Below are 56691 nucleotides of genomic sequence, written 5' to 3' on the forward strand. Positions count from 1 at the left end.
CTGCGCCGCCTCCGGCACGCTGCCGGGGATGGCGGTCAGCCTGTGCCGCGCGCCGCTGAGCGGCGGCAATGCGCCGAGAAGACCCTGCGTATAGGGATGGCTCGGATGGGCGAAGAGCTGTCCGCTTGGCGCCTCTTCAACGATACGTCCGGCATACATCACGGCAATGCGCGAGCAGGTTTCCGCGACGACGCCGAGATCATGCGAGATCAGCACAAGCGCCATGCCGGTATCACGACGCAGCGTCGTCAGGAGATCGAGGATCTGCGCCTGAATGGTGACGTCGAGCGCCGTGGTCGGCTCGTCCGCCACCAGAAGCTCTGGCTCGCCGGCGAGCGCCATGGCAATCATCACACGCTGGTTCTGGCCGCCGGAAAGCTCATGCGGATAGGCATTGAAGCGGTTCTTCGCGTCTGGAATGCCGACCTGATCCATCAGGCGGATCACTTCCGCCTTCGCCCGCTCGCCGGTCAGGCCACGATGGAGTGTGAGTGCCTCGCCAATCTGGCGGCCGATCCGGTGGACGGGATTGAGGCTTGCCGCCGGATCCTGGAAGATCATCGCGATGCGCCCGCCGCGCACCGGCTCGAGCCTGTGCTTGGGTGCCCCCAGAATGTCCGCGCCATCCAGCAGCACGGAGCCGCGCACGGTGGCAGAGGCGGGCAGGAGGCCGAGTGCCGCGAGCCAGGTCACGGACTTGCCGCACCCGGACTCGCCCACCAGGCCGACCGCCTCGCCGCGCTCGACCGCGAGGTTGATCCCCCGCAAGGCCGGCGCGTGGCCGAAGGCGACCGAGAGATTCTGGATCTCGACGAAGGCCATGACCTCAGGCGCCCCAGTTGTGACGACGGAAGTCCATCACGAAGGACTGGGCCGGCGCCCACCTGATGTCGGCCCGCTTGGCGGTGAAGGAGGCGTTGCGGTGCAGAACCACATAGGCCGGATCTTCGATCTCGATGATCTGCAGCATGCGGCGCCAGACCTGAATGCGGCGCGCCTTGTCCGTGCTGCTGCCGAGTTCCTGCGACAGGTTGCCGAATTCCTCGTTGCGCCACTGATTGCTCTTCCAGGGTGAGCCGAGCGGGCCCCAGGAGCCGGACATCTGGACGTAAGGATCGGGCAGGCTGGCAGCAGCAGACCAGTCGTGAATGCCGCGGGTTTCCGGGCCGCCTTCCTGGATCTGGCCCCAGTTCTCCACCATCTGCAGCTTGATGTTGAGACCGACGGCGCGCCAGTTTTCGGTATTGATCTGCGCGGTCGCGGTCTGGGCGGTATAGTAGTCGTTCAGCACGCGGTACGGGATCGGCTCGCCATTGTAGCCGGCCTTGCGCAGAAGCATGCGCGCCTTGTCCGGATCATAGGCGGGATTCTCGTGGTCGGTGATGTAGAAATCGCCGTAGAAGGACCACTGCAGGCCGCGCGGCACCTCGGTGCGCCCGCTCCACAGCGATTCGACGATCAGGTTGCGGTCGACGGAATGGGTCAGCGCCTGGCGGATCAGCGGATTGGCGAGTACCGGATGCGACTTGTTGAACACTGTATAGCGGGTGTTGTTGATCGGTCCGCCGACGACCTTGAAGCGCTTGTCGGCCTCGACCGTTGCAATCTGGTCCGGGGGGATGTCGCAGGCGAAATCGGCGCCGCCGGAACGCAGCAGGTTGATGCGGGACGCGGTTTCAGGCGTTTCCACAAACCGCACCTGGCGCAGCGGCGGCCGGCCCTCCCAGTGATCGTCGAAGGCCTTCAGCGTCAGCACCGAATCCGGCTTGTATTCGGAAATGGCGTAGGGACCCGTAGTCACGGGCTGGCGGGCCCAGTCCATCCAGCTCTTGGCGGCCAGGAAGGCGCGCTTGTTGACGATCATGCCGATCGAGGCAGAGAGGCGACCTTCCAGAACAGGGTCGATGGAGGCATTGTGCATGCGGATCTTGTACGGCCCCAGCACCTCGATGCGCTCGAAAGCCGGAAGCGCCTGCCGCGCCACGACCTTGACGTTATCCGGAACCTCGACCGTGCCACCACCCCACATGCGCTCCGGACCATAGGAGAAGGCCACATCTTCGGCAGTCATCACATCGCCATTGTGGAACTTGACGCCTTCGCGCAGGTCCACGTCCACGGTCATGTCGTCGACGCGCTTCCATGCGGTCGCGAGCTGCGGCTGCAGCGCCATGTCGCCGATCCAGTTGTTGCCGATCAGCGTTTCGGCATAGCTTGTATAGATGCGGGTGCCGACATTGGACTGTTCGGTGAGCATTTCCAATGTGTTTGAATTCGAAATGCGCTGTACGGCAACGGTGACGGCAGGACGATCGCCGGATTGTGCCGCGGCGAACCGAGGCATGACGAGGGCCGCCGTGGACGCGGCCGAAAGGGAAAGGACATGGCGGCGGGAGATTCCAGTCATTTTCTTGACCTTCTCAAAATGGCAGGCAAAGGGAACGAGCCGCAAGAACGCGGGCAGGCCCGCGTCCGGCGTTTTCAAGCGTCGGCGCTTAATGGACGAATGATCTGCGTGCCCGGCGGAATGCGCACTTCAAGTGTGTCCGCCGCGATGCGAAATTCATTAAGGGGTCATTGTGAACTGCGCATGACAGCTGTAGGTACAGCTAGTAAAATTAGGGGGCGGGGCGATTGATGGAGCCGCAATGGTTCAGAGTGTATCAGGCCGTGAAGACAGCCATTCTGGTGGGAGAACTGCAGGCCGGCAGCAAGGTGCCGCCTGAATTCGATCTGTCGGAGGAATATGGCGTCAGCCGCAATACGGTGCGCCGCGCCTATCTGGCGCTCTCGCAGGAAGGCCTGATCCGCAGCGTCAACGGGCGCGGCTCCTTCGTCATGCAAAGGGGAATGACCTATGAGGTGGATGCCACCTCGCGTTTCCGCGACGTTCTGGACCGGCAGGGCGTGCACTCGGCCGTCCGGCTGCTGGAGAGCGAATACACAGAGGCGGATGAAGAGATTGCCCGTATCCTGAAGGTTGAACCCGGCCACCCGCTTCTCAGAGCCACCGATCTGATCCTCGGCGACGAGGTGCCGTTCATCCTGACGGTGCGCCACATCCGTGCGGACCTGATTGAGGATCTCGAGCAAAAGCTGAAAGAGGCCAACTCGCTGACGCTGGTGGCACGCCGGGAGGGGCTCGGGCAGTTGCGGCGTGTCTCCACCACCGTGGAGGCGCGGCTGCCGACAGAGCGGGAGGCAAGCCTCCTGCAAAGCCCGATCAATGCGCCGGTGCTGCTGGTTTACTCCGCAGGCGGGGTCGACAATGGCATTCTGCTCGAATGCCAGAGGGCCGTCATGAACAGCCAGCGGATCCGGCTGTCCTTTCAGAGCGAGGCGCGTTGAGCGCTGGCCATCCTCGAGCTTACCGGGCCACGTCGATAACGACGCGGCCACGCACCTGCCCGGCGACGATCTCGTTGGCGAGTTCGGGGAGGCGGGAGAGAGGCTCGACGCGGGTCATGGCTGCGAGATGGTCGCGGTTGAGATGTTCTGCAAGCGTTGCCCAGGCGGCCTTGCGCTTGACCATTGGCGCCATCACGGAATCCACACCGAGAAGGGCCACCCCGCGCAGGATGTGCGGCAGCACGGTTCCCGGAAGATCAGCGCCGCCGGCCAGACCGCAAGCAGCAACGGCGCCCCCATAGACCGTCTGCGACAGAACGTTCGCCAGCGTGATGGAGCCGACGGAGTCAACCGCTCCGGCCCAGCGTTCCTTCTGCAGCGGGCCGCCCTTTTCCGTCAGGCTGGCACGGTCGATGAAGGCGCTGGCGCCGAGGTCGCGCAGGTAGTCGTGCGTTTCGGGCCGCCCCGTCGAAGCCGTCACACTATAGCCCTTGGCGGCGAGAAGGCTGACCGCAACAGACCCAACGCCCCCGGCCGCACCCGTGACCAGCACCTCGCCAGCCCCCGGCTTCATGGCGCCCCAGGCTTCCAGCACGTTGACGCACAGCGCCGCCGTATAGCCGGCCGTGCCGACCGCCATCGCCTCTTCAAAGGAAAAGCCGTCCGGGATCGCCATCAGCCATTCGGGCTTGAGACGCTGAAAACGGCTGTAGCCGCCCCATTCCGTTTCCGACAGGCCGAAGCCGTTGACCAGCACGCGGTCGCCGGCCTTCCAGAGAGGCGAACGAGACTCGACGACTGTACCCGCCAGATCGATGCCGGCCACCATCGGCGTGCGGCGGGCAATGCGCCCCTTGCCGCTGATGGCGAGGCCATCCTTGTAGTTGAGGCCCGAGCAGGCGATCTCCACGAGCACATCGTGATCCGGCAGATCGGCGAGGCCGAGGTTTCTGAATTCCGCCTTCGGTTTGCCATCCACGAGATCGATGACGAGGGCCGTAAAGGTTTCGCTCATGGGCAGAGACGCTCCTGATGGATGAAAGAACAAGGGTCAGGCTTCGGACGAGCCGGCGAGCTTGCGATTTTCCCGGGCCTGCAGGGCCGCGGCATAGGACTGGCTGACATAGTCGAGCAACTGCCCGAGCGCGGTGACCGCACGGGCGGCATCCTCGGCACGGATGCCCTCGAGGATATCCCGGTGCAGGGAGGCCACCCGGCGGCGCTCGCGCACGCGAAAGACGATCATGTTGGTGATCGGAATGAAGGCCTCGATGACGGTATACATCATCAGCTTCAGCGGCCCGTTGCCGGTGGAATCGACCAGCGCGCGATGAAAGCGAACGTCGGACGCGCAGAAATCCTCGTCACTCAGCGACTTGTCCTCCTGCACCCGGATCTCGTCTTCCATCAGCGCCAGAAAGAGCGGATCCGGCCGTTCGGCGGCAAGCCGGCAGCAGATCGTCTCGGTTTCCCGGCGGGCGGTGATGATTTCCTCGATGTCGAAGGCGCCCACGCCGACCAGCAGCGTCGCCGCGCCGGTAATGGCTTTCGACAGGCCTTCGGGATCGGGGCGCTTGACGAAATTGCCGCCCGTCGGTCCGCGCTTGGAGTGGATCAGATTCTGCGCGGCAAGCCGCTTCAGCGCCTCGCGCACGGTGGGGCGCGAAATGCCGAAACTGCGGGCGAGATCCTCTTCGCTGGGAAGGCGCTCATCCACCTTCAGCCGGCCGTCCATGATGGCGGAACGGATGTTTTCGGCAACCTGCTTGGCAATGCCGGATCGCACCACTTCATCATATTTGAGGATCATGCCCCTCTCCACTCGCGTCATCGGAATCATGGCACGGGCCGGGCCAAATTGCTACACCTTTTTAAATATAGGTTTGACAAATATCGGATCGTGGATCACGATAACCCCATAAAACAAGGGGAACAATCTGAATGGTCTGCCGGTCCGGTCTCGATCCGGTCGATGGCGCATTGCGTCGTGCGACACCCTCTGCCACGGACGAACGTGTTCGCTCCGTGCTCGGCATTGTGTCGAGCCGGCTGCCGCCTGCGGCCTTTCTGGTTGGCTCCGACGTGGGGGATGGCTACCGGGGTGACGCGACGGATGAGAAGGGTGCGCTGCCGCCCGTGGTACTCAGGCCCGCCACGACAGACGAATTGTCCCTGATCCTTTCCGCCTGCAACGACCTTCGCCAGCCTCTCGTCCTGCAGGGTGGCCGGACCGGACTTGCCGGCGGTGCCCGGCCGATGGAGGGTGAGCTATCCCTGTCGCTGGAGCGGATGAAGCGGCTTTCCCCCGTGAATGTCGATGCGGCGACGATCGTTGCCGAGGCCGGCGTCACGTTGCAGGAAGTGCAGGCGGCGGCCAACGAGGCGGGCTTCTTCTTCGGCGTCGATATCGGTGCGCGCGGCTCCTGCACGATCGGCGGCAATGTCGCGACCAATGCCGGCGGCATCCGCGTGCTGCGCTATGGAATGTTCCGGGCGCAGGTGGCCGGCGTCGAGGCGGTTCTTGCCGATGGTTCGGTTCTCTCCAGCCTCAAGGGCCTGCCCAAGGACAATTCCGGGCTCGACCTCAATCACCTCTTCATCGGGTCGGAAGGGGTGCTCGGCATAGTGAGCAAGGCCTGCCTGAAGCTCTGGCCGAAGCCGGTGACGGAAGCCAATGCGCTTTGCGTCGTTCCGAGCATCGATGCGGCACAGGATCTGCTGGTGCGTCTCCGGCAGTCGCTGGGTTCTCTCCTGTCGGCGTTCGAGATCCTGTTTCCGGAGGTCTATGCCGGTATTGCCAGAGGCGGCTTTGCCGCGCCGCCGCTGCCGCTGCCGGTGACGGGCGGTTATTACATTCTCACGGAAATCCAGGGACAGACGGGCGACAGTGATCGCGAGCGCTTTTCCGAAGCCCTGATGGACGCGCTTGATGACGGGCTGGCAAGCGACGTGGTCGTGTCGCAGTCCTCGCGCGATTTCGAGGGGTTGTGGCGGCTGCGGGAGGCCAGCAACAGCTTCATTTTCAGCCTGTCCAATGTCGTGGGTTTCGATGTCAGCGTTCCCGCCGCCAGCATGGCGCGTTTCCTCGATCGGGCGGCGGCGTCGGTCAGGGCGATAGACCGGCACGCCGAAACCTACATCTTCGGCCATCTCGGCGACGGCAACCTGCATTACATGGTGCGCAGCCCGGAACACGATGCGCTGGCCGATGCGGTTCTGACCGCAGCAGCCGAAGCCGGCGGCTCGATTTCCGCAGAGCACGGCATCGGCCTCGACAAGAAGCCCTGGCTTTCTCTGGTGCGCAGCCCCGCCGAATTGGCGGCCATGCGCCGGCTGAAGCGCGCTTTCGACCCCCATTCCATCCTCAATCCCGGTCGCGTCTTCGACCTGGAGCCATCGCATGCTGGCGAGAAGGTGTGCCCATGACCATCAACCCTCCCTCGGCGGCGATTGCCGCGCGCCGCGCGGTCAACGAGAGCATCGATCTCGAGGACCGCTATCGCCTCGAAGACGGGCGCATCCTCGTCTCCGGCACGCAGGCGCTGGTGCGCCTGCCGATGATCCAGCGACAGCGGGATCTTGCCGCCGGCCTGAACACGGCGGGCTATATTTCCGGTTATCGCGGCTCGCCGCTCGCCGGCTTCGACCGGGAAGTCATCAGGGCACGCCGCTATCTGGATGAGGCCCATGTCAGGTTCCAGCCTGGCCTCAACGAGGACATGGCCGCAACGGCAGTGTGGGGCACCCAGCAGACGGAACTTTTCGAGGGCGCGCGTTACGACGGCGTGTTTGCCATGTGGTATGGCAAGGGGCCGGGCGTCGATCGCAGCATGGACGTGATCCGCCATGCCAATGCGGCGGGAACCAGCCGGCACGGCGGCGTGCTGCTTCTCGCCGGCGACGATCACGGCGCCTCTTCCTCGACGCTGCCGCATCAGAGCGAACACAATCTGATCTCGGCCATGGTGCCGCTGCTGTCGCCGGCCGGCGTTGGCGAGTATATCGATTACGGCCTCATCGGCTGGGCCATAAGCCGTTATTCCGGCGCCTGGATCGGCTTCAAGTGCCAGACGGAAATCGTCGAATGCACGGCAACCGTCGAGATCGGTCCGCATCGTCCGATGATCGTACTGCCGGAAAATGCGCTTACGCCCGGCGAACTTTCGCTTCGCTGGCCGGATGGACCGCATGCGATGGAGCTTCGTCTGGAGCGCAAGATGGATGCGGTGCGCGCCTTTGCGCGGGCCAACCGCATCGACCGCCGCTCGGGCATGACCGGCAGAGGCCGGCTCGGCATCGTGTCCACCGGCAAGAGCTGGCTCGACCTCCTGGGCGCGCTGTCGCTGCTCGGAATTGCCGAAGGCGACCTCCAGGACCTCGGCATCGGCCTTTACAAGGTCGGCCTCGTCTGGCCGCTCGAACCGGACGGCATTTCTGCCTTCGCGGCAAGCTTCGACGAAATCCTGGTGGTCGAGGAAAAGCGGTCGATCATCGAGGAACAGGTGAAGGGACTGCTCTTCAACCTGTCCGCCGATCGTCGCCCGCGCATCGTCGGCAAGAGCGGCGAGGAGGGGCAGGCGCTTCTGCTGGCCACCGGCGAAATCTCGCCGCTCTCGATTGCCCACGCAATCCTTGCGCGCCTGGGAGATGCGGATGGGCGGCTGGCCGGCGCCGCGCACATGATCCGGGCGCTGAGCGCCGCTTCCGGTGAGGAAATCGTCGCACTTCGGCGTGATCCCTATTTCTGCTCGGGCTGTCCGCACAGCATCTCGACGCGCCTTCCCGAAGGAAGCCGGGCGAGCACCGGCATCGGCTGCCACATGATGATCATCGGCAACGAGGACCGCAACACCTCCACCTTCACCCAGATGGGCGGCGAGGGCGGGGCCTGGATCGGCCTTTCCCCCTTCACCGACGAGAAGCACATCTTCGTCAACATGGGGGACGGCACCTATTTCCATTCGGGTCTGCTGGCGATCCGCGCCGCGATCGCCGCCAAGGTGAATGCCACCTACAAGATCCTGTTCAACGATGCCGTCGCCATGACCGGCGGTCAGCGGCATGATGGCGAACTGAGCGTTCCAGCCGTCGTAGAGCAGGTGTTGGCGGAAGGGGCGCAGCGCGTCGTGGTCGTTGCGGAATTTCCAGAGCACTGGCACGGCAGTCTGCCGCGCGCCGTTTCGATCCATCACCGCGACGAACTGGATGCCGTGCAGCGATCGCTGAGGGAGATCGAGGGGGTCACGGTTCTCATCTTCGATCAGGTCTGCGCGGCGGAAAAGCGGCGCCGGCGCAAGCGCGGCGCTTTCCCCACCTCGGACAAGCGGGCCTTCATCAACGAACTGGTCTGCGAGGGCTGCGGCGATTGCTCGGCCGTCTCCAACTGCATTTCGATCGAACCGAAGGAAACCGAGTTCGGCCGCAAGCGAACGATCAACCAGTCAAGCTGCAACACCGATCTTTCCTGCATCAAGGGCTTCTGCCCGAGCTTCGTGACCGTCGAGGGCGGTACGCTGCGCAAGCCGAAGGGACGGGGCGTCGCCGCCGGTGCGGAGGACCTGCCGATGCCGCAGATCGCGGCAAACCTGTCCCAGCCCTACAATCTCCTGCTGGCCGGCATCGGCGGAACCGGCGTCATCACCGTCTCGGCCATCCTGTCGATGGCGGCTCATCTCGACGGACTGGCGGTGGTGACGCTCGACCAGACCGGACTTGCGCAGAAAAACGGCGCGGTCGTCTCCCATCTCCGGCTCGCGGCCGAGCCCTCGACCCTGAACCGCGTGCGCATCGGCGCCGGCGAAAGCGATGTGGTGCTGGGCTTCGACGTGGTGGTTGCCGCAGGGCGCACCGTACTGCCGACCTTTGCCAAAGGTCGCACGCGTGGCGTGGTGGACGATCACTTCGCACCGACTGCCGCCTTCGTGCAGAACACCGCGATCGACCTCAGGCAGGAAGCGACCTTGCGGGCGCTGAAGAAGGCGGCCGGCGAGGAGGCGCTGTCGCTCGTCGAGGCAACCCGCGCCGGCACCGCACTGCTCGGCGATGCGATTGCCGCCAACATGCTGCTGCTCGGCACCGCCTGGCAGCGCGGCCTGATCCCGATCAGCCTCGACGCCATCGAGCGGGCCATCACCCTCAACGGCACCGGCATTGCCATGAACCGCGCGGCCTTCGACTGGGGCCGGCGTCTCGCGCTTGATCCGCTGGCCGTGGCAAAGGCTGCGGGGTTCGTGAAGGAAGAGGCGAAGCCGGAAAGTCTGGACGAGATCGTCCGGCGTCGGTCGGATTTCCTCACCGCCTATCAGGATGCCGCCTATGCGGCGCGGTACCGGGGGCTGGTGGAACGCGCGCGGCAGGCCGAGGCGAGGGCGGGAGGCTCAACACGCTTTGCAGAGGCCGTAGCCCGCAACGCCTTCAAGCTGATGGCTTACAAGGACGAGTACGAGGTGGCGCGGCTGCATCGCGATCCCGCCTTTGCCAAGGCCATCGCTGCCCAGTTCGAGGGCGATTACAGGCTGCGTCACCATCTGGCGCCGCCGCTCTTTTCCGGCCGGATCGATGGCCGCACCGGCCGGCCGGCAAAGATTGCGCTCGGGGGCTGGATCAATCCGGTGTTCGGCCTGCTTGCCCGCATGAAAAGGCTGCGCGGAACACCTTTCGACATTTTTGGATACACCGCGGAGCGTCGCATGGAGCGGCAGATGATCGCCGACTACGCCGCGCTGGTGGACGAACTCTGTCGGGACCTCTCGGCCGAACGACTGGCTGCCGCCGTGGAGCTTGCCGGTCTTGCCGACATGGTCCGCGGTTTCGGCCCCGTGAAGCTGGAGGCCGCCACGCGCTACGAGGCGCGCAAGACCGAACTGATGTCGATCTGGCGCGATAGCCCCGCAAATCAGACGGTGACGCGGCCGGCGGAAGGGAAAGCCCATGCCTGAGAAGATCATCATCGACACCGATCCGGGCCAGGACGATGCCTTTGCCATTCTGCTGGCGCTGGCAAGCCCTGAGCTTGAGGTGCTCGGCATCACCACGGTGGCCGGCAATGTGCCGCTGCCGCTGACATCGCGAAATGCCCGGCAGATTGTCGAACTCGCGGGGCATGCACATGTGCCAGTCTTTGCCGGCTGCGCCAGGCCGATGGCGGGGCCCCTCGTGACGGCCGAGCATGTGCATGGCGCAACCGGTCTTGACGGGGCTTCCCTTCCGGAACCGGTGATTCCGCTCTCGTCCACCCATGCGGTCGATTTCATCATCGAAACGCTGATGCGGGAGCCGGAAGGAACTGTCACCCTCTGCCCGCTCGGCCCCTTGACCAATATCGGCACGGCCCTCGTTCGCCAGCCCGAAATTGCCGGCAGGATCCGCCGCATCGTGCTGATGGGCGGCGGATGTTTCGAAGGCGGCAACATCACACCCGCAGCAGAGTTCAATATCTTCGTCGATCCGCAGGCTGCCGTGATGGTCTTCGCCTCCGGCATCCCGATCGTCATGATGCCGCTCGATGTAACCCACAAGGTCAGGACGACCACCGCCCGCGTCGACCGGATTCGCCGCATCGGCGGGCATCTCGGGGCAGTGGCGGCCGGCTGGCTCGACTATTTCGAGCGGTTCGATGAGGAGAAATACGGCACCGATGGCGCACCGCTGCATGACCCCAACGTAATCGCCTATCTGTTGAGGCCCGACCTCTATGGCGGGCGGATATGTAATGTCGAAATCGAGGCGGAGTCGGAACTGACGCGCGGGATGACCGTGGTTGACTGGTGGGGCGTCAGCCAGCGTCCGGCCAATGCGCTGTTCATCCGCGAGGTCGATGACGAGGCCTTCTTCGACCTGCTGACGGAGCGTTTGCAGCGGCTTGCGCTCCGTACGCCGTCACTGGCGGCGATTGCCTGAAGGGAAGGGAGAGCATCGCATGAACGCCACGGCTGCTCTTCCCTCGGCCCCTCCGGCGCCGGCCTCAGTCGAGGCCCTTGAAAGGCGCGTCGCGCACCTCGAGATATTCCTTCAGCGTCATCCTGCCGAGGTTGGCCATCCATTCGCGGCCCCTGCGGCTGACATGCAGCGCGGCGATCGCCTGAACATTGTAGTCCATCGAGGTCATCAGGCCGGCTGCGATCTGCTGGTTGTTGATCGACGCCTTAGCATACTTGATCGCCGGCACCGGCATGCGGGCCAGCTTGCGGGCCAGCTTTTCCGTCGCGTCCTTCAGTTCCGCCGCCGGAACGACCTTGTTGACCAGCCGCATGGCAAGTGCCTCCTGGGCGTCCACCGTGTCGCCCGTATACATCAGCCAGCGGACGTCGCGGGTGGCGAGCAGCCAGGGCATGAAGAGCGACGGCGGCCCGGAATTGTGGCGCACCTCCGGCTCACCGAACTTGGCGGTATCGGCGGCAATCGCCAGATCACAGGCCATCATCAGTTCCAGTGCGCCGGCAAGGGCATAGCCGTTGATGGAGGCAATCACCGGGATCGGCGCCTTCCAGATGTTAAGAAGCGCCTGGGTGTTTTCACCCATGTCGGCATGCCAGTCTTCGATATCGACGTCGTAATCGGCTCCCTGCAGGTCGTAACCTGCGGAAAAGGCGCGGCCGGCGCCGGTGATCACGAGCGCGTTCACATCGGGATCGGCAACCGCCAGCGCCACGGCGGCATCGATCTCGCGGATGGCCGTCTTGTTCATCGCATTCAGCTTCTCCGGCCGGTTCAGCGTGATCGTGGCGAATTTGTCCGTGGCGTCCTTCTCGTAAAGGATCGTTTCAAAGACGGGCTGGTCAGTCATGGGAATGGTCCTCTGGTGGCTTTCGCGGCTGATCATCTTCGCGTCCGGTCTGTCGCGGTTGGCGCAGAGGCCGCGCGCATCGCCACCCCTTCAGGGCGTGCTCCGTCCGGAAAATTTCAGCAGGACCATATGGACAACAAGTGTTTATATTGTCAACATAAGTTTGCAGATTGTCATGACAGCGTCAGAACAAGGAATACCCTCCATGCCGCATGATGCCGCTCCTGCCGCCCCTTCCATTCCTGTCATCGACGTGGCGCCCTTCATCGCCGGTGGGCCGGCAGCGGGGGATGTCGTTCGCCAGCTGGAGGCCGCCGCACGCGATACCGGCTTTTTCCTCGTGACCGGCCACGGCGTTTCCCCAGAGGTGACCGACCACCTCTACACGCTGGCACGTGCCTTTTTCGACGAGCCGCAGGACTGGAAGGTGGGGCAGGGCAGGGAGGCGACACTCGAAGGCGGCGTCAGCTTTTCGCCCCTCGCCGACGAGGCGCTCGCCGCAACGCTCGGCCTCAAGACACCCGGCGACTACAAGGAGAGCCTGAATTTCGGGCCGCGGCTGAAGGGCGGCCGGTGGCCGGCAAAGCCTGACGGGCTGGAACAGGCCTTCGTCGATTACTTCGCCGAGATGGAGCGGCTTGCCCGGCATCTGCGCCGCGCCTTCTGCGCTGCAATCGGCCTGAGGGAGGATCACTTCGAACCCTGCTTCGACCGTCATCTCTCGGCGCTTCGGGTCATCAACTATCCCGAACAGGACGAGGCACCGCTTCCGGGGCAGCTGCGGGCCGGCGTGCATACCGATTACGGCTTCATGACCATTCTGCGCTCCGAAGCCTCGCCGGGCGGGCTGCAGGTCAGGACGCGCAAGGGCGAGTGGCTGGATGCGCCGAACATCGAGGGCGCCTATGTGGTCAATATCGGTGACGCCTTCATGCGCTGGACCAATGACGAATGGGTCTCGACGCCGCATCGCGTCGCCAATCCGCCCGGAGATCGCAAGGGCAGCGCGCGGCGCCAGTCCATTCCGTTCTTTCTCAATCCAAGCGCCGAAACCGTCATCGCCTGCCTGGAGCCGTTCATGCGCGATGGCAAGGCGGCCAAATACGAACCCATCACCTATGGCGACTATATCGCGCTGAAGACCAGCCAGGCCTTCTCGAAGGCCTGACCGATGCCGGCGCGGCCGGGTACACGACTGCACACTCAAAAAAGGGGAACGACAATGACAGCAATGACAAGACGACAGATGCTGGCCGCCATGGCGGCATCGTCTGCGGCCGCAACCTTCGGGCTTCCGGCCCGTGCCGCGGGCAAGAGCCTCGTGGTGCCGACACTCGGCGGCGCCTGGGAACAGTTCTGGCGCACGGAACTCGCCCCCGCCTTCACCGCAAAGAGCGGCGCTGCTGTGACGCTCGATACCGGCAATGGCCGCGTGTGGAGCGCCAACCTGCGCGCCGCCGGCGTTGCCAAGCCGCCCTATTCCTTCCTGATGACGAACGAGGCTTTTGCCAACAGCCTGCGCAAGGAAGGCTTCTTCGAAAAGCTCGATCTCAGCAAGCTGCCGAACTATGCCGATCTCTATCCGCTGGCGAAGAAGACCGATGGCTGGGGTGCAATTGCCATGGTCTCGCCGATCGGCCTTGCCTATCGCACCGACATGGTGAAGACGCCGCCGAAGGGCTGGAAGGATCTGTGGACCAACCCCGAATTCAAGGGCCGCATCGGGCTTTACAACTTCGCTAATACCGCCGGCAAGATGGAGCTGATGCTGTTCTCCAAGTTGTTCGGCAAGGACCAGTACGACGTGGATGCGGGCTTCAAGGCGCTGGAAAAGCTCGGCCCCATCATCCAGGCTGACTTCAACCTCTCGACCGGCATCGCCTCCGGTGAATTCGTCGTTGCGCCGTTCGACTTCGGCGAAGTGGCCCGCCTGCGCAAGCAGGGCCTGCCGATCGATGTGATCATTCCGGAGGAAGGCATGCTGATGTTCGACCAGACGCTGAACATCCTGGCCAATGCCCCGGAAAAGGAACTGGCCTACGAATATGCCAACTTCATGCTGTCGCCGGAAGCACAGGCACTGCTGATGAAGCAGTTCTATGTCTCGCCGACCAATTCCAAGGTCGTCGTGCCCGCCGATCTCAAGGCGGACGTCCCGATCTCCGGCGCGCAGATGGACAACATCCTCACCTGGGACTGGGACTTCATGAACAGCAAGCAGGGCGAACTGGCCGAAGTCTGGGCCAAGACCGTCAAGTAAGCGGCGCCCCCTCGCACGGACCTCGATCCGGTCGGCCTCCGGCCGGATCATACCGCCACGAGATACCTGGCGTGCAGGCGACAGGCTAGAGGAAGAAAGTTGACGTCATGACAGAGGTTAGCATCGAGCAGCTGACCAAGGATTACGGCACGCATCGCGCGGTGGCCGGCATTTCCGTCCGCATCCGCGATGGGGAGTTCATCTCGCTGCTCGGTCCGTCCGGCTGCGGCAAGACAACGACGCTGAAGATGATTGCCGGTTTCGAGGACGTGTCGAGCGGGGCCATCCGCTTCGACGGTCGCGATGTGGTGAATGTCCCGGCAGAGCGGCGCGACATCGGCATGGTGTTCCAGAACTACGCGCTCTTCCCGCACATGACAGTGGCCGGAAATCTCGCCTTCGGGCTGGAAATGCGCAAGGTGCCGAAGGTGCAGATGCAGGAGCGCATCGCCCGCGTGCTGGACATGGTCCAGCTGACCAGCCATGCGGATCGCTATCCGCGGCAACTCTCCGGCGGACAGCAGCAACGCGTGGCGCTGGCCCGCGCGCTCGTCATCGAGCCGAAGATCCTGCTGCTTGACGAGCCGCTCGCCAATCTCGATGCCAAGCTGCGCGAGGAAATGCGGGTCTTCATCCGCGACATCCAGCGCCGCGTCGGCATCACCACCGTCTATGTCACGCACGACCAGGCAGAAGCCATGACCATGTCGGACCGCGTGGTGGTGATGTTCGGCGGCCGTATCGCCCAGTGCGGCAGCCCCTCCGACATCTACGAGAAACCCTCCAGTATCGAGGTCGCGCAGTTCGTCGGACAGGTGAACCTGATGACGATGGTGGTCGAGGAGCGGCTGGCCGACGATCGCGTGCGGCTGAGCGGTCCGCTTGGCGAGGCGGTGGTGCCGAACCCGCATGCGCTGCGCAAGGGAGAGCGGGTCACAGTGGCCCTTCGTCCGGAAGCCATCGACATCTCCGTCACCGGTCCCGGCCAGTCTGCCACGGTTCTTTCCAGCCATTATTCCGGCAGCCTGATGGATTACCGATTGCAGCTTGCCGATGGCAGCCGGATCGACGTGCAGACCTTCCCGCGCCAGCGCTTTGCCGAAGGCGACAGCGTCCATGTTCATGCGCCGGCTGATCGCTACTGGCTGCTGGAGGATGCGGAATGACGACCGGCTCCTCCCATCGCCATGCACCGCTGCTGCTGATTGCGCCGGCCGCAATCCTGCTGTTCGTCTTCCTGGTCCTGCCCTACCTCTCCATCGTGGTGATGAGCTTTCGCACACCGGGGCAGGGGAGCCCCTATGGCGAAGGCTATACGCTGGCGAATTACGCGCGTTTCTTCGGCGACAGCTTCTATCTGGGGCAGATCGCCAATACGCTGATGATCGGCTTTATCTGCACGCTGGCCTGCCTGCTTCTGGGGTTTCCCGTCGCGTGGCAACTGGCCCGCGGCACCTCCCGCCTCAGGGGGCTCGCCTATGGCGTCGTGTTGTCGCCGCTTCTGGTCGGCATCGTCATCCGCAGCTATGGCTGGACGATCCTGCTCGGCAATAACGGCGTGATCAACCGCAGCCTGATGGGGCTCGGCCTCATCGATCGGCCGCTGGGCCTCATGTACAATACGCTCGGCATCGTCATTGCGCTGACCCACGTCTTCCTGCCCTTCATGATCCTGCCGATCATGAGTGCCATCCAGGGCATCGATCCTTCGCTGGAATCGGCGGCCCGCTCGCTTGGCGCCTCGCGTGCCACGATCATCCGCCGCATCATCCTGCCTCTGTCGATGCCGGGCATCCAGGCCGGCTGCATCCTGACCTTCGTCCTGTCGCTTTCCGCCTATGTGACGCCGTCGCTGATCGGGGGCTCCAAGGTCAAGACCATGGCCGTCTCGGTCGTCGATGCGCTGGTCGATACCTTCCAGTGGCCGTTCGGCTCGGCGCTGGCGCTCGGGCTTGCCGTCACCGGCGGCGTGATCGTCGTCCTCTTCTCCCGCTTCACCCGGATGACATGGAAGGCCAATTGACATGTCCCGCATCGTCTTCACCGTCTATTGCCTGATCATCTACGCCTTCCTGCTGGCCCCGATCCTCGTGGTCGTCGGCGCCTCGTTCAATGCCGGCGCCTTCCTGACCTTCCCGCCACAAGGCCTGTCCTTCCGCTGGTATGGGGTCTTCTTCAACAACGAGGTGTTCCTGCGCGCCATCAAGACCTCGCTGTGGGTCGCTGCCGTCTCCACGGTGATCTCCGGCATCATCGGCACCATGGCGGCCATCTACTTCGTGCAGTTTGCCGGCCGCCTGAAGGATGGGGTTCGGATCGCGATGATGGCGCCGCTGCTGCTGCCGGAGGTGCTAACCGCGATCGCGCTCCTGTTTTTCGTCTATGCCATCGGCATCGGCACGCAGACCATGTTCGCGATGATCGTCGGCCACGTGCTGATCACATTGCCCTTCGTCTTCATCAATGTCTCGACCTCGCTGGAAAGCTACGATCCCGCCTGGAGCATGGCGGCCCGCAGCCTGGGGGCCGGGGCCTTCACCCGCTTCCGCCGCATCATGCTGCCCCTCATCAAGCCGGGCGTGATCGGCGGCTGCCTGTTCGCCTTCATCATCTCCTTCGACATCTTCACCATCTCGTTCATGCTGAAGAGTGTCGGGACGGCGACGCTGCCGATCCAGCTCTACGATTATCTGAGGACCAATTTCACGCCCGAAGCCGCCGCCGTCTCCACGCTGTCGGTGGTCCTGACACTCGTCGTGGTCGTGGTGACGGAGAAGTTCCTGGGTCTTAGGATTCACCGCTTCTGAGCGGGGCGCTTCGTCCCCGGCACCGGTCGGGGACGAAACTTGCGTCGGCCGCTGGCGACACGACGGCAAGCGTGACGCCTGTCATCACGCAAAAGCGCGTGGCACTGCCCTAGCGGGCTGCCCAGTTCGCGCCGCGGCGAAAGATCTCGCGCATCTGCGGCACCTCGAATTCCTGCGCCACATGGCCGAGCGAGGAGTAGAAGACGCGGCCCTTGCCATAGCGGCGCTTCCAGACGACGGGCATGACGACACCCTCGATCCACCAGGCGTGGTCGCCGGTAAAGGTTGTCGTCGCCAGCACCTCGTTGGAGGGGTCGACATGCATGTAATACTGTTCGGAGTGATAGGGGAAATCAGCGATTCCCTCCATCAGCGGATCGTCAGGACGCGTGATGTTGACGGTGTAGTCGATGATGTTGCCGGGATGGGCCACCCATTGCCCGCCGACGATGAACTGGTATTCCACGCATTCGCGGAAGGCGTCGCCAGCGCCGCCGTGGTAGCCGGCAAAACCGACGCCCCCCTCGATGGCGGCGGCGAGGTTCTTGGCCTCCTCCTTCTCGATCTTCGACATGGTCATGATCGGCACGATCAGCGAGAGATCGTGAATCGAAGGATCGGCAAAGGCCTCGGTGCTGCGTTCCACATAGACCTTGAAGCCATCCGCCTGCAGCATGTCGCGGATGATCTCGGCGCATTGTTCCGGTTCGTGGCCACTCCAGCCACCCCAGACGATCAGGGCTTCGCGCATATTCTTCTCCTCCCGTGTGTCAGCGGGCCAGCCGGCCGTCGCGCAAGGATTGCGACAACGGCGCGGGCCGCTCGGTTTTGGTGGTGATGTCGATGGTGGTGCCGCGCTCGGCGGCGCGCAGGAAGGCTTCCATGACCTCCAGAACATGCAGCGCCAGATCGCCATTGGCGCGGTGTGGACGCCCGCTTCGCAATGCATGCGCCATGTCAGCCACGCCGATCGAGCGATAATTGCCGTCGGCGTAGGGGCGCGTGGTTTCCTGCGGCTCGAAGCTGCCGCCCTTCTTCAGATATTCGATCTGCCCGCCGAAATGATTGGGATCGGGCACGATCAGCGTGCCATCGGTGCCGTAGATCTCCAGCGGCACGTGCTTGTGGCCGGCCACATCGAAGCTCATGCCGATCTGTACCACGGCACCGCACTGGAAGGCCATCACGCCCGCCACATGGGTCGCCACATCGACCGGAATGATCTCGCCGTGACGGGGCTGGCTGGTGATCACGCGCTCCTTGCGCGGCGCGATCGCAAAGCCCGCGACCTTGTCCACCGGCCCGAGCAGATTGACGAGATCGGTGATGTAATAGGGGCCCATGTCCAGCATCGGCCCGCCGCCCACTTCGTAATAGAAGGCGGGGTTCGGATGCCAGCGTTCATGGCCCGGGCACATGAAGGTGGCCGTGCCGCCGACCGGCTGGCCGAGCACGCCGGCGTCGATCATCTCGCGCGCCGTCTGGTGCGATCCGCCGAGAAACGTATCGGGCGCCGCCCCGATCCGCAGACCCTTTTCGCGCGCGGCGAGCGCCAGGGCGTGTCCCTCGGCAAAGCTGATACCGAGCGGCTTTTCGGAATAGGTGTGCTTGCCGGCCTCCAGCGCCCGCATCGCAACGCTCACATGTGCCTTCGGCACCGTAAGGTTGACGATGATCTCGATCCCCCGGTCGGCGAGAAGCGCCTCCACCGTCTTCGCCTCGAGCCCGAATTCGGCGGCACGCTGGCGCGCCAGTTCTTCGTTGAGGTCCGCCACGCCCTTGATGTCGAGAATGGGAAAGGAGGCCATTGCCTTCAGATAGGCCGAGGAAATGTTCCCGCAGCCGATGATACCGATACCAACCTTGTCCATGGATCCTCCCAGAGTCCGAGAAACTGTCTTATGGGTCCAGAGCATTTCCGGCGAAAACCGGCTCACTGGAAATGCTCTATCTCTTTGTTTTCACGCAGTCCGGACGCAAAACCGCTGACGCACTTTTGGCTCGGACGTGTTCTAATGTTGCGGCGCCGGCGCCGGGCCGGTGGTTCCCCAGGGGGATTCGTAGAGCTCGCAAAGCGCCACGACGGCAGCCCCTTGCGCCCACATCTCGTCCGGCGAATTGTCGAAGACCAGTTCGGCGATCTCGCGGATCGACGGGGGAATGGCGCGGCGATAGGCTTCCGAAAGCGTCGTCAGGAAGACGTGCCCGAGAAGCAGGCTGGAACCGACAATGACGACGCGGGGTGGCCCGAACAGCGTGACGATGTTGGCGACCGCAATGCCGATCGCTTCCCCCGCGCGGGTGGCAGCAGCCGTCAGACCGTTGTCCTCCGCGGCAATAAGCGTCTGCGCATGTGCCATGCCGCGCCCCAGCCGCACCGCTTCCGCAAAGCGCCCCTGCTGCGACTGCTCTCCCAGAATGGCCTGCTCGCCGGCCAGAGCGGACAAACGGATCGTTTCCGCCAGTCCGCAACCCATCATCAGATCGCCGAGATTGTGGCTGAGGCCGCCCGCACCGCGAAACAACTGGCCACCATTCAGCACGCCAAGCCCCAGCGTCTGCTCGAGCGAAACCAGCACCATGTCGTCCAGATCACGCCCCTTTCCGAACCAGTGATGCCCGAGCGTGATGGCATGGGAGTCGCTCTCCACGATGGTCGCGACATTCAGCCGCTGTGACATCTCGCGGGCAAAATCCACGTCCGGCTCACTGAGAATGGGGCTGGAGCGCACGAGGCCTGTGCGATGCTCGATCACGCCGGGAAAGCCGATGCAAACGGTATCGATGTCATCAAGGCTCAGTCCCGCATCGACCACGCACCGTCGAACGCCATCCTCGATCAGGTCGCTGATCACGCCGACCGGCTGCCGGTTGACGCGGATCGGCAGCGAGAGATGCGAAATCACCTCGCCGCAGAAATCGGTGACAACGAAGTTCATCTGATGCGCGGCGATCTTGGCGCCGACCACCCGGGCGGCATCCGGGTTCAGCACCAGCATCACGCGCGGCCGCCCTCTTGCCGCAGCATTGCGGATATCTCCTTCATGGCGTGTCAGGATCAGCCCGTCGTCCAGCAGCGAGGCGGTGATGGCCGAAACGGTGGTGGTGGACAGTTGCGAGCGTTCGCTGATTTCGACGCGTGATATGGGGCCGTGGCGGCGGATCGTGTCCAGCACGGTGAAACGATTGATGGCGCGCATCAGTTCCGGGTCGGCAGTCTTCATGAATCGCTATGCGCTCGCATCATTATGTTCGGCTTCCGGATAAAAATAATCCGAAGGCATGGCCAAAAGTCAATCCATCCGCGAGGATTTATGAGAGCGGGCGGTTTTTCTGTTGACAGGCCGGGCAGCTTGGTCCGATTTTATACGCGTTAAGGAAAAAATGCGCACCTTGGGAGGAGAACAGGATGACGCATCACCAGGAGAAGGCGCGCCCGCGCGCCGAGCTATTCGCGTGCCTGACAATTGCCACCTCGCTCGCGTTCGGAGCCTTTGCCACCGCCGCTCGCGCCGAAACCGTCGTGAAATGGATGCATGTCGAGACGGTGCCGTCCAATCTCAAGGTCTGGGAGGAGATTGCCGCCGCCTATCATGCCGCGCATCCGGACGTGCGGGTCGAATTGCAGTTCCTCGAGAACGAAGCCTTCAAGGCCAAGCTGCCAACCCTGCTTCAGTCGGATGCCGCCCCTGATTTCTTCTACAGCTGGGGTGGAGGCGTGCTGCGGCAGCAGTCGCAGACAGGCGCCCTGCAGGATCTCAGCAGCGCCATGAAGGCGGATGGCGGCACCTGGGCGAAATCCTACAAGCCCGCCGCGCTCGACGGCCTGACCTTCGATGGCAAGACCTATGCCGTACCCTACCGCATGGGCACCGTTGCCTTCTTCTACAATAAGCAGCTTTTCCAGAAGGCCGGCATCAAGGCGGAGGACATCAAGACCTGGAATGACTTCCTGAAAACGGTAAAGACTCTGAAGGACGCCGGCATCACACCGATTGCCGGCGGTGGTGGCGAAAAATGGCCGCTGCACTTCTACTGGAGCTATCTGGTGATGCGCAACGGCGGCCAGGCCGTTTTCGACAAGGCGAAGAAGAACGAGGGCGACGGCTTTCTCGATCCGGCCATCATCAAGGCCGGTGAACAACTCGCGGAACTCGGCAAGCTGCAACCGTTCCAGGGCGGCTATCTCGGCGCGACCTGGCCGCAGACACTGGGCGTGTTCGGCGATGGCAAGGCCGCCATACTGCTCGGATTCGAGAACACCGAAGCCAACCAGGCAAAGAATGCGGGCGACGGCAAGGGGCTTGCCGCGGACAATATCGGACGCTTTCCCTTCCCCGTCGTCGAGGGTGGTCCCGGCAAGGTGACCGATACGCTGGGTGGCCTGAACGGCTGGGCAGTGACGAAGAAGGCGTCGCCCGCCGCGATCGACTTCCTGAAATATCTCACGAGCCCCGAGCAGGAACGCAAGATGGCGGCTGCGGGCATGATCATCCCGGCAGCCCTCGGGGCCGAGGATGGCCTGAAGAACCCGCTGATGCGGCAGGCAGCCGACCAGCTGGCCGGTTCGACCTGGCATCAGAACTTCTTCGACCAGGATCTCGGTCCCTCCGTCGGACGCGTCGTCAATGATGTCTCGGTGGAAATCCTCTCGGGTCAGATGTCTGCGAAGGATGGCGCCCAGATGATCCAGGATGCACGCGCCCTGGAATAGCGCCTCCGCTGCGGCCCGGAATGCGCGGTCGGCCAGACCGGCGAGCGCTTTCCGGGCCGCAAGCAGCCTGTGGTTCGAGAAGGAGATGACGGAATGACGGAGATGACGGCGTCGGTCGCAGCACCGGCCGTGGCCTTGCGCACGGTCAAATACAAGAGCCCCACGGCGCGCGGGCGCCTGCCGGTGCTGATCCTGTTCCTGCCGCCTGCGCTTCTGCTTTTCACCCTCTTCGTCATCCTGCCGATGGGGGAAGCGGCCTGGTACAGTCTTTATCGCTGGAACGGCTATGGCACGCCGACGGATTTTGTCGGGATCCGGAATTTTTCCGTGCTGTTCAACAATGCCGCTTTCACGCAGGCGCTGGTGAACAACGGCCTGATCATCGTCGTCTCGCTGCTGCTCCAGATCCCGCTGGCGATCTGGCTTGCAATGATGCTCGCCCACAAGATCACCGGGGTCGTCACATTCCGCCTGATCTTCTTTCTTCCCTACGTGCTGGCAGATGTCGCGGCAGGTCTGATCTGGCGCTTCGTCTATGACGGCGATTACGGCCTGTTCGCCGCCATTGCCGGCTTCTTCGGGGTTGCCACCCCTTATGTGCTCGCAGACCGGGATCTTGCGATCTATGCGGTACTGGCCGTGATCGTGTGGAAATATTTCGGCTTCCACATGATGCTCTACATAGCCGGCCTTCAGGCCGTCGACAGAAGCGTTCTGGAAGCGGCAGAGATCGACGGCGCGACCGGCTGGCAGAAGTTCCGCTATGTCACGCTGCCGCTTCTGTCGTCCACGCTGCGACTCTCCGTCTTTTTCGCCATCATCGGCTCGTTGCAGCTTTTCGACCTTGTGATGCCGCTGACGGGAGGAGGACCGTCCAACTCCACCCAGACCATGGTGACCTTTCTCTACACCTATGGCGTGACACGCATGCAGGTTGGCCTCGGCAGCGCCGTCGGCGTGGTCCTCTTCGTCATCTGCGTCACGCTCGCCTTCGGTTACAAACGGATCTTCATGCGCCATGACTGAGATGACATCAGGCCTCAAAATGAAGCCCGCGACGCGGCTCTATCTGTATCTTTCGCTGTCACTCGTGGCCTGCCTCGTCCTGGTGCCGCTGGTCACCACCGCGCTTGGCGGCTTCAAGTCGCTGGGCGACCTGCGTGTCAATCCGTTTGGCCTGCCAGAGCAATGGGTGTGGTCGAACTATACCGACATTCTCTTCGGCGAACGCTACTGGCGGCAGATGGGCAACTCCCTGCTGATTGCCAGCGTCACCGTCTTCCTCACCGTCGTCGTCTCGGCCATGGCCGCCTTCACCTTCGCCCATGTGAAATTCTTCGGCGCCGCGCAGCTGATGAACTACTTCCTGATCGGGCTGATGTTTCCGGTGGCAACCGCCATTCTCCCGCTGTTCATCCGCATCCGGGATCTCGGCCTGCTCGACTCCTACTGGGGCGTGATCCTGCCGCAGGTGGCCTTTGGGCTTGGCATGAGCATCCTGCTGTTCCGCAACTACTTCAGAAACCTTCCGGACGAACTCTTCCAGGCGGCTTTCGTCGATGGTTGCGGCTACATCCGCTTCTTCTGGCACGTGTCGCTGCCGCTGTCGCGGCCGATCGTGGCCACGGTCAGCATCGTCAGCTTCGTCAACAGCTGGAACAGCTACATCCTGCCGCTAATCATGCTCAACACCGAAACGAAATATCCCTGGCCGCTCGGCATCATGGTCTATCGCGGTGAATTCGGAACGGAATGGCAGCTCGTCCTCGCCTTCATCACATTGACGATCCTGCCGACCGTCATCGTCTTCTTCCTGGCGCAGAAACACATCATCGCAGGCCTGACGGCCGGCGCAGTCAAGTCGTAATCCGGAGAGTGAAATGGCGTCTGTCGAACTCAGAGATGTCCGCAAGGCCTATGGCGCGCTGGAGGTGATCCACGGTGTGTCGTTGTCGATTGCCGATGGCGAATTCATTGCGCTGGTCGGCCCGTCCGGCTGCGGCAAATCCACCCTGCTGCGCATGATCGCCGGGCTGGAGGACATCAGCCATGGCGAGGTCGCGATCGGTGGTACGGTCGTCAATGCTCTCACCCCCCGCGAGCGCAACATCGCCATGGTGTTCCAGTCCTACGCACTTTATCCGCACATGACCGTTGCGGAGAACATGGGCTTCAACCTGAAACTCTCCGGCGTTCCGAAACCCGAGATCCGGACACGCGTGGCAGAAGCAGCACGCATGCTGGCGCTGGAGGAGCTTCTGGAGCGCAAGCCGAGCCAGCTCTCCGGCGGCCAGCGTCAGCGGGTGGCCATGGGCCGCGCGATCGTTCGCGATCCCGCCGTCTTCCTGTTCGACGAACCGCTCTCCAATCTCGATGCGAAACTGCGCGTCGCCATGCGCACCGAGATCAAGACGCTGCATCAGAAGGTTGCCACCACGTCGGTTTATGTGACGCACGACCAGATCGAGGCCATGACGCTTGCCGACCGCATCGTGGTGCTGAATGGCGGCCGTATCGAACAGGTGGGAACGCCGCTCGATCTTTACCGGATGCCCGCCAACCTGTTCGTCGCAGGTTTCATCGGCTCACCGGCAATGAACTTTCTGGAAGCCGAGGTGGATGGTGCGGATGGCCAGCCCGCAGCGCGCCTGTCGGACGGCACCCTCGTTCACCTCGATGGTTCCCGCAAGGTCCGCCGCGGCCAGCAGGTACAGCTTGGCATCAGGCCGGAACATCTCCTCGCCGGCCAAACCGGCGATACGGTTCTGGAGGGCGATACGGTGGTGGTGGAACCGACCGGCGCCCAGACCCACATCGTCTTCACCCTGGCCGGAAAGCCGGTGACCGCCGTGGTGGACGGCGCATTCCCCGCCCGCCACGGCACGCCCTTCCGCGCATCCATCGCCGCACCGCAGGTGCATGTCTTCGACCGGGCAAGCGGGCTTTCCCTGTAGCGCGACTCCGGGACCTGTATGATCCCATTGCATACCGGCGGTCCCTTGTGAAAGGCCGGTCAGAAGCCGCTCCACGATGACATGCATCGCCCCCGTTGGGCTTCATACCCCAAGCAGCGGTCAGCAAAACCACTCCTGATTTGTATCCGACCGTCGGGGGTCTCATTCAGAGTGACGCTCAGGATGTGGCTGGTATGCGACAATTGGAAAGTGCGCCTGTCCGACACGTCCCGAAAACAAGGCGGTTCCGCCTTATGAATCTGCCTAGCGAACACGGAGGGTCCACATTCGCAGAAAAGAATGAAGCAAACCTTCCATGCCAACAGATCCGCTCGCAACGTCGCCAGCAGAAACCGGGACACGTGTGCGCCACGATGGAGTTCGAGATGGTTACGCCGCATTCTGCGTCCTGGAGACCCCGACGATCAATAAATACAAAATTCAAACGACATCACATTCGACCCGAGGCATGAATATTGCCGACAGAACAACCAAGGGCATCATGTTGGAATTGTTGAATATGGATGGCTTCGGTTATAGAATTCACGCTCATACGCGCTTATCGGATTCGCGTGACGCGTTTTTGCGCTCAGCGGATATTGAGCGAAATCCTGCTTCTCAAGCTCTGCATTGTCGGAGTATGTCCAGCGGACGCAAGCTCGATACGGGGGGATGATTGAGCAGTTTCCGCGATCTGGGTGCCTCGGCGACCCCCTTGTCTACGCCGGTGGCGGCCAACATCAATATCATTCTCGACATGATACGCTCCTATCTGGGCATGGATGTCGCGTTCCTGGCCGAATTTTCAGGAGCAGCCCGCCTGTTCCGCGGCGTTTCGACGGCAACAGATAACCCGCCGATCCGCGCGGGCGACATACATCCACTGGGTGCAGGTTACTGTCAGAAGGTTGTTCACCGCGCCCTGCCAGAACTGATACCGGATACGGCAGAGGTGCCTCTGGCTGCCACGATCCCTGAAACCGCGTCGATCCCGATCGGCGCGCATCTGAGCGTGCCGGTGCGCCTGAACGATGGCCACGTCTATGGAACACTCTGTTGCTTCAGCCACCGGCCACGTCCGACGCTCGGCCTTGCCGATCTGGAACTGCTGCATAAGTTGGCTGGCCTGACGGCCAACATGCTGGCGGCTGATGTCACCGCACATCAGCAGCGTCGGCGATTACGCAAGCTCGTGGAGGGGGCGCTGAGCGTCGGCGATCCGGGGATCGCCTTCCAGCCTATCATCGACCTCTGCTCCCGCAGCATTGTCGGCTTCGAGGCGCTGTCTCGCTTCGCTTCGGAACCTGTCCGCAGCCCGGACAAGTGGTTCGCGGATGCGGCAAGTGCCGGCATCGGCAACCGCCTCGAACTCCTCGCCGCCCGCCGCGCCATCGACGAAAGTCGCCGGCTTCCGGCCGGTCTGTCCATCAATATCAACCTGTCCCCGCAGACCATCCTGACCGGCGACCTCATGCCGCTTGCCGCCATGATCGATCCGGCCCGCCTCGTGATCGAGATTACGGAACACACGCCGATTGATGACTATGCTCCCATCGAAGCCGCGCTGAAGACATTGCGTCAGGCGGGCGTGCGCATTGCAATCGATGACGCCGGCGCAGGCTATTCCAGCCTGCTCCATGTCCTGCGGCTACAGCCGGATATCATCAAATTCGACACCAGCCTGACGCGAGGGATCGACAAGGACCAGCGCCGTATCGCTTTGGTCGGTGCGCTGGTGGAGTATAGCCGGCGGACAGGCACGGCGGTCGTTGCGGAAGGTGTCGAAACCGCGGAGGAGGAATTGGTCCTCCAGGGGCTCGGCGTCGACAGAGGTCAAGGTTATCTCTATGGGCGACCGAAACCGGCTTCCGCGATTGCTGAAGCCGGATTGGACGGATCAGCGATGTAAGCCTTTGGAACTGTCCCGGCGTGTGTCTTCTGGATCGCCCGGTCCGTTTCGGCCCTCGCGAGGTGAGCGAACCTGAAGGCTGTCCAGCGTCAAGGCACGGCCGCCGGCACGCGTTCTGTCAGCTGAACCGTTCCAGGCGGTAAGGTGCGGGATCGAGGATCGGCGGCGCGTTGGTGACGAGATCCGCCGCAAGCTGACCAGCCGCAGGTCCTGTTCCGAAGCCGTGGCCGGAAAAACCGGTGGCAATCGTGAAGCCGGGAATGCGGTCGATGCGGCCGATAGCGGGCAACGAATCCGGCGTGATGTCCATCATTCCGGCCCAGACGTCCTGAACCACCATATCCTTGAAAATCGGCCAGGCGGCCACGAGATTGCGGATCGCTTCCGCATTGATCTCCTCGTCGGCCTTCGGGTCCATGGTTCGGATGCGTTCGAAGGGAGACACGCTCCTCGGGCCCCAGCGTCGCGGCATCTTGATGTCTTCGAGGAAATCCTTACCCAGATGAATGCGCAACAGGCTGCGCTGGTGGCGCAGCATGTGCAGATAGCGCATGCCGATCAGAAGATGGTCCAGCAGCAACGGTGCGCCGAGCGCTCCGCGCTGGGTGACGGTATACCCGCCGTCGCTGCGCTTGCGGAAGGAGAAGTCCGGGCCGCCGACCGCGATCTCCGTCGGCCCGTCCATCGGCGCGGTCCGCATGACGGAGGAAACGAGCGGCAGCGTCGGTAGCGAGATGCCGAGATTGGCGAGAAACTTGCGCGACCAGAGACCGGCGGCAAGCAGAACCTCGCTGCACCGGATTTCTCCGCGTTCGGTGACGACACCCGTCACCCGCCCAGCGGAACGCGACAGCGTGCGCACGGCGCAATTCTCGACGATCTTTACCCCGAGGCGGGCGGCGGCATTGGCAATGGCGCTCGGCGCCAGCGTCGGTTCGGCACGGCCATCGGAGGCAGTGAAGATGCCGCCGGCCCATTGGCCACGCCCACCCGGCACGAGACCATCGATTTCGCTGGCGCTGAGGAGTTTCGAGTCGAGCGAAAGATCGCTTACCGATTTCATCCAGCCACGATGCATTTCCATCTCGGCTTCGGTACGGGCGAGATACATGATGCCGGCCTGCCGATAGCCGACATCGACACCGACACGCTGTGGCATCTCGGCCCAGAGCTGGTCGGCAGCGACCGCCATCGGCACATCCGGCGCGGAACGCCCCATCTTGCGGCACCAGCCGAGATTGCGCGACGACTGTTCCCCCGCCACGCGGCCCTTTTCAAGGACGACAACCGGAATGCCGCGCTCCGCCAGCGTCAGCGCCGCCGTGAGGCCAACAATCCCCGCGCCAATGACGACGACGGTCGTTTCCCTGGGGAAATCGGGAGAAGTCTGAACCGGTGCAATCGCGGGAGCCATGGCAATCATCCTTGAAAATAGAGCAGGCGGGAGCGGCCGGCCGTCAGAGGGAAATGGTGCGCTTTTCGATCTCGGCAGTGGAGGCGCCGCGATAGGCCGTCACTTCGATCTCGACCTTGTAGACGGTCGAGCCAAGCGGCGGGCAGGTCACCGTCGAGGCAGGATCGGTACCGCGGAACTTTTCACCCACGATGGTCATCACGGTTTCGGTGTCCTTCGGCTCCTGGATGAAGACGCGGGACATCACGACATCGGTAAGGCTTGCACCAACGGCCTGAAGCGCCCGCTCGATATTGGCGAAGACCTGATGCGTCTGCGCTCCCACATCCTCGGGGATTTCCTTGGTGTCGGGATTGCGGCCTGCGGTGTTGGACACGAAAATCCAGTTGTCGACGGCCACGATGCGGGAATAGCTGCCATGGTCCTCGAATTTCGAACCAGTCTTGATCTTCACGACCTTGGTCATGATCGCTCCTTGCTGCTGAGATGGAAAAGAGAGGGGCCGGGCGCGACAGGGTTCGCGGCCCGACCAAGTTGGCGCCCCCAGGGGGAGTGGGTCAGCGCAGAACGGGAACGTCCCAGAGGTTGAGCTTGACGCCGATGCCGCGCTCGATGGCGTTGCGGTAGACGATCGTGCCCCACGCGACGTCCTCCACCGGCATGCCGCCGACCGACATGATGATGATCTCGTCGTCGTTCTTGCGGCCGGGTGCATCGCCGGCAACGATCTTGCCGATATCTTCCAGCGCGTCGCGGCTCATCTTGCCTTCGGCGATCATGTCCAGGAACTTCACGCCGATGATCGGCACATGCACATGCGCCGGCTTCGGCAGTTCATGGAACCAGGCGTCGTAGAGGCCGGTATTGTCGACGACCTTGCGGATATCCGGCTGCTGCATGCCTTCATCGATGTTGCACAGTGCCGGCATGGCGAGGAACGTGCCGGGGCTGACCCATTCGCGCTTGACCATCGGGTAGGTGGACGGATCGCCGACCGCGCCGGAATTGCAATAGGTGACGAGGTCGGAATTGCGCACCACGTCTTCGATCGTGTCGACGAGCTCGACCTTCGTCACCTGCGGATAGGTTTCCTTCAGCCAGGAGAGGAAGCTGTCGAGGCTCTTCTGGCCGCGGCCCTTGACCTTGACCGTATCGATGTTCGGGCAGGCGGCGATGAAGGCGGCAAGCGTGGTCTTGGCCATGACGCCCGGACCGAGAATGCCGACAACGCGGGAGTCCTTGCGCGCCAGATGGCGGGCACCCACGCCCGGGATTGCGCCAGTGCGATAGGCAGACAGGAGGTTCGCCGACATGAAGGCGAGCGGCGCGCCGGTATCGGCATCGTTGAGGCAGAACATCAGGATCGAGCGCGGCAGGCCCTTCTCGCGGTTCTCGATGTTGGAGCCATACCATTTCATGCCGGCGGTGCGGAAGCGGCCGCCGAGATAGGCGGGCATGGCCATGAAGCGGCGGTCAGCCGTCGGCTTCGGCATGTCCGGAAAGGGCGAGTTTTCCGGAAAGCTGATGGCCGCGCCATGGCTGTCGCTGTTCGGGCCCGCCATGCGGTAGTCGCCGTGATAGAGCAGGCCGAACATTTCTTCCATGGCATCGACGCAGGCCGGCATTTCGGTCACGCCGGCGCGGATCATGTCCTGTTCGGAAAGGTAGATGAAGTCGATCTTGGTGTTTTCGGTCATGGTATTGGCTCTCGTTCGGGTAAGGCTTCGCTGTCCGCCCTCCAGGCGCATCGGCCGCGGGCGGGTTTGCATTTGACAATATGGTTCCAGCTGCGGGGGCATGGCCTTGCGCCATGCCCGATCTGTTCTCAGTCGGCGAAGACGCGACCGAGGGCGGCATAGCGCTCAGGGCTCGCCCTCTTGATCGACAAGGCGAAGAAGGCTCCGGCAATTCCGATCAGAGCCACGATGACGGGGAAGGAGTCGACGATGATGTTCGACGCGCCCGCCAGAAGGCCGAGATTGGAGATGACGAGGACGATCGCGCCGGCAAGACCGATGAGCGACAGGACCGGTGCTACCGTGGTCCGCCACGGACCATAGCCTTTGTTGTCCCTGCGGAAGAACATGACAATGGCGATGGACACCATGGCCTGAACGGAAAGGATGCCGAGAACCGCAAGCGCCGACATGTAGGAGAAGACAACGGCCAGCGGGTCCTGGCCCGTGATGACGAAGGCGGTGAGGACCGTTGCGGCGATGCCAGACTGCAGCATGCCGGCAATATGCGGCGAGCCATGGATTTTGTGCACCTTGCCCAGCACTTCGAAGGCAAGGCCTTCCCGCCCGAGCGCGAAGAAATAGCGGTTCAGCGTGTTGTGAAAGGAGAGGATGCAGGCAAACAGGCTCGTGATCAGCAACACGTTCATCGCATGTGCCGCCCAGGCACCGAGCACCTGGGTCGCCGCGTCGAAGTAAAACGTATTCAGCGATGCATTGGCCGTTTCCTGGATTTTCGACGGACCGTAGAACTGAACGATCGCCCAGGTCGAGAAGGCATAGAAGATCGCGATCAACAGCACGGAGATGTAGGTGGCGCGCGGTATGGTGATTTCCGGTCGATGCGCCTCTTCCCCGAAGATGGCGGTTGCCTCGAAGCCGATGAAGGAGCCGACGACGAAGACGAGCGAGACACCAAGGCCCGGCGTGAAGACGGTCGAGGGCATGAAGGTCGAGGCGCTCATGCCTTCCGGGCCGCCGCCATGCAGGACGATGCCAATATCGAGCAGCAGCAGGATGACGATTTCGGCCAGCATGCAGACACCGAGGATGGCGCCCGAAAAGGTGATGTTGCGCTGACCGGCCAGATGCGTGACGATGAGGAAGCCGAAGGACCAGACCCACCAGGGCAGATCAATGCCAAGCGAGGCCATGGCGCCACTCGTGAAGACGCCGATGAGGCCGTAGACGGCGATCTGCACGGAGCTGTAGGTCAAAAGCGCAATGAACGCGCCCGCAACGCCTGCCGGCTTGCCGATGCCGTTGGCAATATAGGTATAGAAAGCCCCGGCACCGCTGATATGTCGGCTCATGGCCGTGTAGCCGACGGAAAAGATCAGATAGAGGAGACCGGCCAGCACAAAGGCGCCCGGAACGCCGGCACCGTTGCCGAAGGCGAAGGCCGGCGGCGTTGCACCGACAACGGCCGTCAATGGGGCTGCAGCAGCCACCACGAAGAAGACGATATGCGCAATGCCGACGGAATTCCGCGCCAGCTTGCCGCTGGGCGCAGTAAGACTCTCACCAGTTTGCATGTTGAACCCCTTTTATGTGTTTAATTGTTATTTGAGAAATCTAGGGAAGATTTTTGCGCTGCAATATTGCAATCCATGCCACCGTTTTGATAATTTACGTCACAATTCACGCATCAGACGCAGACGCCCATGGAGCTTGGCATGAGGGAAGCATACAGGGGGACGGGTAATGTCGCGTTCATCCGCGTGGCTGCCATCACACCGCTGATCCATCAGTTCGACAAACGCCAGGAAAAGGCACGGGTGCTTCTGGCACGCCACCGGCTATCGCAATCGCAGCTTGAAGACCCTTATGCGGTCATCCCGCTGCAACGGTTCATTGCCTTTTTCGAGGATGCGGCGCAGGCGCTTGAGGACCCATATTTCGGGGCCAAGCTGGGCTCGGCCTTCAAGCCGGCTGACATCGGCCCCCTTGGAATGCTGTTTTCTCTCTCGCCGACGATCAAGGATGCGTTCGAGCGGATCGCGAGATTCGTCAACTCCTTGCAGAATTCCACAAGCTCAAGCTTCGTCGAGGATGGCGACGCATGCGTGTGGACCTATCGCATCGCCGATCAGTCGATCTGGCCGCGGAGGCAGGATGCGGAATATTCACTGGCTGCAAGCTGCCAACTGGTGCGTTCCAATTTCTCGTCCGCCTGGAAACCGGAAGAGGTGCACTTCGAGCATGACGCGCCCGCTGACCCGGAGGTGCTACGCAGGATCTTCCGTGCACCGGTTCTCTTCCGCCAGTCGAGCAACCGCATGATCATGCGCACGGACGACATCACCCGCGTCTATCGCAGCGATAACAAAGAACTGGCGGCAATCCTTGAGCGGCATATCCTCGATCTGATTGGAGAAACGGATGTCGGCTCGAGCCTGACGTCAAAGGTGACGACACTCATCGAGCATTATCTCGGCCGCCGGCCGATCACGATCGGCTTTTTGTCGGAGGAGCTTGGCATGAATGCCAGGACCTTGCAGCGCCAGCTCGAGCGGGAGGGGACAAGCGTACGCACCATCACACAGGCTTATCGGCGGCAGCTGGCTGCCAATCTGCTTGCAGCCGGCAAGAAGACCTCCGTCGCGGAGATTGCCCAGACGCTTGGCTATGCCGACAGCGCTGTCTTCGGCCGGGCCTTCAAGGGCTGGACCGGCCATGCTCCGTCTCGGACAGGCAAGTGACAATCACAGGCGCGGATCGAGGCCGCGAATGATATCGACCGCATCGTTTTTCTCGGGCAGGAACTCCAGCAAAAGGCCGTCTTCCAGAAGCAGCCAGTGATCGCCCCTGGTCGTCGATACCGCGCCCCGCGCCCGCGCCGCGTCGATCGCGGCGGACACATTCTTGCAGACAATTCCAAGGTGTCCGAAACGTCCGTCTGGCCCTCCAAAATCGGGATCGGCGATCAGCTGCACACCACCTTGCAGCCACACCTGCCTGGGCGATTGTGCATCGCCATCCATCTGGGTCACTCCCATGTCGAGGACCTCGGCGAAGAAGGCGACAAGCGGAAGAATTTCACGGACACGGAAGGCCGTGTGTTCGACATAGGCGGTCGTTGCGGGCATGAAGTTTCCTTTTCGGGTGTGGCTCAAGCGGAATTATCTTCGGCTGAACAGGCCCAGATCCGCTCCAGATCCTTCTCGCGGAAGTAGCGGACAAGGGCATCGATGAAGAGCCGGGTGCGGGCAGGCAGATGAGTTCGTGTCGGAAAGGCAACGTTCATCGTCAGGGGATGGAGCTTCCATTCCGACAGGACCGACACAAGCCGACCGGCCGCAAGGTCGTCCTGCACGATGTAGGCCGGCTGCACCAGAATGCCCATGTCGTTCAAGGCGGCGCGGCGAAGTGCCTGGCCATCGTTGCAACTGAATTCGGCGCTGACCGGAAGACGTTTCATGACGCCCCTGCGATGGAAGGTCAGGTGCTCCCAGTCCTCCGACAGCGTGTAGAGGAGCAGCGCATGCTGCGACAGTTCCTCCGGGTCAGCAGGTAGGCCGTGTCGCTGAAGATAGGCAGGCGTTGCCGTCAACAGGCGCGGCACTTCCGCCAGGCGACGTATCGTCACGGAACTATCGCTCTCGACCCTGCGCGTTCGGATCGCCAGATCGAGACCGTTCTCGATCAGGTCATAATAGCGGTTGGACACCTGCAGGTCGATGCGCACAGCCGGATGATCCGTCTTGAACTGGCGGATCACCGGAATGAGGTGGAGAAGCGAGAACGACAGAGATGTGCCGATCCTCAGAGTACCCAAAGGCTCCGCAGCCACCGCACTGACACTTGCTTCCGCATTGCTGAGCGTCGCCAGGATTTCCCGGGCATAGCGGGCAAAACGCTCTCCCTCAAGCGTCAATGACAGTTGTCGGGTCGTTCGTTGGACAAGCCGGACTCCCAGCCGGTTTTCCAGGCTCGTCAGGCAACGACTGACCCCGGAGACAGAGAGCCCCATCAGGTCGGCAGCCCGGGTCAGGCTCTCCTCATCGGCAATTCGGATGAAAACTTCCAGCTCCGTAAAGCGGTCCATGACGTCAGACTTGTCGCCTCTCCCAAATACGGTAATATTCACACATATCATGGCGGGAAATGCAATAGCGGCGGAGGAGCCGGCGCGATTGTTGCGCAAGCAGCAAGATAGTTTTTCATGTTGCATGATTTATCACCCAAATGGACGGTGAGAGGGTGTGGCAGCGCGGAATGTCGCCGCAAGAAGACGAACGGAGGACGTCCATGTCTGTACCCACGACCAATCCCGCCATGTGCCACATCGTGATGTGGGACGTCGCGGGGACGACGCCAGAGCAGAGGGCAAGGGCGATTGCCACCGTCCAGCGGGAGTTCGAGGGATTGAGAGGTCGCATCCCCGGAATGACGAGTCTGGAGATCGGCGTGGATACGAGCCGAATTTCCTATGCATGCGATGTCGTTCTTGTGACGCAATTCGAAAGCGTCGATGCACTGGAGGCCTATGCAACGCATCCCGCGCATCTTGAAGTGCGTGACAGGCTGGAGGGCCTGCGCATCGGACGGCATCAGGTGGATTACCCCGTTGCGCAGCGAAAGGCAGATTGAGATGGAACATCGCGGCTTCGTATACACGGGACATCCCGCGCGCGTTCTCTTCGGATTCGGAACGACGGACAGGCTGCCGGAAGAGGTTGCACGTCTCGGTGCCTCGCGAGCGCTCATTCTGTCGACCCCGCACCAGGAGGGGCAGGCCGCGCATCTGGCAAGCCTGCTTGGCAGCGCTTCGGCCGGGATTTTTGCCGAAGCCGTCATGCACACGCCGGTCGATGTCAGCGAGCGAGCCACCGAATGTGCATCGAAGCTTTCAGCGGATGTCATTGTATCCGTTGGCGGCGGATCCACGACCGGACTGGGAAAGGCCATCGCGCTGCGAACCGATTTGCCGCAAATCGTCTTGCCGACCACCTATGCGGGTTCTGAAATGACCCCGATCCTGGGCGAGACACAAAACGGCATCAAGACAACCCAGACCACGGCGAGGGTTTTGCCCGAAGTCGTCATTTATGATGTCGATCAGACGATGGAACTGCCGGTGGGCCTGTCGGGGACGAGCGGCATCAACGCGATCGCCCATGCGGTCGAAGCTCTCTATGCGCGAGACGGCAATCCTGTGATTTCCGCATTAGCACTTGAGGCCGTGAAGGCGCTTGCCACTTCCCTGCCGAAAATCGCGCAGGACCCGCGGGATCGCGATGCCCGCTTTGATGCGCTGTACGGTGCCTGGCTGTGTGGCATGTGCCTTGGCGCCGTCGGTATGTCCCTTCATCACAAGCTCTGCCACACGCTGGGTGGCAGTTTCGATCTGCCGCATTCCGAGACGCACACGGTCATTCTGCCACATGCTCTTGCCTACAATGCAGCCGCGATTCCGGAGGTCATGGCGTCTTTGACGACCGTTCTGGGACAAGATCCGGCCCGTGCCCTGCAGGATCTTGCCCGCACGATCCATGCGCCAACCGGTCTGTCGGAGATTGGCATGCCCGAAGATGGACTCGATCGCGCCACGGAACTGGCACTGAAAAACAGCTACTGGAACCCGCGCCCGCTTCAGCCGGAAGCGATCCGCGGGCTGCTGCAACGTGCCTTCGAAGGTGCGCTGCCTTTGGCGGATGGGAGGGAGACCGCATGAGTTATTTCACGGAGGACACGTCAACCGAGGTCGTCAACGGCCGGATAGGAGCTGACGCTTCACCGCGTCTGCGCAAGGTGATGACTTCTTTGGTCAATCACCTTCACGCCTTCATCCGCGATGTTGAACTGACGGAAGCGGAATGGGAGACGGCCATCGATTTCCTGACCAAGACCGGGCAAATCTGTTGCGGCAACCGGCAGGAATTCATTCTGTTGTCCGACACGCTCGGTGTTTCGATGCTGGTTGACGCCATCAACCACCGCGCGCCCGATGGCGCGACGGAGACGACCGTTTTTGGACCGTTCCACGTCGATGGTGCGCCCGAGCGCGACATGGGAGCGAATATCAGCCTAGATGGGAAGGGCGAGGTCTGCCTTTACAGCGGCCGCGTGCTTGATCTCGACGGCAAGCCGATCGAGAACGCCATCGTCGATGTCTGGTCCGACAATGAAGACGGTTTCTACGATGTCCAGCAGCCGGACAGCCAGCCCGCTTTCAACAATCGTGGACGGTTCCGCACGGGCCCTGACGGTGTCTACGCGTTTCGCGGTATCAAGCCGGTATCCTACCCGATCCCCGACGACGGGCCGGTCGGCAAGATGCTGGCAGCACTCGGGCGCCATCCATGGCGACCGGCGCATATGCACTTCATGGTTACGGCCCCCGGCCACCGACGCCTCATCACGCATATCTTCGTTGCCGGCGACCGCTATCTGGCATCCGACGCCGTCTTCGGGGTCAAGGAAACGCTGATTGTTGAGTATCTGAAGACCGACACGCCAAGCGAGGTATGGCGCGCGGATTACGATTTCGTTCTGTGCCGCCAGACGGCGTGACCGGCCATCGGACGGCACGCCAAGTCTTCAAAAACAAGAACCGACAGAGGGACGACCATGAGAATTGCCCAGCCCGACAGCTCCGTCGAAACGATTTCTGCCAGCATTGCCGATTTCCTCCGCTCTCCGAAGGTCATCATTGATGGGCAGTCTTCTGCTGCCGCATCCGGTGCGACCTACGCCGTCACCGACCCCGCCACCGGCGAGGTGCTGGCGCGTGTCCCGGCCTGTGACGCAACCGATGTCGACCGTGCCGTCAAGGCGGCCGCCGCAGCCTTCGAGGGGCCGTGGTCGAAAATGCTGCCGGTGCAGCGCCAGGCGCTGATGCTGAAGCTTGCCGACCTCATTGAGGAAAACGGCGAGGAGCTCGCCCAGCTCGAAACGTTGAACCAGGGCAAGTCGATCCTGCTGTCGCGCCTCATCGAGGTGCAGTCTTCGGCCGACTATTTCCGCTATATGGCGGGCGCTGCAACCAGGATCGAAGGCTCGACGCTCGATGTCTCGATCGCCATTCCACCGGGCATGCGCTATCAGGCGCATACCCGCAAGGAACCGGTGGGCGTCGTTGCAGCGATCACGCCGTGGAATTTCCCGCTCAACATGGCGACATGGAAGATTGCCCCCGCGCTCGCCGCCGGTTGCACCGTGGTCCTTAAGCCGGCCGAGGAAACGCCGCTGACCTCCATTCGCCTCGTCGAACTCTGCCGCGAGGCCGGCTTCCCGGAAGGCGTGGTCAATGTCGTCACCGGCATGGGCGAAACCGCAGGCGCTGCCCTCGTCGCACATCCGGGCGTTGCCAAGATCACCTTCACTGGCTCCACAGAGACCGGCAAACTGATCGGCATTCAGGCCATGAAAGACATGAAGCGGGTGACGCTCGAACTCGGTGGCAAGGCCCCGATGATCATGTTTGACGATATGGATCTCGACCTTCTGGGCGCTGCCGCCGGCATCGGCGTCTTCTTCAACACCGGACAGACCTGTTGTGCCGGTACGCGCATCTATGCGCAGAAGGGCATTTACGAGAAGGCGCTTGAGGTGATTGCCAACGTGTCGCGCAGCCTCGCGATCGGCTCAGGCCTCAATCCGATGAATCAGATCAACCCGCTGGTTTCCGCCAAACATCAGAAGCACGTGAAGGCCTGCATCGCACGCGGCATCGAGCAAGGCGCGACACCGGTCATCAACGGTAGCGCACCGGACAAGGGATTCTTCGTCGCCCCGGAACTGTTCACCGATGTCCGCCAGGACATGTCGCTGATGCAGGACGAAGTCTTCGGTCCGGTCGTCATGATCACACCTTTCGAGCACGCGGACGAGGCGATCGCCAAGGCCAACGACACCCGCTACGGCCTCGGGGCATCGATCTGGACCAACGATCTCAACAAGGTCATGCGCTATGTGCCGAGAATCCAGGCCGGCACGGTCTGGGTCAACAGCCACAACATCCCCGACCAGAACATGCCGTTCGGCGGCCGTAAGCAGTCCGGCATCGGCCGCGAGCATGGCAGCCGCGCGCTCGAAAACTATCTGGAAACGAAGGCCGTCTGCATCGCCTACCGCGAATAGACGACGAGTGTTCATGAAACGCAAAGGGCCGGCGAAAACCGGCCCTGTCTGTGTGGACAGTTTGCGGAGGCCGTGGCCGACCCTCCGCCAGGCTTGTCAAGGCTTCATCAGCACCGATTTCGACGGATAATCCGAGGCCCAGGTGGCCGGCAGCGGCGCGACGAAGACGTTTTCCGTGCGGGTGCGGGTGATCTTCCAAACGCCGTCCGGCTCCTTGCGGAACGCGTTGTTCAGACGCGAAGAGCGAAGCAGTGCCTTGCCGTCGGAGAAGAGCCAGGGCTGCATATGCACCCACTGGCCGTCCGCCGTCGTGCCGTTCTCATGAACGTGGATCTGCTCGGAGGTCAGATAATGGCAATTGAGGATCAGGGCCGGATCGGTCTTGCCGCCCCAGAAACTCTGGAAATGCTTGCGGATGGCGGCAGCCCCGACGGCGCGACCGAACTGGTTGTCGTAATATTCGCCGACCCCCTCCCAGACGGCATCTTCCGTGTAGAGCTGCATGATCAGCTCGATGCGAGCGGCATCGTCGGCGACGCCGAATTCCGGGTTGGGCGTATCGCAGAGAAACATGTAGCGCGCCTGGATGCGGCGGATATCGGCTTCGGCTTCAAGCGTTTCGATGCGGCGCACAAGCGCCGCGATATCAGTCTGGCTGGTCATGATGATTATCCCGTTCCCGGCGCTTGGGCCCTTGAGCGGGCGCGCTTCAACAAAATCCTAGCTCCGGAAGAACGAGGGTCAAGCGGTAATATTCACGTAATTTTGCGATATCGGCTCCATGAGCATCGCCAAACCTCTGTTCTCATTGGAGCTGCAGCAAGGACGCATTGTTGCGGAAAACAGTTTTCCGGATTCCGCAAAAATGATGACGGACGTCGCGTGCTATAGCGATGTTCTGAGGTCCTCGACGTGGAGCGAGGGCGCAAGACGATTGAACATGGCTGCACGCGGATCACCGTTCCGCCGAGGGCGAAGCCGTGGCACTTTATTGCAAGCATCTGATTTTCAATAATAAAAATATTGCTTTCCCCATCAGCCGATTGACAGGCCCCACAATTACAGTAATATTCACGTAATAAATGGGGAACGGGCGAAAAGCCCGACTGTTCAATGCGACATCTATCCAGTCATCCGGACGCCTATGGCGTCTTTGCATCGCAATGTGCGGCCGGCTCCCAAGGGAGCGCAAAAGGCTGCGCGACCGTTGCCATCAAGGACTGTCTCGACATCGAGGGGTTGGTAACGCGCTGCGGTTCCCGCGCGCTGGCCGATGCTGCACCGGCCAAGGCTCATTCTGATGTCGTGGCGAACCTCATTGCCGCCGGTTGTCGAATCCTCGGCAAGACGAAAATGCATGAGCTCGCCTATGGCATGACCGGCATCAACGCGTTCGAGGGAACGCCGCTCAACCCGCATTTTCCCGACCGTATTCCCGGTGGATCCTCCTCCGGCTCCGCAGCGGCTGTTGCAGCCAGTCTCGTCGATTTCGCCATCGGTACGGACACGGGCGGTTCGATCCGCCAGCCGGCGATCTGCTGCGGCGTCATTGGCTTCAAGCCGACCTTCGGTCGTGTCAGCCGCAAGGGAGCATTGCCGGTGCAATCGTCGCTGGACTGCATTGGTCCCTTCGCCCGCACGGTGGGAATGATCGAGCAAGCCATGGGGGCCATTGATCCCACGTTTCAGGCCGAAATTTTCGAAGGCCCGCTCCGTCTCGCTCGGCTGGGCATGGACGTGGAGATCGAGCCGCGAATGGCTGAGGCGATGCTGGCGGTCCGGACTGACGGCGACGGCGCAATCAAGGACATTGAGCTGCCGCTCCTCGACGCCGCGTTCAAGGCCGGCATGACGATCATCGCCCGCGAAACGCTTCTCGCCAATATCGCGCTGCTCGAGCGCCCGGAACTGCTGGGCGAGGACGTGCGAAAACGTCTGGAGGGCGCACGGAATGCCACCGATGCCGATATGGCGGAAGCCGAAAATGTCCGCGTGCGCTTTACCGCAGATATCGATGCGCTCCTCGAGCGGTTCGACGTGCTCATGACCCCGGCCTTGCCGTTGCCGCCACCGCGACTGTCGGAGGCAAGCGATCCGGCCAAGGTGCTGACCCTGACACGCTACCTGCGTCCGTTCAATCTCTCAGGCCATCCGGCCCTCGTTTTGCCGGCGAGAACGGTGGACGGCCTGCCCTCCGGCATCCAGCTCGTGGCAGCCAAGGGTGCAGATGCCCGGCTGATCGCGATTGCCCGCCGTCTCGTCGAAGACAACCCGATTTTCCAGACGAAGGAATGAAACGATGAATTATCATGCCCCTCCGGCCTCGGCAGGCGCACTGGACGCGTTGAAGTCGGAAATTCGTGCGCGCGCTGAGGAATTCCAGGCGCTGCGCCATATTCCGAAGGATATCGTCCGCCAGTTTCAGGCGGTCGGGGTCTACCGCGCCTTCGTGCCGAAGCGCTTCGGCGGTGACGAACTGGCTCCGCAGGATTTCTGTCGCTTGATCGAAGAGATTGCAACCGCCGACGCCTCTGCCGGCTGGGTGGCAAGTTTCGGCGTTTCCGCCACTTATCTCGCATCGCTGCCGCCGGAAACCTATGCCGCGATCTATGGTACAGACCCGAATACGGTCTTTGCCGGTGCGATGTTCCCCCCGCAACCCGCCAGGCGCGTGGCAGGCGGACTGGAAGTCTCCGGCCGCTGGCCCTGGGGCTCGGGCGTCATGGGGGCCGATATTGTCGGCGCCGGCATCAAGATCGAGGGGGAGAACAGCCCGCTTCCGCGCACGGCCGTGCTGCCGCGCGCCAAGGCGTCCGTCGACGAGAACTGGGACACGGTCGGCCTTCGCGCCACCGGCAGCCACGACATTGTCATCGACAAGGCCATTGTACCGGAGGAATGGACCTTCATTCGCGGCGGCAAGCCGCAGCAGGACGACCTGATCTTCCGCTATCCGGCCATGGCGCTTGCAGCGCAGGTTCTGGCCGTCGTGGCGCTCGGCGCGGCGCGCTCGGCGCTCGACTGGGTGCATGCCAATGCCCTCGCGCGCGCCTCCGTCACCGGCGCTCCGAGCCCGGCGGCGCGCGCCTACATCCAGATCGACTTTGCCAAGGCGGAAGGCATTCTGATGGGCGCACGCTCGGCCTTTTACGACGCCATAGAGGACGGCTGGCGGCAGATGCAGACGAACGGGGAAGTCGACCGCCCGACACTCATCCGCCTGCGTCATGCCGCCTCCAAGGCCGCGCAGGACGGCGCTGAGGCTGCCCGTCTCGCCTTCGTCATGGGGGGGTCGGAAGCCATGGCGACCGGCCATCCGCTCGGCCGCAAGATGATCGACGCGGCCTGCGTCGCCCAACACGCCTTCATCAATTCCGGAAGCTGGCAGGCAGCAGGCGCCGCCCTGTTCGACCAGCAGACACCGCCCGGTTATCCGTGATCACGGCACGAAAGGATTAGTCTCATGTCTGAACCGACACCCATCCGTACCCTTCTTTGTCTTGCCGTGCAGCCGGCCTTTTTCGATCTGCCTTTCGGCGAAATCGGCGCCGTCTGGAAGGCGACGCAGGCCTTCATGTCGGGCGTTTCCAGACTCGAAGGCGTCACCGTCCTCGGCACGCTTGATGACGACCAGACCCAGGTCGGCACATCGCCGTCCTTCCCCTTCACCTGGTACATGCTGTGCGATTTCCCCGACCGGCAATCGGTGATTGCGGCCTGCAACCTGCTGCGCACGATCGTCGTCGATGACGCGGATCACCGCCTCTGGAAATACATGCGCGTCGAAGCCCGCATGGGCCGGGCGCTCACCATTCCCGAACTTTGAATATGAGAGGAGCAGCCATGTTGCAGGCTCATGAAAAATTCAACGATCTCGACGCGCTCTATACGCCCGACGCAAGGGTGGCGACTTCGATGTACGAGGATGCTGACCTCTTCAACGAAGAGATGGAACGCATCTTCAAGCGTACCTGGGTCTGGGTCGCCCATGACAGCGAACTCGCCGACAAGGGCTCGTTCAAGCTGTCGAATGTCGGGCTGGAACCCGTCATCGTCGTGCGTGATCGCAAGGGCGAGGTGAACGTCCTCGTCAACCGGTGTCGCCACCGCGCCGCCACCGTCTGCGAGGTGAAGAAGGGCAAAACTTCCTCCTTCCAGTGCCCCTATCACGGCTGGGGCTACGGTCTTGATGGCTCGCTGCGCGGCCTGCCCTATCCGGAGCAGTATGGCGAGGATTTCGACAAGGGTGCACATGGCCTGAAGAAGCTGCGCACAGAAACCTACAACGGCATGATCTTCGCGACCTTCAACGATGATGTCGAGCCGCTGGTCGACTTCCTCGGCCCGGAAGTGCGCCGATACATCGACCTCTTCATGAAGCAGGGCGGCGGTTTCCCGGTCAAGGTTCTCGGCGAACATCAGTTCACCGTGCCGATGAACTGGAAGGTGCAACTCGAAAACACCACGGATGCCTATCACTTCCCCGTCGTGCACAAGAGCTTCATGCAGTCGCTCGACGGCGACGCGGAAGAGGCCTTCAAGTTCCTCGAAACCGGCAAGGGTTTTGTCGAGGATCTCGGCAACGGACATTCCGTCATGGTCATGATCCCGGAGCGCATCGATCTCGATGAACACCTCGATGATCCGGTCGAGGAGCGTTTCCTGCCGCTCGTGCAGGAACTGCGTAACGGGGGCTATCCGGAAGACCAGGTCAAGAAGATCGTGCGCGCCGTCGGCGGGGCGGGCTTCAATCTCAACCTCTTCCCGAATGTCTCCTTCTCGCTCGCCTTCTTCCGCGTGCTGACGCCGGTCAATGTGGAGCGGACCGACATCCGCCACATCGCGCTCGGCATGGACGGCGGGCCGGCCGCAGCCAACCGCATGCGCATGCGCCTGCACGAGCATTTCCAGGGCCCGATGGGCTTTGGCTCTCCCGATGATGCGGAAGTGTGGGAGCGCGTCCAGCGCGGCACCAAGGGCGGCGAGGATCTGCCGATCCTCGTCAATCGCGGCCTGATCGACGAACAGCCCGGCGCGCTCGGCCCGCGCGGCCATATCAGCGCCGAAACCGGCATGCGCGCCGCCTACAAGATGTGGAAGAGGATGATGTCGCTATGAACATGATGACCAGGATCGACGATCTGGCGCTCCTGCAAAAGGTCAGCGCCTTCCTCTGGGCCGAGGCCGACCTGCTTGATGCCAAGGATTACGATGGCTGGCTGGCGCTCTGGCTGGCGGAAGGTTTCTACACGCTGCCGATCGGCGAAGGCGAGGATTTCGACAACCAGCTCAACCTCTGCCACGACAATGACCGTATGCGGCGCGATCGCATCCAGCGCTTCCAGCAGGGCTTTTCGATCTCCTCGGCCCCGCCGGCACAGACCGTTCGTACCGTATCCCGCTTCGTCATTGACAGCGTCGAGGGCGATACGGTCACGGTTTCGAGTGCCGAGCATGTGGTCGAGGACAAGTTCGGCCGCCAGCGTGTCTGGGCGGCGAACATGAAGCACACGCTCGTCGCCTCCGCAGACGGCTTCAGGATCCGCACCAAGGTGGTGCGGCTGCTCAACTCTGATGGGATGCTGAATTCGTTCAGCTATCTGTTCTGATGGCGGCCCCGCTTCCCGAAAATATCCAGACCGCCGTGGTGACGGGCGGCGCACGCGGCCTTGGGGCCGAGATCGTACGCGCCCTCCACCGCGAAGGTTTCCGGGTCGTGATCACCGACATCGAGGCGGATGCGGGGGCATCGCTTACCTCCGAACTCGATCTCGCCGGCGAAACCGCCCTGACGGCAACGCTCGACGTCACAAGACCTGCCGATTTCCAGGAGGTTCTCGACAAATGCGTCGAGCGCTGGGGCTCGGTGGAAGTGCTGGTCAACAATGCCGCGCGCACGGCGGTCAAGCCGGTGCTCGACATCGACCCGGCCGATTTCAACGCCATCCTTGCCACCAATGCCGGCGGTACCTTTGCCGGCAGCCAGATCTTCGGCCGGCATTTCAAGGAACGCGGCTATGGCCGCATCGTCAATCTGGCCTCGCTCGCTGGCCAGAACGGCGGCACGGCGACAGGCGCGCATTATGCCGCCTCCAAAGGCGCGATCCTGACGCTGACAAAAGTGTTCGCCCGCGATCTCGCCCCCTTCGGCGTGACCTGCAATGCAATCGCCCCCGGTCCGATGGACACGCCCATGGTCCGCTCGGTGATCACGCCAGACAAGATGGCGGCGGCACTTGCCAATATCCCGGTCGGCCAATTGGGCGATCCGGTCTTCGTCGCCGAACTGGTGGCGCTCTTGGCCGGGCCGAAAGCATCCTTCGTCAATGGCGCCTGCTGGGACGTCAATGGCGGCATCTACATGCGGTGAGGGGAGAGCCATGGGCACGAACACGCTGAAACTGAAAGTCGCCGAGCGCATCGAGGAGCCCGGCAACATCCTGCGCCTGCGGCTCGTCGAAGCCTCGGGCGCTGCGCTTCCGGCCTTCGAAGCCGGCGCGCATCTCGATCTGCACCTTCAGGATGGGTCGACGGATCTGTGGCGGCAGTATTCGCTCTGCTCCGATCCGGCAAAGTCAGAGGCTTACGAGATCGGCGTGTTGCGCGACCCGAAATCACGCGGCGGTTCCGTGGCCGTCCACAAGCTGGCACAAGTCGGCACCAGCTTCGACGTCGAGGGTCCGCGCAACCACTTCCCACTGGAAGAGACGGCGGAAACCTCCGTCCTTCTCGGCGGCGGCATCGGGATTACGCCGATGCTCGCCATGGCGCAGCGCCTCCACGCACTGAACCGGGACTTCGTTCTGCATTACTGCACACGATCGCACGGCGTGACGGCCTTCAAGAACCTCATTGCCGCCGCCCCCTGGGCCGACAAGGTGGTCTTCCATTTCGATGACCAGCCGGCAGAACAGCGGCTCGATCTCGCCCGCGACCTGCCGAAACCTGCTCCCGGCACGCATCTCTACGTTTGCGGCCCGCAGGGCTTCATGGACTGGGTGATCAACACGGCGGAAAGCGCCGGCCATGCGAGGGCGAACGTTCACCGCGAATATTTCTCGGCCGATGTCGACCAGTCCGGCGGCGGCTTCGAGGTCGTGGCGAAACGCTCCGGTGTCACAGTGCGCGTCGAGGCCGGCAACACGATCGCCAAGGCGCTCGCGGCCGCCGGCGTGAAGATCGAAGTGAAGTGCGAGGAGGGTGTCTGCGGCACCTGCGTCACCGACGTGCTCGAAGGCATACCCGACCATCGCGACAAGTTCCTCACCGACGAGGAACGCGAGGAATGCTCGATGATCTGCGCCTGCTGCTCGCGGGCTGCCACCCCCACCCTGGTACTGGATGTCTGACCATGACCCAAGAAGCCATGCCCCCTGTCCCTTCTCCGGAAGCGCTCGCCTTTCGCAACGGCATGAGCCGGCTCGGCGCGGCCGTCAACATCGTCACCACCGACGGCCCGGCGGGCCGCCATGGGCTGACCGTCTCGGCCGTCTGCTCAGTGACAGACCAGCCGCCGACGCTGCTCGTCTGCATCAACCGCAAGGCCTTTTCGCATGATGCCTTCGTGGAAAATGGCGCAATCTGCGTCAATGTCTTGAGCCCGGCGCATCAGGACCTGTCGCGTGCCTTCGCCCGATGGACCGGCGAGGACCGTTTCGCAACCACCGAGTGGTACACCAGGGCCACCGGTGCACCGGTTCTTGCAGATGCTGCAGTCGCCTTCGACTGCCGCATCGTCGATCGGCAGGCGCGCGGAACGCACAGCGTGTTCTTTTGCGAAGTGGACACGACCGAAGTGGCAGAAGGACATGCGCACGGACTAGTCTGGTTCGACCGTGCCTTCCATCCGTTGGAAACACACTGACGATGAATGACGCCTCACGCCCCTTCGAGCTGCAGGAAGACCTTTTCGAGAAGGCCATTCAACTGCGCCAGTTCGTCGGGCGTGATGTTGACGAAGGACGCGGCGAACACCTGGTCCGCCTCCTTGCGGGCAAGGCGCCGCAACCGGTCTCCCTCCGGGGTCAGGCAGACTTCCGTCACTCGCCCGTCACTCGGCCGCACACGGGTGACGACCAGGCCGTCGGCAATCATGCGCTGCACGATCTTGGTGACTGTGTTCAGCTTGATGACGGCATAATCGGCGATTTCCGAGACGCTGAGATGCTCGTCCTCGTAGAGCGACATCAGCACCCGCCAGCGCGCCACATCGAGATCGAGCGGCTTCAGGCGGCGTTCCAGAACTTGGGAATAGCGCGCACTCACACGGGAAACCCAGTAGAACGGCCAGTCTTTCTTCATTCGCTTTTCTGCTGCTACGCCGATGTGGCCAGCGGCATCGGATGCTGGTTTCTCAAACATGGTGTCTCGCGACTGTTGGGTCTTTTGGGTCTTGCGAACAAGCGTGGCGCAGATGCGGGAGGACTGCTTTGCGCCGTGTCGACCCAGAAGCCGATAGTGGAAAATTCCACTATTCGCAACTGCCGCACGCTCGCGGGCAATCGACGTTCCCGAAAGGGAAGGGACATTGCGCGATATGACGCGAGGGACGGATAAGTTTGAAATTGAACAAGAAACCGACGAGAAACACAGAAAATACTTGAAAAAGCGCAGGTCAAAAAGTAGCTTTTTCACGTGAATTTTCTCCCATAGGGCCGAAAGGCCAGACCATGCCATGGCGCTTTTCTGCACGAAAGCTGCCAACGGCGAAGCTTTGCCGGATGACTGACAGGGTGAACAAGGCTCGCGGCATCCGGAGATCCACGATCGATATCTCGATCATATCTTTGGGGAACGGAACATGAAAAATCTCAAATCTCTCCAGTCGTTGCTTGCCCGAGACGCGAAGCCGGTGGACCGCAGGCAGTTTCTCCGGCAAGGAGGCGGCGCCGTTGCTGCGGTTGCTGCACTGTCTGCATTTCCAGGCGGGTTCGTATCAAGGGCCCGCGCTGCAGATGGCGCAATCGTTGTCGGCTTTATTACCTCCATGTCTGGAGCGGTGTCTTCGCTCGGGATCCCCTATGATCAGGGGATGAAGGCCGCGCTTGCCTTCAAGAGCCAGGTGGGCGGCAAATCCGTCAAGCTGATCGCACTCGACGATGCCTCCGATCCTACCAATGCGGCCGTTAACGCCCGCAAGCTGATCCAGGAGAACAATGTTGACGTGATCATTGGAACTGCGGGCTCTCCGGGATCCCTCGCCATTGCAACGGTCTGTGCCGAAACCAAGACGCCACTGATCTGCATTGCAAACGCTGACCCGCAGGGTGAACCCGGAGCCTGGACCGTTACCGTTCCGCAACCGGCACCGCTGATGATCGCCGGTGCGGTTGCACATATGAAGCAAACGGGGGTGAAGTCCGTGGGCTATATGGGCTTTGCCGATCCATGGGGCGATCTGGTTTACAATGCGTTGATGCAATCCGGCCCCGAAGCGGGCATCAAGGTCACCTCCAACGAGCGTTACGCGCGCGCCGACACTTCGGTAACGGGGCAGGCGTTGAAGGTTTTCGCGACGCGACCGGACGTCTTCATGGCAGGCGGATCGGGAACGCCCGGTGCACTGCCGTACCTTGCCCTGCGCGAGCGCGGTTACAAGGGACAGTTTTACGGCACGCCCGCCATCATCAATCCCGCCTTCGTCAAGGTTGGCGGTGCCGCCGTTGAAGGCCTGATCGCATCGACCGGCCCTGTTGTCGTTTTCGAACAGCTTCCGGACTCCAATCCAACCAAGGCCGTCTCTCGGGAATTTGCCAAGGCCTTGAAGGCAACCGTCCCCGATGCCGTGCCGAACGCCTTTTCCGGTTATTCCTTCGATGCCTGGGTGCTCTTCGTGGCGGCCGCCGAAATCGCCATCAAGACGGCTGAACCCGGAACAGCGCAGTTCAAGCTGGCGTTACGGGATGCGCTGACCAACGCGCACGACGTCGTCGGCTCGCACGGCGTCTACAATTTCAAGCCCGGCTCCCGTTACGGCAATGACGAACGATCGCGGGTTCTCGTCAAACTGGAAAAGGGGGACTGGCAACTGATGTCCTGAAGCATGGATGCAGAGGCGGTGGGCGGAAAATGCCCACCGCATTTCACCGATCCCTGGCCGGGATCGTCTGCCATCATGTTCAGGAGTATCAGGATGTCTCTGGACATTATTCTCATTTTGCTGGTCGACGGGCTGTCGACCGGGGCGATCTATCTGCTCGCGGGATTGGGCTTCGTGCTCGTCTTTTCCGTCACACGCGTCATCTTCATTCCCTCCGGCGACATCGCAGCCTTTGCGGCGCTGACGCTTGCTGCCTTCCAGGGCCGCACGGTTCCCGGCTCGATCTGGCTGGTTGCCGCCATGGCCGGTCTTGCCTGTCTGGCCGAATGCAGCACGCTGCTGCGCAACGGTGCGACCAGACGCATACCGAGAGCCCTTTTGCTCTATGGTGTCCTGCCGCTCATTCCCTGCGGCATCGGACTGGCAATCGCCAGACAGGACGTGCCTGAAGTGCTCCGGATTTTAACCACCATGGCCCTGATCCTGCCCATGGGCGTGCTGATCGACCGGCTGATGCTCCGGCCCCTGGCGGCGTCCTCCACTCTGATCCTCTTCATCGTTGCCATCGCGGCGCATTACCTGATCGCCGGTATCGGCCTGATCGCGTTCGGACCGGAGGGGGTTCGTACGACGCCAATCCTGGACGGTATCATTTCACTGTCCGATAGCGTCGTGATCCCTGCCCAGCAGTTGCTGATGATGATCGTGGCACTGCTGCTGAGCCTCGTCTTCTATCTGTTCTTCGGGCGTTCCATGACCGGCAAGGCGCTGCGGGCAACGGCCTCGAACCGGGTCGGCGCGCGTCTCGTGGGCATCCGCCCGGAGAGGGCAGCCACCATGGCATACCTGATCGCTTCGGGACTTGCCGCAATTGTCGGGATCCTGATCGCACCCGTGACGACCATGTATTACGATTCCGGCTTCATGATCGGGCTCAAAGCCTCTGTCGGGGCGATTATCGGCGGGATGGCGAGCTACCCCATCACTGCCATCGGTTCGGTCTTCGTCGGCGTGCTGGAGAGCTGGGCCTCGTTCCTTGCCAGCGATTACAAGGAAATCATCATCTTCAGCGCGGTCATTCCCGTACTGATCTGGCGGTCGTTCAGTGTCCACCGCGACGGTGACGAAGAAATAGAGGAGTTTGCCTGACATGATCAGTGCACGTCTGCTCTCCCTCATCGTGGTGGTTGTTCTGCTGGCTCTGCCTGTTGTCGGCTCGCCTTTCCTCGTCACGCTCATGAGCCATGTGGGCGTCAGTTCGCTCGTGGTGCTGGGCCTCGTCCTCCTGACCGGCATAGGTGGCATGATGTCATTTGGCCAGGCAGCCTTTGTGGGTATTGCCGCCTATACCACGGGCTGGCTGACAACAGCGCTCGGCTGGTCGCCCTGGCTCGGCCTTGTTTTTGCCCTCGCGCTCACCGCTGTCAGTGCATTGGCCATCGGAGCGATCACTCTCAGGCTCGGCGGGCATTTCCTGCCACTCTCGACGATTGCTTGGGGGCTCTCGATCTACTACCTGTTCGGCAACCTCGAGCCGCTCGGTCGCCACAGCGGCCTCTTGAACATTCCGCCGATCACGCTCGGACCGGTGTCATTCATGTCCCAGATCGCGATGTATTATCTCATCTGGGTCGTCGTGCTTCTGGCAACGCTCTTTAGTCTGAACCTGCTGGATTCCCGCGAGGGCCGGGCCCTGCGTCTCCTGCGCGGCGGGGCTCATCTGATGGGCAGCGTCGGCATGGACACCTTCGGCACACGTCTGCGCGTCTTTCTCATCGCCGGCATCTTTTCAGGTCTGGCGGGCTGGCTCTACGCGCATATGACGCGTTTCATCAGTCCGGCACCCTTTGATGTGAAGATTTCCATCGAATATCTGCTGATGGCGATGACCGGCGGTGCATCGCAGGTTGCCGGTGCGACCGTGGGCTCCGGCTTGATCGTACTGATCAAAAACTGGCTTCAGGATTTCCTGCCGCATCTGACGGATAATCCGGCGCAGCTTGAACAGGTCGCCTTCGCCCTGATGCTGCTTCTGATCTTGCGCTTTGCCGCAGGTGGCTTCATGCCGATGGTTCTCAAGCGTGTCAGAAGCACGCCCCGCACCGTCAAGGCAAATGTCGGCGGCCTGCCCACACGGCAATTGCCGCCCCGCGGAGAGCCGGTGCTGGAGGTCGAAGCCGTCGAGCGCCGCTTTGGTGGGCTTATTGCCGTCAATAAGGTGAGTTTCGATGTCAGGGCCGGCGAAATCGTCGGACTGATCGGCCCCAATGGCGCCGGTAAAAGCACGATGTTCAACCTGATCACGGGAACGCTCGCCGTCAGCAGCGGCACCGTACGGTTTCTTGGCAAGGACGCCAGCCGTCTTTCACAGCGCGAAATCGCCAGACTCGGCTGCGCGCGCACCTTCCAGCATGTGAAGTTGCGGCCAGGCATGACACTGCTCGACAATGTGGTCAGCGGCACCTATCTGCGAACCGGCGCGGGCTACATCAAGGGCGGTCTCAGGCTCGACCGACTGGAAGAGGAACGCGCCCGTCACGAAGCCTTGTTGCGGCTCGGGCAGGTTGGCCTTGCCGACCGTGCCCATGATCTGGCTGGCGACCTCCCGCTCGGCCAGCAGCGCGTGCTCGAAATTGCACGCGCGCTGGCCCTTGATCCGGTGCTGTTGATCCTCGATGAGCCGGCAGCCGGCCTCCGCAAGAAAGAGAAGGACGCGCTCGCCACCCTCCTTCGCAAGCTGCGGCAGGATGGCCTGACCATTCTCATCGTCGAACACGACATGGACTTCGTGATGAATCTCGTCGACCGGATCGTCGTCATGGTGTTCGGACAGAAGTTGCGGGAAGGTGATCCAGCCACCATTCGCAAGGATCCCGCCGTCCAGGAAGCCTATCTCGGAGGTCTCGCATGAGCAGCGTCTTGCTGGAACTGAACGACCTCCGCGTATCCTACGGAAAGGTGGAGGCGGTTCGCGGGATCCACCTTCGGCTGGAGGAGGGGCAGATCATCACCGTCATCGGGGCGAACGGCGCTGGCAAGACGACGCTTCTCTCCGCTGCAGCCGGTCTGCTGCCATCCGGCGGGCGGGCTAGTTACCGCGGGCAGGACCTCTTGCGGATGACCGTCGAAGACCGGGTGGAGCAGGGCTTCTGCCTTGTGCCCGAACAGCGTGCGCTGTTCGGCGACATGCCGGTCATCGACAATCTTCTGCTTGGCGCCTTTGTCCGACGCAGAGACAAGGCTTTCGTCAGGAAAAGTCTCGACAGCGTCTTCGAGCAATTTCCACGTCTGGCGGAGCGACAGACACAGCTGGCGCAAACCCTGTCCGGCGGCGAGCGACAGATGCTCGCCATCGGTCGGGCACTGATGGCACAACCGCGCCTGCTGCTGCTTGACGAGCCCAGTCTCGGCCTGGCACCGACCATCGTGCGCGATGTCCTGATGCGCGTCCGTGCATTGCGTGACCAGGGCGTGTCGATCCTGCTTGTGGAACAGAACGCGCGCGCGGCACTGGATGTCGCCGATTATGCCTATGTCATGGATACCGGCGAGTTTGTGCTGGAAGGTCCGGCATCAGGCATGGCGGCTGACCCTCGGGTCGTGGCAACCTATCTGGGCGGCGGTGTCGAATAGGCTGCAATCGCGTATCATGAGTCCGGCAGCGCTTAAAGGCGGCTGCCGGAAATGCGAAAGCGCCCGGCAAGGTGTCCTGTCGGTCGCACATATCGAGCGCCAGAAGAAAATACTGTGGAACATGGGAAAAGAAGGCGCTCGCATGGCTGCAACAACTGGGAGGCATGAAAGGTGGCATCTGCTTTTGATATCCGTGCCGACTCCCAACGGCAGCAGTTTTCCGCACACAAGGTGAATTCAATCGATGACGCCATGCTCGTCATGCCGGGCTGGAACATGGACCTTCTGCAGATGTCGCCAGGCAGGATCACCTACTCGCTGTCCATGACGCAACTGGACACCATCCAGATCTTTCATGAGCGGACGGACAAGACGCTTCTGAAACGGGGCCTGAGCTGGCCGGGCTCCCTTGTCCTGAGCTTTGTTCTCAACGCAGAGGGCAATGGCTGGCTTTCCGGGCATGAGGTCGATCCCGAAATCAGTCTCATGGTCGATGGCCAATTTCTGCCCGAAATTCTCACCCCCCACACCCTTGACCTGGTCTATATCGCAATTGACCGCCAATGGCTTGCAGATCAGCTCGGACAGCGCGGACATGAAAGGCTGGCGGGCTATATCCGTGCCTACGCGTCGATCGCCATGTGGCATAGCCAGGCACCGGCCTTTGCCAGCCTGTTTTCGCAGTTGCTGTCCACTCCGAACGGTACACGACCGCCGCATAAAGGCTCTGTAGAATCATCAGCACGGGATTTCGTGACCGACATTCTCCTCACGGTGATCACATCTGCACGCAAGATCGAAGCGGTCAGCGATACCAACAACAAGCTCACGATCGACAAGGCACGCCGATTGATGTTTCGCGACATCAGCGAATTGCCGACCGTATCGGAGGTTGCCGCTCATCTCGGGATCAGTCGTCGCCACCTGCAAACCTGCTTCAACAATTCGGTTGGGCTGCCGGCCACGGAGTTCATCCGGGCGGAACGGCTGAATATGGTTCGCAAGGCCCTGATCCGGTCCCGACGCGAGAACCGGCACGTCGTGATCGGCGACATCGCCGCACAATGGGGCTTTTGGCATCTGAGCCGGTTTGCTGCCGATTACCGGGAGATGTTCGCAGAACTGCCGTCCGAAACGCTGCGCCCTGGCGAGAGCCTGGTCGGGCGCAGCAAAACGCAAGACGCTTCCCAAAACGGATAACGCGACGCCATTTGCGTTTTTACAATTCCCCAATTGGTTCGATTAGAAACCTGGGGAACATTGATGTTTGACACTCAGACTGCGCGCAGGCGCACGACCGCCTTTGCATTTTCAGCTCTTTCCGTCGCAATGCTGCTTTCGACACCTGCCGGTGCGGTTGAGCAGGGCGGAACGATCACCCCGATGGGCGTGACCGATTTTGGTGCCGGCATGCTGCCACCCAGCTCGCCATACGGGACTTTCGGGATCAGAAGCACCTATTACTCGGCGTCGTCCCTCCGGGACGGATCTGGGCGTGAGATCCCGAATGACTTCCATCTCGATGTGGAAACCGTCGCTCTCGCCTATTTCTACATGACAGACCTGCAGCTGTTCGGCGCACGGCTCGGCTTCGGTGGCGTTCTGCCTTTGATGAACATCAGTGGTCGGCTGAACGTACCGACACCCGGCGGTCCGCTCGAACTTTCCGGGGATGATTTTGGGCTGGGCGACGCCCAGATCATGCCACTCCTCCTCGCATGGGATACCCCGCCGAACCTTTTCATAACGGCAGGCCTGCAGATCCAGATGCCAACCGGCTCCTACAGCACCTCCAATGCGTTCAACACCGGCGTCAACCACTGGACCTTCACGCCTGTCATCGGGGCCACCTACATTTCGGACACCGGCTTCGAGATCTCGACGCAGGCCAACCTGAACTTCAACACGACCAACACCGACACCAACTATCGCAGCGGCATCGAGTACAAGCAGGAATTTGCCGTCGGCCAGCACATCGATGCCTGGACCCTCGGCGTCGGTGGTTACGCTTACCAGCAGATCAGCGATGACAAGGGGCCGGGTGCGGGCGACGGGAACCGGGCGCGCGTCTTTGCAGCCGGGCCTGCCATCAGCTACTTCAAACCCGGCCTGCCGCTTGTCACGCTGCATGCCTACAAGGAGTTTGGAGCCGAAAACCGCGCCGAAGGCTACAACGTGGCCCTTCGTCTGGCCATGAGCTTCTGAGGGGGTCACCATGAGCCACGTGACGTCCATCACGCGATCCGCCGGTTCGAAGCAGGGACTGATCATCCAGTTCGCAAGCAGTTTGACGATCATGGGCTCGGTCATGATCGCGCCCATGCTTCCGAAGATCACAGCCGAGTTTGCAGCGACGGATCCGGGTTCCGTCGATCTCATCCCATTGATCGTCGCAGCTCCGGCCCTTGCAATCGCCCTCTTCGCGCCGATCGCCGGCGTGCTGGCCGATGTTCTCGGTCGAAAAAGGATGCTGTTGATCGGTTGTCTTCTCTACGCGCTGTTTGGCGCGCTGCCGGCCGTGATCGGAGATATCAAGCTCATCGTGCTGTCGCGCCTGCTGTTCGGCTGTGCCGAAGCGATCATCATGACTTGCTGCACAACGCTGATCGCCGATTACTGGGCGCCGGCTGACCGCATGCGGTACATCAACCGCCAGGTGATCACGATCGGTGTTGTCGGAGCCTTGTTCTTCGTCATCGGCGGCATTGCCGGAGAGGGATCGTGGCGTACGCCGTTCTTCCTCTATCTGGCGCCGCTGCTGATCATACCCGCTGTTATCGCCTGGCTTTGGGAGCCTGATCGGCGCGGTGAGGAAGCTTCTGCGCCAAAACGTCCACAGCAGAAGATCGCATCAACCATTGCCGGCTCCTATTTCCTGATCTTTGCAGGCATGGTCACCTGCTTCGTCGTGACCGTCCAGACGCCCACGGTGCTGGTTGGCCTTGGCGTGACATCCACGTCATTGATCGGCGCTGCGGCGGGCCTTGCCATTCTCAGCACGCTGCTTGGCTCCATTGCGTGGCCATTCTTCCGGGATCGGATCGGCGTTGCTCGTGTCAACGCATGTCTGCTGTGGTTCATGGCTTGCGGCCTGTTCGTCCTGTCGCTTGCGCCGTCCTACCCGGTTGTTCTGGTTGCCATGGTCCTGCAGGGATTTGGCGCAGGCTTCCTTGTTTCGAATGCATCGCTCCCGCTTCTCATGAAACTGCCCGCAGGCTTGCGTGCCCGCGGCATCGGCGGCTTTACCTCGTGCCTTTACCTCGGCCAGTTCGCCAGCCCCCTGATTGTCGCGGCCATTGCCGCACCGTTTGGCGGCATTCCGGCAGGTCTTGCAGCCGCCATTGTGATCTGGGGAGTGGTCACGGCGCTGATGGCTTTGGCCTGGCTGTTCGTCGGCGCCTCGAAAAGCCGCGAGCCTGCGCAGACAGGGAATGGCTGAACCGCATTTTTCAGGCGGCGTCCGACATGGCGCCACTCTTGCACAGACACTGAAAGGCACTCCTCGATGAATGTTTCAGCCACCAAGACGACTGTTGACGGTCTTGAGCTTGCGGCTCAGATCCGCAAGGGCACACTCACCCCGGGCGAAGCGCTCTCGGATGCGATTGCGAAGGTCGAAAGGGTTAACCCCCAGCTGAACGCAATCGCCGAAAGGCTTTATGAAACGGCGGAGAACCACGCCCAATCCGATAAGGCTTCCGGTCCCTTTGCGGGCGTACCATTGCTGACCAAAGATCTGTTCACGCCTGTGAAGGGCGCGCGGATGACCAACGGATCGCTTCTGCTGAAGGACAATGTCATGCCCTTCGACTCGGAACTGGTCACGCGTTTCCGCCGCGCGGGCTTCACGATCTTCGGCACCACGACCTCCCCGGAATTCGGCAGCTCGTACTCTACCGAATCACGTCTGTTCGGCGCCAGTCGCAATCCCTGGTCGATAGAGCACATCTGTGGCGGATCGAGCGGGGCGGCAGCCGCGATGGTGGCCGCCCGGGTACTTCCTGTTGCCCATGGCAATGATGGCGGCGGCTCCTTGCGGGTGCCGGCCTCCGCCTGCGGCGTGTTCGGCCTGAAGCCGTCCAGGGGCCTGACGCCGATGGGGCCGGCCGTTGGAGAGGGATGGGCCGGCATGAGCACAAGTCATGTTATCAGCATCTCCGTGCGCGACAGCGCCGCTGCGCTCGATCAACTGGCCGGCGCCGATCTCGGCGCCCCCTATGCCGCGCCGCATCATGCCCAGACGCTTCTGTCTGCGGCCACCGGCGCACCACCGAAAGCCCTTCGCATCGGCCTTGTTTCCCACATGGCGCCCTGGCAGAGCCATGATGATTGCATCGAAGCCGTTCACAAAACCGCGAAACTGTGTGAAGCGCTTGGCCACCAGGTCGAGGAGACGGCATTGCCGGTCGAGGGGCTCGACTTCTACGATCACGTCTTCACCATCATCGGCTCTCAAACCCGAAGCCTGATGAACTTCCTCGGCCGCATTGCGGGCCATCCTATGGACGAGCAGGCGCTGGAAGCCCGCCATCGCGTCATCTTGCGCGACAAGGGACATCTCAGCGGTGCGGAGTATGCGGCAGCCGTCGACTATATCCATGCATTCGGTCGACGCATGGCGCATCTCTTCCAGCGTTACGATGTTCTCCTGACGCCGACCATGGCGCGTCCACCGGCAAAGATCGGCGACTTCGCCATCAAGGATGAGGATACGATCGCTACCGTCATTGATAGGTTCCACTCTTTCTCACCGTTTACCGCGCTGTTCAACGCCACCGGGCAGCCTGCCATGTCGGTGCCCTTGCACTGGAACAGGGAAGGCCTGCCGATCGGATCGCAATTTGCAGCGACCTTCGGCGCAGAACCGCTTTTGTTTGCGCTGGCTGCCCAACTCGAACAGGCGTCGCCGTGGGAGCACCGGATTCCGCCATTGAACGCCCTTTGACATAATGTCCGAATGGTGTGATGCGCTGATCCTCCTGACAGGAGGATCAGCGTGCCGGCCGA

54 protein-coding genes (1 of these 54 only partly in view) are annotated in these 56691 nt (G+C 62.3%); 37 read left to right on the forward strand and 17 right to left on the reverse strand.

Features of this window, described 5'->3' with window-relative positions; all coding sequences use genetic code 11:
- Window positions 1-822, reverse strand: an 822-nt coding sequence (locus FNA46_RS22025) for an ABC transporter ATP-binding protein (protein WP_143127368.1), incomplete at its 3' end; no start/stop codon positions are given.
- Window positions 823-826: 4 nt separating this feature from the next.
- Window positions 827-2407 carry an ABC transporter substrate-binding protein gene (locus tag FNA46_RS22030; RefSeq protein ID WP_143127369.1) on the reverse strand — a complete coding sequence of 527 codons (1581 nt, stop codon included), beginning with the start codon at window positions 2405-2407 and terminating at the stop codon, window positions 827-829.
- 230 nt (window positions 2408-2637) lie between these two features.
- On the opposite strand from FNA46_RS22030, the gene FNA46_RS22035 reads away from it, so the two are divergent.
- Complete coding sequence (locus tag FNA46_RS22035; protein WP_280177834.1) at window positions 2638-3348, forward strand: GntR family transcriptional regulator; 711 nt, start codon at window positions 2638-2640, stop codon at window positions 3346-3348.
- A gap of 19 nt (window positions 3349-3367) precedes the next feature.
- Here the strand turns inward: FNA46_RS22035 and FNA46_RS22040 are convergent, their stop codons facing one another.
- Both FNA46_RS22040 and FNA46_RS22045 read right to left on the reverse strand, forming a co-directional pair.
- Window positions 3368-4363, reverse strand: a complete 996-nt coding sequence (locus FNA46_RS22040) for an MDR family oxidoreductase (RefSeq protein ID WP_143127371.1) — start codon at window positions 4361-4363, stop codon at window positions 3368-3370.
- Window positions 4364-4399: 36 nt separating this feature from the next.
- Window positions 4400-5158 carry a FadR/GntR family transcriptional regulator gene (locus FNA46_RS22045; protein WP_143127372.1) on the reverse strand — a complete coding sequence of 253 codons (759 nt, stop codon included), beginning with the start codon at window positions 5156-5158 and terminating at the stop codon, window positions 4400-4402.
- A gap of 131 nt (window positions 5159-5289) precedes the next feature.
- Here FNA46_RS22045 and FNA46_RS22050 point away from each other — a divergent pair, with 131 nt between their 5' ends.
- Genes FNA46_RS22050 through FNA46_RS22060 form a run of 3 tightly spaced genes read left to right on the forward strand, consistent with a single transcriptional unit; the run spans window position 5290 to window position 11247 of the window.
- Window positions 5290-6774: an FAD-binding oxidoreductase gene (locus FNA46_RS22050; RefSeq protein ID WP_143127373.1), complete on the forward strand. Its 1485-nt coding sequence runs from the start codon at window positions 5290-5292 to the stop codon at window positions 6772-6774.
- Entirely contained in the window at window positions 6771-10286 is a 3516-nt protein-coding gene (locus FNA46_RS22055; protein ID WP_143127374.1) for an indolepyruvate ferredoxin oxidoreductase family protein, read from the forward strand. Before FNA46_RS22050 ends, FNA46_RS22055 begins: the two co-directional genes overlap by 4 nt.
- Window positions 10279-11247, forward strand: coding sequence for a nucleoside hydrolase (locus tag FNA46_RS22060; RefSeq protein WP_143127375.1), 969 nt, complete (start codon window positions 10279-10281; stop codon window positions 11245-11247). Before FNA46_RS22055 ends, FNA46_RS22060 begins: the two co-directional genes overlap by 8 nt.
- A 64-nt stretch (window positions 11248-11311) precedes the next feature.
- Here the strand turns inward: FNA46_RS22060 and FNA46_RS22065 are convergent, their stop codons facing one another.
- Window positions 11312-12133 carry an enoyl-CoA hydratase/isomerase family protein gene (locus tag FNA46_RS22065; RefSeq protein WP_143127376.1) on the reverse strand — a complete coding sequence of 274 codons (822 nt, stop codon included), beginning with the start codon at window positions 12131-12133 and terminating at the stop codon, window positions 11312-11314.
- Between the two features lie 205 nt (window positions 12134-12338).
- Between FNA46_RS22065 and FNA46_RS22070 the strand changes: the two genes are divergently transcribed.
- The 5 genes from FNA46_RS22070 (at window position 12339) to FNA46_RS22090 (ending at window position 17200) form a co-directional block, all read left to right on the forward strand.
- On the forward strand, window positions 12339-13301 hold the full coding sequence (locus FNA46_RS22070) for an isopenicillin N synthase family dioxygenase (protein WP_143127377.1): 963 nt from the start codon (window positions 12339-12341) through the stop codon (window positions 13299-13301).
- Between the two features lie 54 nt (window positions 13302-13355).
- Window positions 13356-14393: an ABC transporter substrate-binding protein gene (locus FNA46_RS22075; protein WP_143127378.1), complete on the forward strand. Its 1038-nt coding sequence runs from the start codon at window positions 13356-13358 to the stop codon at window positions 14391-14393.
- Between the two features lie 107 nt (window positions 14394-14500).
- Window positions 14501-15559 (forward strand): ABC transporter ATP-binding protein, encoded by a 1059-nt coding sequence (locus FNA46_RS22080; RefSeq protein ID WP_143127379.1) that lies wholly within the window; start codon window positions 14501-14503, stop codon window positions 15557-15559.
- Window positions 15556-16416, forward strand: a complete 861-nt coding sequence (locus FNA46_RS22085) for an ABC transporter permease (RefSeq protein WP_143127380.1) — start codon at window positions 15556-15558, stop codon at window positions 16414-16416. Before FNA46_RS22080 ends, FNA46_RS22085 begins: the two co-directional genes overlap by 4 nt.
- A gap of 1 nt (window position 16417) precedes the next feature.
- Window positions 16418-17200, forward strand: coding sequence for an ABC transporter permease (locus tag FNA46_RS22090; RefSeq protein WP_143127381.1), 783 nt, complete (start codon window positions 16418-16420; stop codon window positions 17198-17200).
- 109 nt (window positions 17201-17309) lie between these two features.
- On the opposite strand, the gene FNA46_RS22095 is transcribed toward FNA46_RS22090, so the two are convergent.
- The 3 genes from FNA46_RS22095 to FNA46_RS22105 all read right to left on the reverse strand — a co-directional run bounded on the left by FNA46_RS22095 (window position 17310) and on the right by FNA46_RS22105 (window position 20424).
- The gene (locus tag FNA46_RS22095; protein ID WP_143127382.1) at window positions 17310-17951 is read right to left on the reverse strand and encodes a ThuA domain-containing protein; all 642 of its coding nucleotides are present in this window, start codon (window positions 17949-17951) and stop codon (window positions 17310-17312) included.
- 19 nt (window positions 17952-17970) lie between these two features.
- Complete coding sequence (locus FNA46_RS22100) at window positions 17971-19071, reverse strand: Gfo/Idh/MocA family protein (protein WP_143127383.1); 1101 nt, start codon at window positions 19069-19071, stop codon at window positions 17971-17973.
- A 141-nt stretch (window positions 19072-19212) separates the two neighbouring features.
- A complete protein-coding gene (locus FNA46_RS22105; protein ID WP_143127384.1) occupies window positions 19213-20424 on the reverse strand; it encodes an ROK family transcriptional regulator in 1212 nt (403 codons plus the stop codon).
- 185 nt (window positions 20425-20609) lie between these two features.
- Between FNA46_RS22105 and FNA46_RS22110 the strand changes: the two genes are divergently transcribed.
- The 6 genes from FNA46_RS22110 (at window position 20610) to FNA46_RS22135 (ending at window position 26777) form a co-directional block, all read left to right on the forward strand.
- Complete coding sequence (locus tag FNA46_RS22110; protein ID WP_143127385.1) at window positions 20610-21914, forward strand: ABC transporter substrate-binding protein; 1305 nt, start codon at window positions 20610-20612, stop codon at window positions 21912-21914.
- 93 nt (window positions 21915-22007) lie between these two features.
- Window positions 22008-22940, forward strand: a complete 933-nt coding sequence (locus FNA46_RS22115; RefSeq protein WP_143127386.1) for a carbohydrate ABC transporter permease — start codon at window positions 22008-22010, stop codon at window positions 22938-22940.
- Window positions 22933-23781 carry a carbohydrate ABC transporter permease gene (locus tag FNA46_RS22120; protein WP_143127387.1) on the forward strand — a complete coding sequence of 283 codons (849 nt, stop codon included), beginning with the start codon at window positions 22933-22935 and terminating at the stop codon, window positions 23779-23781. The genes FNA46_RS22115 and FNA46_RS22120 overlap by 8 nt, the downstream gene beginning before the upstream one ends.
- Window positions 23782-23794: 13 nt before the next feature.
- Complete coding sequence (locus FNA46_RS22125; protein ID WP_143127388.1) at window positions 23795-24868, forward strand: ABC transporter ATP-binding protein; 1074 nt, start codon at window positions 23795-23797, stop codon at window positions 24866-24868.
- Between the two features lie 316 nt (window positions 24869-25184).
- A complete protein-coding gene (locus FNA46_RS22130) occupies window positions 25185-25544 on the forward strand; it encodes a hypothetical protein (RefSeq protein ID WP_143127389.1) in 360 nt (119 codons plus the stop codon).
- Window positions 25545-26777, forward strand: a complete 1233-nt coding sequence (locus FNA46_RS22135) for a sensor domain-containing phosphodiesterase (RefSeq protein ID WP_143127390.1) — start codon at window positions 25545-25547, stop codon at window positions 26775-26777.
- A 118-nt stretch (window positions 26778-26895) separates the two neighbouring features.
- Here FNA46_RS22135 and FNA46_RS22140 read toward each other — a convergent pair whose 3' ends face one another.
- The 4 genes from FNA46_RS22140 to FNA46_RS22155 all read right to left on the reverse strand — a co-directional run bounded on the left by FNA46_RS22140 (window position 26896) and on the right by FNA46_RS22155 (window position 31462).
- Window positions 26896-28191 (reverse strand): NAD(P)/FAD-dependent oxidoreductase, encoded by a 1296-nt coding sequence (locus FNA46_RS22140; protein WP_143127391.1) that lies wholly within the window; start codon window positions 28189-28191, stop codon window positions 26896-26898.
- A gap of 43 nt (window positions 28192-28234) precedes the next feature.
- Window positions 28235-28657 (reverse strand): RidA family protein, encoded by a 423-nt coding sequence (locus FNA46_RS22145; protein ID WP_143127392.1) that lies wholly within the window; start codon window positions 28655-28657, stop codon window positions 28235-28237.
- A gap of 91 nt (window positions 28658-28748) precedes the next feature.
- A complete protein-coding gene (locus FNA46_RS22150) occupies window positions 28749-29888 on the reverse strand; it encodes an ornithine cyclodeaminase family protein (protein ID WP_143127393.1) in 1140 nt (379 codons plus the stop codon).
- Between the two features lie 128 nt (window positions 29889-30016).
- Window positions 30017-31462, reverse strand: a complete 1446-nt coding sequence (locus FNA46_RS22155) for an APC family permease (protein ID WP_143127394.1) — start codon at window positions 31460-31462, stop codon at window positions 30017-30019.
- 141 nt (window positions 31463-31603) lie between these two features.
- Here FNA46_RS22155 and FNA46_RS22160 point away from each other — a divergent pair, with 141 nt between their 5' ends.
- Window positions 31604-32629, forward strand: a complete 1026-nt coding sequence (locus FNA46_RS22160) for an AraC family transcriptional regulator (RefSeq protein WP_143127395.1) — start codon at window positions 31604-31606, stop codon at window positions 32627-32629.
- 3 nt (window positions 32630-32632) lie between these two features.
- On the opposite strand, the gene FNA46_RS22165 is transcribed toward FNA46_RS22160, so the two are convergent.
- Together FNA46_RS22165 and FNA46_RS22170 are read right to left on the reverse strand one after the other, a co-directional pair.
- Window positions 32633-33016: a VOC family protein gene (locus FNA46_RS22165; RefSeq protein ID WP_143127396.1), complete on the reverse strand. Its 384-nt coding sequence runs from the start codon at window positions 33014-33016 to the stop codon at window positions 32633-32635.
- Between the two features lie 23 nt (window positions 33017-33039).
- Complete coding sequence (locus FNA46_RS22170; protein WP_143127397.1) at window positions 33040-33975, reverse strand: LysR family transcriptional regulator; 936 nt, start codon at window positions 33973-33975, stop codon at window positions 33040-33042.
- Window positions 33976-34178: 203 nt separating this feature from the next.
- On the opposite strand from FNA46_RS22170, the gene FNA46_RS22175 reads away from it, so the two are divergent.
- The 4 genes from FNA46_RS22175 to FNA46_RS22190 are packed head-to-tail and all read left to right on the forward strand — an operon-like array spanning window position 34179 to window position 38012.
- Complete coding sequence (locus FNA46_RS22175) at window positions 34179-34520, forward strand: Dabb family protein (protein ID WP_244617945.1); 342 nt, start codon at window positions 34179-34181, stop codon at window positions 34518-34520.
- 1 nt (window position 34521) lies between these two features.
- The gene (locus tag FNA46_RS22180) at window positions 34522-35604 is read left to right on the forward strand and encodes a maleylacetate reductase (protein ID WP_143127398.1); all 1083 of its coding nucleotides are present in this window, start codon (window positions 34522-34524) and stop codon (window positions 35602-35604) included.
- Complete coding sequence (locus FNA46_RS22185; RefSeq protein WP_143127399.1) at window positions 35601-36443, forward strand: intradiol ring-cleavage dioxygenase; 843 nt, start codon at window positions 35601-35603, stop codon at window positions 36441-36443. The genes FNA46_RS22180 and FNA46_RS22185 overlap by 4 nt, the downstream gene beginning before the upstream one ends.
- Before the next feature lie 57 nt (window positions 36444-36500).
- Complete coding sequence (locus FNA46_RS22190) at window positions 36501-38012, forward strand: aldehyde dehydrogenase family protein (protein WP_143127400.1); 1512 nt, start codon at window positions 36501-36503, stop codon at window positions 38010-38012.
- A 96-nt stretch (window positions 38013-38108) separates the two neighbouring features.
- Here the strand turns inward: FNA46_RS22190 and FNA46_RS22195 are convergent, their stop codons facing one another.
- Window positions 38109-38675 carry a nuclear transport factor 2 family protein gene (locus tag FNA46_RS22195; RefSeq protein WP_143127401.1) on the reverse strand — a complete coding sequence of 189 codons (567 nt, stop codon included), beginning with the start codon at window positions 38673-38675 and terminating at the stop codon, window positions 38109-38111.
- Window positions 38676-39125: 450 nt separating this feature from the next.
- On the opposite strand from FNA46_RS22195, the gene FNA46_RS22200 reads away from it, so the two are divergent.
- Genes FNA46_RS22200 through FNA46_RS22235 form a run of 8 tightly spaced genes read left to right on the forward strand, consistent with a single transcriptional unit; the run spans window position 39126 to window position 45876 of the window.
- Complete coding sequence (locus FNA46_RS22200; RefSeq protein WP_143127402.1) at window positions 39126-40307, forward strand: amidase; 1182 nt, start codon at window positions 39126-39128, stop codon at window positions 40305-40307.
- A 4-nt stretch (window positions 40308-40311) separates the two neighbouring features.
- A complete protein-coding gene (locus FNA46_RS22205; RefSeq protein WP_143127403.1) occupies window positions 40312-41451 on the forward strand; it encodes an acyl-CoA dehydrogenase family protein in 1140 nt (379 codons plus the stop codon).
- A 24-nt stretch (window positions 41452-41475) separates the two neighbouring features.
- Window positions 41476-41838, forward strand: a complete 363-nt coding sequence (locus FNA46_RS22210) for a hypothetical protein (RefSeq protein WP_143127404.1) — start codon at window positions 41476-41478, stop codon at window positions 41836-41838.
- Between the two features lie 17 nt (window positions 41839-41855).
- Window positions 41856-43130 (forward strand): aromatic ring-hydroxylating oxygenase subunit alpha, encoded by a 1275-nt coding sequence (locus FNA46_RS22215; protein ID WP_143127405.1) that lies wholly within the window; start codon window positions 41856-41858, stop codon window positions 43128-43130.
- Window positions 43127-43621: an aromatic-ring-hydroxylating dioxygenase subunit beta gene (locus tag FNA46_RS22220; protein WP_143127406.1), complete on the forward strand. Its 495-nt coding sequence runs from the start codon at window positions 43127-43129 to the stop codon at window positions 43619-43621. The genes FNA46_RS22215 and FNA46_RS22220 overlap by 4 nt, the downstream gene beginning before the upstream one ends.
- Window positions 43621-44382, forward strand: coding sequence for an SDR family NAD(P)-dependent oxidoreductase (locus tag FNA46_RS22225; protein WP_143127407.1), 762 nt, complete (start codon window positions 43621-43623; stop codon window positions 44380-44382). The genes FNA46_RS22220 and FNA46_RS22225 overlap by 1 nt, the downstream gene beginning before the upstream one ends.
- Window positions 44383-44392: 10 nt before the next feature.
- Entirely contained in the window at window positions 44393-45361 is a 969-nt protein-coding gene (locus FNA46_RS22230) for a PDR/VanB family oxidoreductase (RefSeq protein WP_143127408.1), read from the forward strand.
- Between the two features lie 2 nt (window positions 45362-45363).
- A complete protein-coding gene (locus FNA46_RS22235) occupies window positions 45364-45876 on the forward strand; it encodes a flavin reductase (protein ID WP_143127409.1) in 513 nt (170 codons plus the stop codon).
- A 14-nt stretch (window positions 45877-45890) separates the two neighbouring features.
- On the opposite strand, the gene FNA46_RS22240 is transcribed toward FNA46_RS22235, so the two are convergent.
- Together FNA46_RS22240 and FNA46_RS26205 are read right to left on the reverse strand one after the other, a co-directional pair.
- Window positions 45891-46313 (reverse strand): MarR family winged helix-turn-helix transcriptional regulator, encoded by a 423-nt coding sequence (locus FNA46_RS22240; protein ID WP_210245913.1) that lies wholly within the window; start codon window positions 46311-46313, stop codon window positions 45891-45893.
- Between the two features lie 313 nt (window positions 46314-46626).
- Window positions 46627-46890, reverse strand: coding sequence for a hypothetical protein (locus FNA46_RS26205; protein ID WP_185969958.1), 264 nt, complete (start codon window positions 46888-46890; stop codon window positions 46627-46629).
- Here FNA46_RS26205 and FNA46_RS22245 point away from each other — a divergent pair.
- The 9 genes from FNA46_RS22245 to FNA46_RS26210 all read left to right on the forward strand — a co-directional run.
- Entirely contained in the window at window positions 46864-48051 is a 1188-nt protein-coding gene (locus FNA46_RS22245) for an ABC transporter substrate-binding protein (protein WP_425468794.1), read from the forward strand. The two genes, FNA46_RS26205 and FNA46_RS22245, sit on opposite strands and share 27 nt — an antisense overlap.
- A gap of 93 nt (window positions 48052-48144) precedes the next feature.
- Window positions 48145-49200 carry a branched-chain amino acid ABC transporter permease gene (locus FNA46_RS22250; protein ID WP_143127412.1) on the forward strand — a complete coding sequence of 352 codons (1056 nt, stop codon included), beginning with the start codon at window positions 48145-48147 and terminating at the stop codon, window positions 49198-49200.
- A gap of 1 nt (window position 49201) precedes the next feature.
- Window positions 49202-50962: a branched-chain amino acid ABC transporter ATP-binding protein/permease gene (locus FNA46_RS22255; protein WP_143127413.1), complete on the forward strand. Its 1761-nt coding sequence runs from the start codon at window positions 49202-49204 to the stop codon at window positions 50960-50962.
- The gene (locus tag FNA46_RS22260; protein WP_143127414.1) at window positions 50959-51684 is read left to right on the forward strand and encodes an ABC transporter ATP-binding protein; all 726 of its coding nucleotides are present in this window, start codon (window positions 50959-50961) and stop codon (window positions 51682-51684) included. Before FNA46_RS22255 ends, FNA46_RS22260 begins: the two co-directional genes overlap by 4 nt.
- 171 nt (window positions 51685-51855) lie before the next feature.
- Window positions 51856-52884, forward strand: a complete 1029-nt coding sequence (locus tag FNA46_RS22265) for a helix-turn-helix domain-containing protein (protein ID WP_143127415.1) — start codon at window positions 51856-51858, stop codon at window positions 52882-52884.
- A gap of 63 nt (window positions 52885-52947) precedes the next feature.
- Window positions 52948-53889, forward strand: coding sequence for a SphA family protein (locus tag FNA46_RS22270; protein ID WP_143127416.1), 942 nt, complete (start codon window positions 52948-52950; stop codon window positions 53887-53889).
- Between the two features lie 10 nt (window positions 53890-53899).
- A complete protein-coding gene (locus tag FNA46_RS22275; protein WP_143127417.1) occupies window positions 53900-55123 on the forward strand; it encodes an MFS transporter in 1224 nt (407 codons plus the stop codon).
- A gap of 66 nt (window positions 55124-55189) precedes the next feature.
- A complete protein-coding gene (locus tag FNA46_RS22280; protein ID WP_143127418.1) occupies window positions 55190-56629 on the forward strand; it encodes an amidase in 1440 nt (479 codons plus the stop codon).
- Window positions 56630-56680: 51 nt separating this feature from the next.
- On the forward strand, window positions 56681-56691 hold the start of the coding sequence (locus tag FNA46_RS26210; protein WP_185969957.1) for a hypothetical protein. Its footprint extends 154 nt past the window's final position; 11 of the gene's 165 nt are visible here — the first part of the coding sequence; the start codon lies at window positions 56681-56683; the stop codon falls past the right edge of the window.

The organism is Affinirhizobium straminoryzae, assembly GCF_007004135.1.
Lineage (GTDB): Bacteria > Pseudomonadota > Alphaproteobacteria > Rhizobiales > Rhizobiaceae > Neorhizobium > Neorhizobium straminoryzae.

Excerpts from the sequence above, each read along its gene's own strand:
- FNA46_RS22075 (WP_143127378.1), top strand. The coding sequence starts at position 13,356 with ATGACAGCAATGACAAGACGACAGATGCTGGCCGCCATGGCGGCATCG.
- FNA46_RS22100 (WP_143127383.1), bottom strand. The coding sequence starts at position 19,071 with ATGGACAAGGTTGGTATCGGTATCATCGGCTGCGGGAACATTTCCTCG.
- FNA46_RS22255 (WP_143127413.1), top strand. The coding sequence starts at position 49,202 with ATGATCAGTGCACGTCTGCTCTCCCTCATCGTGGTGGTTGTTCTGCTG.
- FNA46_RS22070 (WP_143127377.1), top strand. The coding sequence starts at position 12,339 with ATGCCGCATGATGCCGCTCCTGCCGCCCCTTCCATTCCTGTCATCGAC.
- FNA46_RS22140 (WP_143127391.1), bottom strand. The coding sequence starts at position 28,191 with ATGGCTCCCGCGATTGCACCGGTTCAGACTTCTCCCGATTTCCCCAGG.
- FNA46_RS22150 (WP_143127393.1), bottom strand. The coding sequence starts at position 29,888 with ATGACCGAAAACACCAAGATCGACTTCATCTACCTTTCCGAACAGGAC.
- FNA46_RS22060 (WP_143127375.1), top strand. The coding sequence starts at position 10,279 with ATGCCTGAGAAGATCATCATCGACACCGATCCGGGCCAGGACGATGCC.
- FNA46_RS22055 (WP_143127374.1), top strand. The coding sequence starts at position 6,771 with ATGACCATCAACCCTCCCTCGGCGGCGATTGCCGCGCGCCGCGCGGTC.
- FNA46_RS22130 (WP_143127389.1), top strand. The coding sequence starts at position 25,185 with ATGCCAACAGATCCGCTCGCAACGTCGCCAGCAGAAACCGGGACACGT.
- FNA46_RS22085 (WP_143127380.1), top strand. The coding sequence starts at position 15,556 with ATGACGACCGGCTCCTCCCATCGCCATGCACCGCTGCTGCTGATTGCG.
- FNA46_RS22230 (WP_143127408.1), top strand. The coding sequence starts at position 44,393 with ATGGGCACGAACACGCTGAAACTGAAAGTCGCCGAGCGCATCGAGGAG.
- FNA46_RS22275 (WP_143127417.1), top strand. The coding sequence starts at position 53,900 with ATGAGCCACGTGACGTCCATCACGCGATCCGCCGGTTCGAAGCAGGGA.
- FNA46_RS22115 (WP_143127386.1), top strand. The coding sequence starts at position 22,008 with ATGACGGAGATGACGGCGTCGGTCGCAGCACCGGCCGTGGCCTTGCGC.
- FNA46_RS22210 (WP_143127404.1), top strand. The coding sequence starts at position 41,476 with ATGTCTGAACCGACACCCATCCGTACCCTTCTTTGTCTTGCCGTGCAG.
- FNA46_RS22190 (WP_143127400.1), top strand. The coding sequence starts at position 36,501 with ATGAGAATTGCCCAGCCCGACAGCTCCGTCGAAACGATTTCTGCCAGC.
- FNA46_RS22240 (WP_210245913.1), bottom strand. The coding sequence starts at position 46,313 with ATGAAGAAAGACTGGCCGTTCTACTGGGTTTCCCGTGTGAGTGCGCGC.
- FNA46_RS22035 (WP_280177834.1), top strand. The coding sequence starts at position 2,638 with ATGGAGCCGCAATGGTTCAGAGTGTATCAGGCCGTGAAGACAGCCATT.
- FNA46_RS22125 (WP_143127388.1), top strand. The coding sequence starts at position 23,795 with ATGGCGTCTGTCGAACTCAGAGATGTCCGCAAGGCCTATGGCGCGCTG.
- FNA46_RS22205 (WP_143127403.1), top strand. The coding sequence starts at position 40,312 with ATGAATTATCATGCCCCTCCGGCCTCGGCAGGCGCACTGGACGCGTTG.
- FNA46_RS22260 (WP_143127414.1), top strand. The coding sequence starts at position 50,959 with ATGAGCAGCGTCTTGCTGGAACTGAACGACCTCCGCGTATCCTACGGA.
- FNA46_RS22250 (WP_143127412.1), top strand. The coding sequence starts at position 48,145 with ATGTCTCTGGACATTATTCTCATTTTGCTGGTCGACGGGCTGTCGACC.
- FNA46_RS22185 (WP_143127399.1), top strand. The coding sequence starts at position 35,601 with ATGAGTTATTTCACGGAGGACACGTCAACCGAGGTCGTCAACGGCCGG.
- FNA46_RS22065 (WP_143127376.1), bottom strand. The coding sequence starts at position 12,133 with ATGACTGACCAGCCCGTCTTTGAAACGATCCTTTACGAGAAGGACGCC.
- FNA46_RS22235 (WP_143127409.1), top strand. The coding sequence starts at position 45,364 with ATGACCCAAGAAGCCATGCCCCCTGTCCCTTCTCCGGAAGCGCTCGCC.
- FNA46_RS22200 (WP_143127402.1), top strand. The coding sequence starts at position 39,126 with ATGCGACATCTATCCAGTCATCCGGACGCCTATGGCGTCTTTGCATCG.
- FNA46_RS22040 (WP_143127371.1), bottom strand. The coding sequence starts at position 4,363 with ATGAGCGAAACCTTTACGGCCCTCGTCATCGATCTCGTGGATGGCAAA.
- FNA46_RS22225 (WP_143127407.1), top strand. The coding sequence starts at position 43,621 with ATGGCGGCCCCGCTTCCCGAAAATATCCAGACCGCCGTGGTGACGGGC.
- FNA46_RS22215 (WP_143127405.1), top strand. The coding sequence starts at position 41,856 with ATGTTGCAGGCTCATGAAAAATTCAACGATCTCGACGCGCTCTATACG.
- FNA46_RS22045 (WP_143127372.1), bottom strand. The coding sequence starts at position 5,158 with ATGATCCTCAAATATGATGAAGTGGTGCGATCCGGCATTGCCAAGCAG.
- FNA46_RS22155 (WP_143127394.1), bottom strand. The coding sequence starts at position 31,462 with ATGCAAACTGGTGAGAGTCTTACTGCGCCCAGCGGCAAGCTGGCGCGG.
- FNA46_RS22110 (WP_143127385.1), top strand. The coding sequence starts at position 20,610 with ATGACGCATCACCAGGAGAAGGCGCGCCCGCGCGCCGAGCTATTCGCG.
- FNA46_RS22165 (WP_143127396.1), bottom strand. The coding sequence starts at position 33,016 with ATGCCCGCAACGACCGCCTATGTCGAACACACGGCCTTCCGTGTCCGT.
- FNA46_RS22095 (WP_143127382.1), bottom strand. The coding sequence starts at position 17,951 with ATGCGCGAAGCCCTGATCGTCTGGGGTGGCTGGAGTGGCCACGAACCG.
- FNA46_RS22120 (WP_143127387.1), top strand. The coding sequence starts at position 22,933 with ATGACTGAGATGACATCAGGCCTCAAAATGAAGCCCGCGACGCGGCTC.
- FNA46_RS22080 (WP_143127379.1), top strand. The coding sequence starts at position 14,501 with ATGACAGAGGTTAGCATCGAGCAGCTGACCAAGGATTACGGCACGCAT.
- FNA46_RS22220 (WP_143127406.1), top strand. The coding sequence starts at position 43,127 with ATGAACATGATGACCAGGATCGACGATCTGGCGCTCCTGCAAAAGGTC.
- FNA46_RS22050 (WP_143127373.1), top strand. The coding sequence starts at position 5,290 with ATGGTCTGCCGGTCCGGTCTCGATCCGGTCGATGGCGCATTGCGTCGT.
- FNA46_RS22280 (WP_143127418.1), top strand. The coding sequence starts at position 55,190 with ATGAATGTTTCAGCCACCAAGACGACTGTTGACGGTCTTGAGCTTGCG.
- FNA46_RS22105 (WP_143127384.1), bottom strand. The coding sequence starts at position 20,424 with ATGAAGACTGCCGACCCGGAACTGATGCGCGCCATCAATCGTTTCACC.
- FNA46_RS22195 (WP_143127401.1), bottom strand. The coding sequence starts at position 38,675 with ATGACCAGCCAGACTGATATCGCGGCGCTTGTGCGCCGCATCGAAACG.
- FNA46_RS22170 (WP_143127397.1), bottom strand. The coding sequence starts at position 33,975 with ATGGACCGCTTTACGGAGCTGGAAGTTTTCATCCGAATTGCCGATGAG.
- FNA46_RS22160 (WP_143127395.1), top strand. The coding sequence starts at position 31,604 with ATGAGGGAAGCATACAGGGGGACGGGTAATGTCGCGTTCATCCGCGTG.
- FNA46_RS22270 (WP_143127416.1), top strand. The coding sequence starts at position 52,948 with ATGTTTGACACTCAGACTGCGCGCAGGCGCACGACCGCCTTTGCATTT.
- FNA46_RS22175 (WP_244617945.1), top strand. The coding sequence starts at position 34,179 with ATGTCTGTACCCACGACCAATCCCGCCATGTGCCACATCGTGATGTGG.
- FNA46_RS22180 (WP_143127398.1), top strand. The coding sequence starts at position 34,522 with ATGGAACATCGCGGCTTCGTATACACGGGACATCCCGCGCGCGTTCTC.
- FNA46_RS22030 (WP_143127369.1), bottom strand. The coding sequence starts at position 2,407 with ATGACTGGAATCTCCCGCCGCCATGTCCTTTCCCTTTCGGCCGCGTCC.
- FNA46_RS22090 (WP_143127381.1), top strand. The coding sequence starts at position 16,418 with ATGTCCCGCATCGTCTTCACCGTCTATTGCCTGATCATCTACGCCTTC.
- FNA46_RS22145 (WP_143127392.1), bottom strand. The coding sequence starts at position 28,657 with ATGACCAAGGTCGTGAAGATCAAGACTGGTTCGAAATTCGAGGACCAT.